A 57,671-nucleotide genomic window follows, 5' to 3' on the forward strand; every position below is an offset into this window, starting at 1 on the left:
TGGATACCGCTGACCAAATTAAAAAGCTGGCTTTGGAGTTGGGTGGTAACGCGCCGTTTATCGTGTTCGACGATGCGGATCTGGACGCAGCTGCAGACAACCTGATTGCCAACAAATTCCGTGGTAGCGGGCAGACCTGTGTGTGCGCAAACCGCATCTTTGTTCATGAAAAGGTGATGGATGCCTTTGGCGCGAAGCTCGCAGAGCGCGTGAACAAGATGACGGTAGGCGATGGCATTGGAGGCGATGTTGATCTTGGCCCACTGATTAACAAAGCCGGCTTCGACAAGGTGAAGCGCCATCTGGAAGACGCCCTGAACAAAGGCGCCTCACTGGTTGCAGGCAAACAGCCCGGCGATCTGGGCGAGGGCCACCTGTTCTTCCCGGCTACGGTGATTTCTGGCGTAACGCCGGAGATGTGCTGCTCCCGGGAAGAGACCTTTGGGCCTTTGGTGCCTATAGCGAGCTTCCGCTCCGAGGAGGAGGTGATCGCGGCAGGTAACGACACGGAATTTGGCCTGGCTTCCTATGTGTTCACAGCGGATGCAGAGCGTGCGCAGCGGGTTGCTGCCGGACTGCGGTTTGGCCATGTGGGTTGGAATACCGGCACAGGGCCGACGCCTGAGGCACCTTTTGGTGGCATGAAAGCGTCAGGAACCGGGCGCGAAGGCGGGCTTGAAGGGTTGTTCGAGTTTGTTGAGGCGCAGACCGTGCCAAGAGGTTTTTGATCTGAAGGCTTTGACTTAAGCAAAGAAGGCGAGCCCGTGGGCTCGCCTTCTTTGTTGCTGGCAGCTGTTTAAGGCGTAAGGATAACCTTCACAGAGCTGTCTACGTCGGCTTCATCAATGTAGCCGATGCTGCCGGGTGTTGATGAGACCTGGGCTTTCATTGCCGCAGCGCTACCAACTTCTGCAGGTGGCTGGCCGCGGCCAGTGAATACCTGTTTTGACCAGAAGGCTTTGAGCTGGGCATCGTTGCGCCCGGTTACCTTGTCGTGGAACTGGGCGCGAACCGGATCGCCTCCGGCCATTTCAAATGGGGTCGCTTTCTGTCCGTCGGGCAGTTGGTTGCTACGGTTGAGGTACAGATCGCGGACCTGGTTTTCGGTGATGCTGTCCGGGCCAGCACTATGACCAATTACGACAACGTCGGCCATTGCAAGGGGGCTGACCAGCAAGCTGGCCGCAAATATCAGGCTAAGCTTTTTCATGGGTGCCTCCGTTAAAATGCCGAGTCAAGTTTAATGGTGTAGACGTTGGTGCTGCTAGTATCGTTCGAGAGCATATATTGGGTATTCAGATTGGCATAACCTTTATCAAGCCCACGAACGTGCGTTATGTCTGCCTTGATCGCAACCCCGGGGGTGATGTCCCAACGTGTGCCGACACTGTAATCCGTACGCTGATAGTTGAGGATTGACTCAGGAACCACAACACCCTGGCTCGGAATATTGATGAAGAGACCTTTGCGCTCGTCTTCATCCTTGCTTTCGGTCCAGCCAGCGGCGATGTAGGGCGTCCAGCTGCCAAAACGATGGCCAATCGACAGATAGGCAGAATCGGTATCAGCGAACTTGCCGTCTAATTCTACTCGAGTGACTTCCGAGATGATCTGCCAGCTGCCGTCATCATAGCTTGCGCCAATGCCATAGAAGTTACCTCGTTCACCGTCGGCCAACACGCTGTTAACGGTGATGGTTGGTGGGACAAGCGCTTTTAAGCGGGTTGCATCAATATCTGCTTCAGCTGTCGCTGCAACAGCACGCAAAGTCCAGACATAATCAGTCCATGTCAGGTTTACACCCCCGATATTGCGAAGCTGAACTTCCCCGGTTGTGCCATCCTCATCAGTAAATCCGGTGAAAGCGTTTACTGTAAGAGATGAGTCATCAAAATTGAAGTTGTATGTCGCATCAGCACCCACATAACTGGTGATTGCGATAGGGCCGTAAACGCTTTGTGGCGGGCGAGCCCAAGGCTGAGAGTAACCGACTTCCAATGAATCGGAGTACATAAAGAACGGAATGCGCATTTTACCTGCTCGCAACTGCAGATTGTTGGTGGGGCGATGGCTCAGATAGGCCCACTCTATTTGCGGCTCCCAGTCATCAGCGCCACGGCCAACGAGCTGTAGCACTGCCTGGCTCTTTTCAGTCACGTCAAAGGTGCCCTGCAGAGCTATCAAGCTGAGATCATTCACGCTGGTCGTTTCCGTTATGCCAGCGTAACCGGCATCGTTGCTTGCGCGTGCTACGCCGGTGCTGAAGAAACCGTTAAAACGAACACTGTCATTTTTAGCCGAGTTAACCTGTTGCTGCATAGCGTCGAGCTGCTGTTGCATGCGGGCCAATGTGTCTTCTGTGCTTTGGGCAGAAGCGGAACCGGCCGCAACAGCGAGCGCCAGTGGTGCGAGTTGTAGCAATTTCTTCATAGGGGCTTTAATCCGTACATTATCGAGGTTAATTTACACGCGGAACTGGCTGGCAACGGTTTGCAGGCCGTTGCTGACGCTCTGAATATCGCGACTCACGTTATCCAGCTCATCGGTGCTTTCCATGACTGCCTCGGCATTCCGGTGCATGTCCGTCATGTAAGTGGTTACTTCATTGAATGTGGTGCTTTGTTCGTAGGTCGCGGCCGCAATCTGTTCGTTCAGTTCGCTTATCTGCTGCACGTTTTGCAGAATGCGGGACAGGATCTCGCCGGATTCAGTGGTCGCTTCCACGCCTTCATGGGCCTTGTTCACACTGGCTTTCATGGAGGTGACCGCGGAAGACGAAAGCTTGGAAAGTTCGGAAATTACGCTCTGAATCTCTTCCGTTGCTTTATGGGTGCGCACGGCAAGCCCGCGCACTTCATCAGCCACAACTGCGAAACCTCGGCCATGTTCGCCCGCGCGGGCGGCTTCAATGGCAGCGTTCAAAGCCAGCAGGTTGGTTTGTTCTGCAACGGTTTGAATAGTGTCCAGAAGGCCGCCAACCCGGGCGGAGAACTCATCAAACTGGTTCACCAGGCCCGCAGTTTTTTCAATGTCGCCGACCAGCTCGCGGATGGTCGCGACGTTATTCTGCACTTTCTCCTGGCCTGATTGGGCGAAGCGCGCAGCGTCCTGGGTTTGATCCGATGCACTTGAAGCAAAACCGGCAACTTCTTCAACGCTTTTTACCAGCTCATCCACAGAATTACGGGTAGAAGAAATCGCCTGGGCCTGGCTGCTGATGCGCTCAAGGTTTGCTCGGCTGGCATTGGTCAGATGGCCTGTGGCGGTGTTCAGTCCGTTCACGTCATCGCTGATAGTGGCAAACGATTTATGCAGCTTGGCAACGAACAGGTTGAATTGATTAACCAGTTCACGGAGCTCATCCCGGCCTTCGTAGTTCAGGCGCCGGGTCAGGTCACCTTCGCCGGAAGCCATGTTCTTCAGGGAGTCGATAATCTGGGTAAGGCTGGCGGATATGGAGCGGCCGATCACCAGGCTGATTGCAATCAGCACAACAACCGTAGAGACCAGGATAATCAGTGCCAGAGTCTGGGCGTTGCTTGAGGCTTCGGCGGTTTCCGAAATAGCGCTCTGGAACCGCGCCCGATTGTTTTCAAGCATGGTGTTCAGGCCGGCCTGTAGCTGCTCCAGGCGCGCTGCGTTGCGGGCCGCGTCGTCACCAATGCGAGTGAAGTCGGCGGTGCCGTCAATTATGGAGGTGGCAAGGCGCGACGCGTTGTCGTAGTAATTGTCGAGGTCTCGGCTCAGCTTTTGGATGTTGCTGGCTTGGGCGGGGCTCAGTTCCGCAATTTGTTCCAGGTTGGTCGCAATGGTGTCTCGATACGCCTGGGTTGCTTCCAGTTGCTGGTCGTCCCCCGTGGTAACTGCACCACTGATTTGTTGCTCCATCAACTTCAACTGGCCTTCGTTGATGGTGGTCAGCTCCAGCGTTGGATAAAGGCGATCTTTTACCTCGCTCAGGCGCTCAGAGTTGGAGCGTTCTGTTATAAATGCGAAGCCCTGACTGATCACGAATGCGAGGATGGCAATGCTGACCAGTAAGCCAAGTTTTTGTGAGATTTTAAGTGATGACAGCATAGTCTTTTCCTGACGGAACAACCCAGCGTGGCGGCACGATCATATAGGTTGCTATGGGTAGACGAAATGGTGATTGTGTTTCGTACTGTTATCTTCTGTTGTCGGCTGATTTTGCAGTAACTTTATAGTGAAGCGAGTCTAAACATTAGGTTAGCGAGCGGGATCGGGGCAGGCTTGGCTTCGACTTGTTATAATCCACAACCTGAATTCCCCATTCTCCGGACTACAGTGATTTCCCCATGGATGTCTCCCACATTATAGATTCTCTGAATGATGCCCAGCGTGAGGCAGTTACGGCACAGAATGACCACCTGCTGGTGCTGGCGGGTGCCGGCAGTGGCAAAACCCGGGTGCTGGTGCACCGGATAGCGTGGTTGATGCAGGTGGATCGTGTTCCACCCACGGGGATTTTGGCGGTCACTTTTACCAATAAAGCCGCCAAAGAAATGCGTTACCGCATCGAAGAGATGATGAATATTCCGTCTCGCGGCCTTTGGTTTGGCACCTTCCACGGTATCGCCCACCGTTTGCTAAGGGCGCATTCGAAGGATGCCGGGCTGCCGGAGAACTTTCAGGTGCTGGACAGCGATGATCAGCTGCGTATGGTCAAGCGGGTGATGCGGGAGGCGCAGATCGATGAGAGCCAGTTCCCGCCCAAGCAGGCTCAATGGTTTATCAGCAGCCAGAAAGACGAAGGGTTGCGGGCCGATCATATTCAGGAAAACCCGGGGGATCACTTCACTTCCACTATGGTGAAGGTGTACCGCCGATACGAAGAACTTTGCCAACAGAGTGGTCTGGTGGACTTTGGCGAGTTGCTGCTGCGTTCCCACGAACTCTGGCTGCACCGGCCGGAATTGCTGGCCCATTACCAACAGCGGTTTCAGCATATTCTGGTGGACGAGTTTCAGGATACCAATACCATTCAGTATGCCTGGCTGCAGGTGCTGGCCGGCCATCGCGTGCCGCTGACCGTGGTGGGTGATGACGACCAGTCCATTTACGGCTGGCGCGGGGCCAAAATCGAGAACATCCAGCAATACCAACGGGATTTTCCGAACTCCCGGCTGGTGCGCCTGGAACAGAACTACCGCTCTACACAGCTGATTCTGAAAGCTGCTAATGCCGTAATTGCCAACAACCAGGGCAGGCTCGGTAAAGAGCTTTGGACAGATGGCGTGGAAGGTGAGCCCATCAGTCTGTACGCAGCATTCAACGAGCAGGACGAAGCCAACTATATCGCCGACAGCATCTCCAGCTGGGCCAATGAAGGCAACCTGCGTAGCGAATCCGCCATCTTGTACCGCTCCAACGCCCAATCCCGGGTGCTGGAAGAGTCCCTGATGCGCCAGGGCATCCCTTACCGGGTGTACGGCGGCCTGCGCTTTTACGACCGCCAGGAAATCCGCAACGCCTTGGCTTACTTGCGTTTGGTGCACTACCGGCGGGACGATGCAGCCTTCGAGCGAGTGGTGAACTTGCCCACTCGTGGCATAGGCGCAAAAAGCCTGGCGGAACTGCGTGAATATGCAAGCAACCTGAGCATATCTCTATGGGAGTCGGCCGAGCGATTGCTGGCGGCCGGGCAGGTGAAAGGTCGCGCCAAAACCGGGCTGCAGGCGTTCCTCGATATTATAGAAGAGCTGTCTGCGATGGCTGAAGGCGCGTCGCTTCATGGGCTTATGAAGCAGACCATCGAAGCCAGCGGCCTGAAGGACTATCACGCCAGTGAAAAAGGCGAGAAGGCTCAGGCGCGGGTGGAGAACCTGGAAGAGCTGGTGAACGCCCTTGCAGATTTTGATGTGGAAGAGGGTGTGGACCCGCTCTCGGAGTTTATTGCCCAGGCTGCACTGGATGCTGGTGAATCCCAAGCGGAAGACCACGAAGACAGCGTGCAGTTGATGACCCTGCACTCCGCTAAAGGCTTGGAATTCCCGTTGGTATTCCTTGCCGGTGTTGAAGAGGGTTTGTTCCCCCACAGCATGTCTCTGGAAGAGCCGGGGCGCATGGAGGAAGAGCGGCGGCTGGCCTATGTAGGCATCACCCGGGCCATGAAAAAGTTGGTGATTACCTACGCCGAATCCCGCCGTTTGTACGGTCAGGAGAAGTTCAACGCGCTTTCCCGCTTCGTTCGGGAGATTCCCGGCGATTGCCTGCAGGAGGTGCGCCTACGTAATACGGTAACCCGCCCGGCCATGATGGATCGCCCTAACGAAGGCCTGTTCAGCCAGGACTCTGCCCAGCAGACCGGTTTCAGCCTGGGGCAGCGTGTTCGGCACCCCAAGTTCGGCGAAGGAGTTGTGATGAATGCTGAAGGCACCGGGCACCACACAAGGGTGCAGGTGAATTTTGACGAAGGGGCTAAGTGGTTGGTGCTGGCTTATGCGCCGTTGGAGGCCTGCTAGGCTTTGGTGTTTGCAGATAGCGGGCTGCGCCTCCCAAAAAACGCTCCTTCGGCACATCCATGTGGCGCTTGGGCTCCGCCATCCATGGCTCCGCACATTTTTGGGAGGCGCAGCCCGCTATCTGCTTCGGACACGGTGCTGGCCTCAGCAAGACCTCACAGTGCCTACATCAACACCGCGTAAATAACCCCAGCCAGAATGACTCTGTAGATAACATAAGGCCACATGCCCACCTTGTTCAGCCATTTCAGGAAGAAGTGGATAGCGGTAATGGCAATAACGAAGGATGTAACGCCCCCTACCAGAAATGCACTCCAGTCCACGGCAATATCCGAAGTCGCTACTTCCAGAAGCTTAACTGCAGATGCCAGAGCGGTAATGGGAATGGCCAGCAGGAACGAGAAGCGGGAGGCGGTTTCCCGGCTCATGCCCAGGAACAAACCAGCAGTTATGGTAATTCCAGAACGAGAAGTGCCCGGTACAAGGGCGATGGCCTGTGCGATACCTACCAGTAAAGCGTCTTTCCAGTTCAGAGAGTCTATCGAACGTTGGCGCTTTGGCATCCAGTCCGCAACGCCCAGCAGCAGACCGAAGAACAGGGTGGTGGCAAAGATGATTTCTACCGCACGCAGTTCGTTATCGATAATGTCCAGTAACGCCAATCCTGCAAGACCAGCCGGGATTGTGCCAATCACCATATATAACGCCAGAGCGCCCTGGCCGACTACGCGGCGCCGGCCTATGGACATGAGGCCGTCCCGCGCGATGCTGAACACGTCCGTGCGGAAGTAAATCACCACCGCCAGCAAGGTGCCCACATGAACCGCAAGGTCGAACGCAACGCCCTGATCCACCCAGTCAAAAAATGCGGGTACAAGGATCAGGTGGGCTGAGCTGGAAATAGGCAGAAATTCGGTCAGTCCCTGCATAAGGCCAAGGAAAAAAGCCTGGAGAAAATCCATTCTGTTGGTTCCGTTCGGGTCAGAGGTTTGCGGTTCAATGGTAAGAAAGATGGGCGGGATATTAGCAGGGTGGTGGTTAGCTGAACAGGTCGTGAGCCCCGGCACTGTGCTTTGTAAGCTAGCCCCGGCCAGTCACCGGGGCTCTGCGCGGGGGTCAAGCCGGGAATTTATCTCGGGTATTGTTGGCGATACGCACCAGAACCAGCATCAAAGGCACTTCCACCAGCACGCCAACCACTGTGGCCAATGCTGCCCCGGATTGCAGGCCAAACAGCGCAATGGCTGCGGCTACTGCCAGTTCAAAGAAATTACTGGCACCGATCATGGCGCCGGGTGCGGCGATGCAGTGGCGAACCTTCCACAGTCTGGCCCAGCCGTAGGCGATGAAGAAAATCAGCACCGTCTGGATGGTCAGTGGTACGGCAATCAGCGCAATGTGCAGCGGGTTTTCCAGAATGACCTCGCCCTGAAAGGCGAACAGCAACACCAGAGTGACAATCAGCGCTGCTGGCGTAATAGGCCCCAGCCGCTTCATGAATACCTCGTCGTACCACTGCTCGCCACGGCGGGCGATCAATGTGCGGCGGGTGAGATAGCCGGCAGCCAGCGGGATCACGATGTACAGCACAACCGACAGAATCACTGTATCCCAGGGCACCTGAATGTCGGAAATGCCCAGCAGGAAAACCACAATAGGTGCGAAGGCAAACAGCATAATGATGTCGTTCAGGGATACCTGCACCAGTGTGTAGGCCGCATCGCCTTTGGTCAGGTAACTCCAGACGAACACCATCGCAGTGCAAGGTGCCGCACCCAGCAAAATGGCGCCCGCCAGGTATTCACTCGCTAATTGCGGAGCAATCCAGGGCTCGAACACCACCATCAGGAAGAACCAGGCAATGGCGAACATGGTGAAGGGTTTGATCAGCCAGTTCACGATGGTGGTAATCGCCAGTCCTTTAGGCTCCTTTCTTACACCAACAATCGCACCGAAATCGATCTGCGCCATGATCGGAAAGATCATTGCCCAGATCAGTATGGCGATAGGGATAGACACCTGGGCGTATTCGAAGCGGGACAGGGCTTCGGGTATTCCAGGCGCAAGCTGGCCTAGCGCCACGCCGGCAATAATGGCTAGCGCTACCCAGACCGACAGGTAGCGGCCGAACAGGTCCATGCCTTCTGAGGCAGTGCTTGCGGCTTCTCTATTTTGGCTCATGACTACCCCTCAGATGGACCGTTGGTTAACACGTTTTGATAACTCTTCAGCGCTTTCCTTGCGCTCGGAATAGCGGTTGGTCAGGTAGTCGCTGCGGTCGCGAGTCAGCAGGGTGAACTTCACCAGTTCTTCCATCACATCCACGATGCGATCGTAGTAGGAGGACGGCTTCATGCGGTCGTTGTCATCGAACTCCATAAAGGCTTTGGCTACGGACGACTGGTTAGGAATAGTCACCATTCGCATCCACCGGCCAAGCACCCGCAACTGATTCACCACATTGAACGACTGGGAGCCACCGCACACCTGCATCACCGCAAGGGTCTTGCCCTGAGTGGGACGAACGGCGCCCATAGACAGCGGAATCCAGTCGATCTGGGTTTTCATGATGCCGGTCATGGCGCCGTGGCGCTCCGGGGAGCACCACACCATGCCTTCAGCCCATTGCGCCAGCTCTCGCAGCTCCTGAACTTTGGGGTGCGAGTCACCTTCGGCATCGGCCAAAGGCAGGCCGCGAGGGTTAAAGATGCGGGGTTCCGCGCCCATGGCTTCCAGTAAACGGGCGGACTCTTCCACCACGAGCCTGCTGAATGAACGGTCTCGCAGAGAACCATAGAGCAGCAAGATGCGAGGTGCATGGTTTGAAGGCGCCGCTCCAAATACTTGCTCTGCAGTCGGTGGCTGGAACAGCTCAGAATCGATGTTGGGAGGTACGGTCGGCTTCATGGTGTAATTTATAATCTCGCTATCCGGGTGTCTTTACTTTGTCATCTTCGATAATTAGTATCGCAAAAAAAGCATATACGGAAAACCGAATATGCCAAAAATTCAGGATTGGAAAGCTTCATGAATAGAGACGTTGTTCCACATCAGGAAACTGCGCTGACGCACCAAGACTTTAGCCCGGTCACCGTATTCAAGGCCTTGAGCGACGAGTTGCGGCTGGCTGCTTTATTGCTTATTCGGGGGCAGAAAGAGCTGTGTGTGTGCGAACTGACGGAAGCCTTTGATGTGTCCCAGCCGAAGGTCAGTCGCCACCTTGCCGCATTACGGGAGGCCGGGCTGGTAGAAACAGAGCGTCGTGGGCAATGGATTTACTATTCAGTGAACCCACAGTTGCCGGACTGGGTAGCTCGGGTTCTGGATGAAACGGCGGAAAATAATAAAGCCTTGATCGAAACGCCTATGGCGAAGTTGCAGGCAATGGCCGAGCGCCCGGCACCGCAGTGCCCCTGAACATTCATTGGATATATCACCTGCGAAATTCGCAAGGAGAACACCATGAGTAAAATCAAAGTAGGCATTAACGGGTTTGGCCGTATTGGTCGCTTGGCGTTAAGGGCCGCCTGGGAGTGGCCTGAACTGGAATTTGTGGCGATTAATGACCCGGGCGCAGACGCTCATACTTTGGCTCATCTGCTGAACTTCGACAGTATCCATGGCCGCTGGAGCCGTGAGGCAGCTGCTGATGGCGATGACATGGTGATTGATGGCCAGCGCATCCGTGTCACTCGTAATAAAGCCATTGCCGATACCGACTGGTCTGGATGCGATCTGGTGATCGAAGCCAGCGGTGCGCACAAGACAGTGTCGGTGCTGCAGGGCTACCTCGATCAAGGCGTAAAACGGGTGGTGGTCACCGCGCCGGTGAAAGAAGCGGGCGCGAAGAATATTGTTGTGGGTGTGAATGAAGACATTTTTGATCCGGCCAGGGATCGAATTGTAACCGCGGCGTCGTGCACCACTAACTGTTTGGCGCCAGTGGTGAAAGTGATTCACGAGAAACTGGGTATCAAACACGGCTCCATTACTACCATCCACAGCCTGACCAATACCCAGACAATCATTGATGCGCCCCACAAAGACCTGCGGCGGGCACGGGCGTGCGGCAGTTCGCTGATTCCCACAAGCACCGGTTCTGCCACGGCAATTATCGAAATATTCCCGGACCTTAAAGGACGTTTGGATGGCCACGCAGTGCGTGTTCCCCTCACCAACGCGTCTCTGACGGATTGTGTGTTTGAGGTGGAAACGCCGACAGATCGCGATGCGGTAAACCGGCTGCTCAAAGAAGCCTCAGAGGGTGAATTGAAGGACATTCTGGGCTACGAAGAACGCCCGCTGGTATCCATCGATTACAAAACAGACCCGCGCTCGTCCATCGTCGATGCCTTGTCCACACTTGTGATCAACGGCACTCAGGTGAAGATCTATGCCTGGTATGACAACGAGTGGGGTTACGCCAACCGCACCGTTGAACTGGCACGCAAGGTGGGCCTGGCTTGATATGAATGCCGCCATTCGTCAGTACCTAGTGATCACGGGTAATTACTGGGCCTTCACCCTGACGGATGGGGCGTTGCGCATGCTGGTGGTGCTGCATTTCCACCAGCTTGGTTACTCGCCGCTGCAAATCGCCCTGCTATTCGTTTTCTACGAGTTCTTCGGGGTGGTGACCAATCTGTTGGGCGGGTATCTGGGCGCTCGCATGGGTTTGAATCGCACCATGAATATCGGGCTGTTCCTGCAGATCGCGGCCTTGGCCATGCTGGCTGTTCCGGCGACCATGCTCTCAGTGCCCTGGGTGATGGCGGCGCAAGCTATGTCCGGTATTGCCAAAGACCTGAACAAAATGTCTGCCAAAAGTGGAATCAAATTGCTGGTGCCAGATGAGCAGCAGGGCACTTTGTATAAATGGGTCGCCATCCTGACGGGGTCCAAGAACACCCTGAAGGGCGTGGGTTTTTTTCTGGGTGGCGTGTTGCTGATGTCAGTGGGCTTCACCGGCGCGGTGCTTGCCATGGCCGTGGCGCTCGGGTTGGTTTGGCTCGCCAGTCTGTTTTTGCTTAAACAGGAGTTGGGCAAGAGCACCGCAAAACCAAAATTCCGGGAGATTCTTTCAAAAAGCCGTGCCATTAACGTGCTGTCTGCAGCCCGTATGTTTCTGTTTGGTGCCCGGGATGTGTGGTTTGTTGTGGCTCTGCCCGTTTATCTGCATACGGTCTTTGGCTGGGACTTCTGGAAGGTTGGCGGTTTTATGGCCACCTGGGTCATCGGCTATGGCTTTATCCAGGCCATGGCACCCCGGATTACCGGAACAGGCGAAGGCAAGCAGCCTGTCGCATTCTGGGCCGCAGCACTGGCATTAGTTCCCGCAGCGATTGCCTTTGGTCTGATGGTCGGCTGGTCACCACAGTTTGTGGTCGTCGGTGGTTTGTTGCTGTTCGGAATCTTGTTTGCCATCAACTCCTCCCTGCATAGCTACCTGATTGTCAGCTATGCCAGAGGTGATGGTGTATCCCTGGATGTGGGTTTCTATTACATGTCCAATGCCGCAGGCCGGTTGCTGGGTACGATATTGTCTGGCTGGGTGTATCAGGTTTACGGGCTGGAGGCGTGCTTGTGGATATCATCGGGTCTGCTGGCAGCCGCCGCGTTGTTGTCATTGATGCTGCCCGAAAGGCGCGTGGCTAGAGCATGACAGCAGGTGGATTCAGAAGCGCAGGACCAAGCCTGCACCTGCCTCAAGTTGCAGGTAGCCACTGCTGCGGTAGGTGAGCTCGCAACCGCCGGAGCAGAGCACAGAACCACCGGAATCGAGGGCTGTATAGACACCACGAAGGTCAAGCCGCAGGCGCAAACTCTCGTTGAGTAGGAACTGGTAACCACCGCCAAGGGATAGGGCCAGGCGGTGTTCGGTATCGTAGGTTGAATTGTCTGGTTCCAGGCGGGTCAACCCCAGTACGCCAGAGGCAAAACCGCCGTAGCTTTTGCCTCCCGGAAAGTAAAGGCCGCCGAATTGCAGTTGGTAGATGGTGACGTCGATTTCCTGTGTGCCGGGTGCAAAGACACCGTTATCCAGCTTTGCTGAGGTATCCTGCCGGCCAAAATAGAGTTCGCCCTGCGTACCGGCTTCTGGCAGGTCGAAGTTCAAAATCAACCCTTGGCTTGCAGAATCCTTGAACTTGATTTGATCTTGTGTGCTGGCCACGGAGGATTCAATATCGACAGAACTGCCCACGCGGTAGCCCACGAAAGGCGTGATGCCGATATCAGCGGCTACGGATGTCGACATCAGGGAAAGGGCTGTTGTAAATAGGAATAGCTGCCTGAAGCTCATGAGCTGAGGGTCTCTGATTTCTTGAAAAGGCCGTGCCGGCCGTTATGGGATAATCATTACAGACTCTGGCTGTCTTGCCAATCGCGATGGCCCAGGGCACCTGAGTTTCCGGGTTAGCTGCGCTGTTCCGGAACTTCCCGTATCCGACCTTGTTCATCAATCGCAACGTACACAAACCGACCTTCTGTCACCTTGCGAGGGTGTTTGGCCGCACGGTCAAGGGTCCACACTTCCACGTGAATTTTCATGGAGCTGCGGCCGATGTCTACCAACTCGCAATAACAGCCCACCTGCGAACCCACTCGCAGTGGTGAAAGAAACTCCATTCCATCCATTGCCACAGTGGCATTGCGGCCCAGAGATATACGGCCAGCCATAGTTGCTGCAGCTATATCCATCTGCTTGACTAGCCAGCCTGCAAATACGTCGCCATTGGCGTTGGTATCTTGTGGTAGGGGAACAATCTGAAGGATCAAGTCGCCGCGGGGCTTGGGTTTATCGTCATCGTACGCCGTCATGAAGCCTGCCTTTTATTAGATTTCTGGAATTATTTTCTTAGCATGGTAACGACCTGCCGCACGGCTGCAAGCTTATTTGCAGCTTGGGTACAATATTTCAAAAGGTGTAACAAAGTTGTCACACACAAGCTCTAGTCTTTAGCCATCAGTAAACCGGTGCTGTACACAATATAAGTGACTGATGGAGATTTAACGTGATTAAACCGAATACAGCTATTGCTATCGTTGCACTGACTGGCGGGTTATCCATGCTTTCCGCTCCGGCATTGGCCCGTGACACCGTAAACGTTGTGGGTTCTTCAACGGTTTATCCTTTTGCCACGGTTGTAGCCGAGCGCTTTGGCCGCAACACCAGTTTTCCTACACCCAAGCTGGAGTCAACCGGTTCTGGCGGCGGTTTCAAACTGTTCTGTGCGGGCATTGGCACTCAGCACCCGGACATTACCAACGCCTCTCGCCGGATGAAAGCCAGCGAATTCGAAATGTGCCAGCGCAATGGCGTGGAAGCCATTACCGAAGTGAAAATCGGCGCTGATGGCATTGTAATCGCAAACTCCAAGCAAGCTGACCAGATGGATCTAAGCCTGCAGCAGGTGTTCCTGGCGTTGGCCAAAGAAGTTCCCGATCCAAAAGGCGGTGACAAGCTGGTTGCCAACCCATATGAGAAATGGAGCGATATCGATTCCAGCCTGCCAGGTAAGGCCATCCGTGTGATGGGACCGCCTCCTACTTCCGGCACCCGCGACGCCTTTGTAGAAATTGCGATGGAAGGTGGCTGCAAAACCTACGGCTTCATCAAGGCCATGGAAAAGAAAGAAATGCGCGGTGTTTGCCACAATATGCGTGAAGATGGCGCATTCGTAGAGGCTGGCGAAAACGATAACCTGATCGTGCAGCGCCTAGTGCAGGACAAAGACACCCTTGGTATCTTCGGCTACAGCTTCCTGATGGAAAACAGCGGTGAAATTCAGGCAACAACCATCAACGGAGTGGCGCCAACACCAGACACCATTGCAGATGAGGAGTACCCGGTTGCCCGCTCTCTGTTCTTCTATATCAAAAATGCCCACGCAGGTGTGGTTCCAGGCATTGCGGAGTATGCGCAGGAATTCACCACTGAAGGCGCCTGGGGCGATAACGGTTACCTGGTGGATGTGGGGCTGATCCCTAACCCCCGCAACGTTCGCATGGAAACCGCGAAAGCCGTTCGGGAACTCAAACCAATGACAGGTGATGAGCTTTAATGCAGACGGCTGATTTATTGCCCCTGGTTCTGGTGCTTGCCGCAGTAGCTTACGGGTCCGCTTATATGCGTTCCCGGGCTGTGGCAGCGCCCCTGGGGGGCATACGTAACCTCAAGGCCCTGCCGGCATACTATGCCGCCAGGGCTGCGCTTTGGTGTGCGATACCAGCCCTGATCATCCTGGGTGCCTGGGCCGCTTTTGAAGGCAAGGTTATTCAGAACATCGTGATGGCTTCCCTGCCGGCAGAGTTGACGCCGCAATCTGCAGGGCACGCCAGCCTGACACTTTCCCAGATCAGTAACCTGGCGGCAGGTAAGCTGAATCCTGCTATGGTGCCCGATGGCATTTCCAGTGCGGCCGTGTTGCTGCAAGAGTTGCGAGAGCAAAGCAGTCGCTTCAAAAGTCTTTTGGTTGTTTTGATTGCGGTTCTTGGCGGCACCTTCGCCTGGACACGCGTAGCTCCGACTATTAATGCACGCAAGAGCGTGGAGCGCACGCTTCAGCGCCTGTTCTTTGTGTGTGCCGCTGTGGCGATTCTGACCACCATCGGCATTGTTTTTTCCGTTATTTTTGAAACTGTCCGCTTCTTTGGCAAGGTGCCGATGAGCGAGTTTCTGTTTGGCACCAACTGGAGCCCACAAACTGCGTTGCGGGCGGATCAGGTAGGTTCAGAGGGTGCCTTCGGCGTTATTCCGCTCTTCACCGGCACCCTGATGATTTCCGCCATTGCCATGCTGATCGCCGTGCCGGTGGGCCTGCTGTCTGCGGTTTATCTTTCAGAATACGCCAGCCCAAGGATGCGCTCGGTGGTAAAGCCATTGCTGGAAATGTTGGCGGGGGTGCCCACCGTCGTTTATGGCTTTTTTGCGGCGCTCACTGTAGCGCCTTTCATCCGTGATCTGGCCCTGATGCTTGGCCTTGAAGCCTCTTCCCAGAGCGCTTTGGCCGCGGGCTTGGTGATGGGCATTATGATCATCCCCTTCGTGTCTTCGCTATCTGATGACGTGATCAACGCAGTGCCGCGCAGCCTTCGCGATGGATCCCTGGCGCTGGGTGCCACTCAGTCCGAAACAATGAAAAACGTGATTTTCCCGGCGGCGCTGCCCGGCATTATGGGCGGCATATTGTTGGCCGCTTCCCGTGCCATTGGTGAAACCATGATTGTGGTGATGGCCGCTGGCCTGGCTGCGAATCTGACGGCCAACCCTCTGGATTCAGTGACTACGGTGACAGTTCAGATTGTCACCCTGCTGACCGGTGACCAGGAGTTCGATAGCGCCAAGACGCTGGCTGCCTTCGCACTGGGCATGATGCTCTTCATCGTAACGCTTCTGCTGAACGTGATCGCACTGAAAGTCGTGCGTAAATACAGGGAACAATATGACTAAGCCAGGTTCACACGCGGAGCGTGAAGGCTCGCAGGCGGAGCTGATCCGCCGTTCGCTCAAGCGCCGCTATCGCAAGGAGCGCCGGTTCCGCCTTTATGGCATCACGGCCATCTCCATTGCGCTTTTCTCGCTGGTGATTCTGTTTACCGACATTATCAGCAAGGGATACACCGGTTTTATCAAAACCACCGTGACCCTTGAGGTGAATCTGGACGGCGAACTGATGTACCTGAACGATGCCGCAGATCCGGAACAGATCGCCATGGCGGACTTTCAGGCGCCCATCATCAAGGCCATGCAGGAATATTTCCCGGAGGCTACCAGCCGGGCGGATATGCGGGAGCTCAGCCGCATGACCGGCAGCTATGCCAGTAACCAGGTTCGCGACTTGCTGAAGGAGAATCCGGATTGGCTGGGCACTACCCGAACCATTGAGTTCCCGGCCCACGATACGGTGTCCGTTTATGTGAAGCATGCCGGCGACGCCGGGTACTCCATTCGATTGAGCGAACAGCAACAACGCTGGACAGATGAACTACTCAGAAAAGGCGTGATCGATACCGGGTTTAACGATGTGTTTTTCACCAATGGCGATTCACGGGAACCCTCTAACGCCGGCATTCTCGGTGCTTTGATCGGCTCCTTGCTGACTATGGGTATCACCCTGGTCATTGCCTTCCCGGTGGGTGTGGCAGCGGCGATTTATCTGGAAGAGTTTGCACCCAGCAACCGCCTGACGGACTTTATTGAGGTCAACATCAATAACCTGGCAGCCGTGCCCTCCATCATCTTCGGGTTGCTGGGGCTGGCGGTATTCATCGGCCTGTTCGGTATGCCCCGCTCGGTGCCCGTGGTGGGTGGCTTGGTGCTGGCGCTGATGACCCTGCCCACCATCATTATTTCGAGCCGTGCAGCCATAAAGAGTGTGCCCCCGTCGATTCGGGAGGCAGCCGAAGGCATAGGCGCGTCAAAAATGCAGGTGGTGTTGCACCACGTTCTGCCCCTTGCCATGCCCGGCATGCTGACCGGCTCCATCATTGGTATGGCGCAAGCCTTGGGTGAGACGGCACCTCTACTGTTGATTGGCATGGTGGCGTTTATTGTGGAGATACCGGATGGCTTCTTCAGTTCCGCCACCGTGTTGCCCGTACAAATCTTCATCTGGGCCGGCAGTGCAGAACAGGGATTCGTGGAGCTGGCCTCCGCCGGCATTATGGTACTGCTCGCCTTCCTGATCACCATGAACGCGTTCGCCATCTGGCTGCGTAAACGCCTTGAGCGCCGTTGGTAAAGAGACAACACTTATGAGTATTAGTATGAGCCCAGCAGAAACCACGATTGAAGAAGGCAAAACCGTTGGCATTCCCTTCTCCGACGACCCCAAATTTCATCTGCGGAATGTGGAAGTGTTCTATGGCGAATCGCCGGCCATTAAAAACATCAGCCTGGATATCGCCCGCAACGAAGTTATTGCGTTTATCGGGCCTTCCGGCTGCGGTAAGTCCACCTTCTTGCGCTGCCTGAACCGGATGAACGACAGTATCGAGAGCTGCCAGATCAAGGGCTCTTTGCTCTTGGACGGCCAGGACATCTACGACCCCAAACGGGATGTGGTGGAGTTGCGTGCCCGGGTGGGTATGGTATTCCAGAAGCCCAACCCCTTCCCCAAGTCTATTTACGATAACGTCGCCTACGGGCCCCGCATTCATGGCCTGGCCAATCGCAAGTCTGACTTGGACGACGTAGTGGAAAACAGCCTGCGTAAGGCTGGCTTGTGGAATGAGGTTAAAGACCGCCTTGATGCCATGGCAACCGGCATGTCCGGCGGACAGCAGCAGCGCCTGTGTATTGCCAGAGCCATAGCGGTCAGCCCGGAAGTGGTGTTGATGGATGAACCTTGTTCGGCGCTGGACCCGATTGCAACCGCGCGCATTGAAGAACTGATTGCCGAGTTGTCCGAAAGCTACACCATAGTGATCGTGACCCACTCCATGCAGCAGGCTGCGCGCGTTTCCAACCGTACCGCCTACTTCCATTTAGGCCACCTTGTGGAAGTAAACGACACCAGCAAGGTCTTTACCATGCCGGAACATGAGTTGACGGAATCCTACATCACTGGCCGGTTTGGCTGATCCAGAGTTTAAAGAACAAGGGAGAGTCACAATGCCTACGAAAAAAGATGACGTATACGGAGATCATATCTCCAATCGATTCAATGATGAGTTGCTGGCCCTGCAAACCCGATTCCTGAAAATGGGTGGTTTGGTGGAAACCCAGATCGACAGTGCTGTTAAGGCACTCATTGATGGCGATGGCCACACTGCGGAAGAGATACGGGCTAAAGACAAGTTGGTCGATCGCATGGAGATGGATATCGACGAAGAGGCGATGCTGATCATTGCCCGCCGCCAGCCGACAGCTCGCGATCTGAGGCTGGTGATTTCGGTGATCAGAATGGTTGCAGATCTGGAGCGGGTAGGAGATGAAGCCAAGAAAATCGCCAAATTTGCCATCAAACTCCTGGATGAAGGCCAGTCGCCACAGGGCTATGTGGAGGTGCGCCATATTAGTGCCCATGTAATTACCATGCTTCACGATTCACTGGATGCGTTTGCACGCCTGGATTCTGAGCAGGCACTGCGCGTCATGAAAGAAGACAAACGGGTGGACGAGGAATACCAGGCTGCGGCCCGCACCTTGCTGACCTTCATGATGGAAGACCCCCGTAACATCTCACGGTGCATGTCAGTGATGTGGGTACTTCGGTCGCTGGAGCGGGTGGGGGATCACGCCTGCAACATTGCCGAGAACGTGATTTTCATGGTCAAAGGCGAAGACGTGCGCCATTCACCCATGGAAGAGGCGGAGCGGGTAGTGGGGCGTTAAGCCCCACTTTAGCCAGGCCTGGACTGCTCAGGCCTGCTTCATTTTGTCGGTATAAGGCGGCCAGCCCAGAGGTTTTCCTGCCAGTAAGTGCAGGTGAATATGAAACACCGTCTGGCCGGAGTTTTCGCCGCAGTTCATCACGGTGCGATAGCCGTCTTCGGCAAAGCCCATCTCTTTTGCGAGCTTGGCGGCTACCCAGTACAGGTGGCCAACCAGTTCGCGATCCATCTCTTCGATGTCGTTAATGGTCGCGATCAGTTTTTTCGGGATAATCAGCAGGTGCACTGGCGCCTGCGGGTTGATATCCCGAAATGCCAGGCTGATGTCGTCTTCATAGACGATATCCGCCGGGATTTCGCGATTGATGATTTTGGTAAAAAGGGTTTCAGACATTTTGGCTTCCTTTTATTGTCGTCACTCTATGTAGGTCACGTTGTGATTTGAGCATTTAAAGCTGGTTCAGCCCAGGTAAGCGGGCTGTGAGTTGCCGAATAACCGCCGGCAACTCATCGTCTATGCCCATGGCATAGCGCGCCACCTGATTACGGGCAAAGGGCAGGGCGCGAGCGGCGCCCAACCCCAGATTGCGGAGCAGATGAACGGGCGGAATCTGGTTGCTGAACAGATGATAGAAGGCATCCATGGCATACATCATGCGCCGGTTCGCCGGGCGCCGTTGTGCCTCGTAGTTGGCCAATACCGAGGCGTCGGCCAGATCCCTGCCAGCTCTCCGTGCTTCTTTCAGAATAGATTGCAGGCACTGGGCATCCTGAAATCCAAGATTCACGCCCTGTCCCGCCAAGGGGTTGATGGTATGGGCAGCATCCCCCACAAGCACAATGCGCCCCGCCGAGTAGTGCTTCGCGTGCTGGCGGGCGATGGGAAAGCTGGCGCGATCTTCAATATGAGTCAGCTGTGGCAGCTCTGCCGGGAAAGCCTGCTGTATTTCCGCCATCAGTGCCTCACTGCTGAGGCTTTTCAGCCGGACGATTTCCTCAGGGGAGTCGTACCATACCAGCGACGCACGGCTTTCACCCGGGTGATCAGAGCCGGCGGCGTAAAGTGGCAAGAAGGCTCTGGGCCCTGAGGGATAAAACCCCTGCCAGGTAATGTCTTGCACCGGCCCCTGATAGCGAACGGAAATGATCATGGCCTGCTGGCCATACTGATTCCGTGTAACGCCAATGCCTGCCATATCCCGCACCCGGGATTGTGCGCCATCTGCACCAATAACCAGTGTGGCGCTCAGCTGCGCTCCGTTCTCAAGCGCAACGATGGCCTGCTCGCCTGTTTTGGTAATGCCAGTAACGCCATTGCCGGCGAGCATGGTGACTGAGGATTCAGCTTCCGCAGCCTGCCAAAGGCCCTGCTGGGTAACTGAGTTTTCCACAATATGACCAAGGTGAGAGGTGTTCAACCCGTTCGCATCAAACTCCACCTGGTTGGATGTTCGCGGGAGAAGGTTGCTCAACGGGTGCCGGGTTTCATCCCACACTGCGAGTCGACGATAGGGTGTGGCGCGCATGTTGAGGATATGGTCCCAGGCGCCCAGGCTTTGCAGATAGCGTTCACTGCCTGCGCTGAGAGCTGACACGCGGATATCGGGGGCCGAATCAGGGTCGAAACCGGGGGCAGGGGCGCGATCAACCATCGCGACGCTAAAGCCCTCTCGCCCGAGGCCAGTGGCAAGTGCGGCGCCGACCATGCCGGCACCGACAATCACAATATCAAAAGCTTGAGTCATATCGGGTTCCTGTCTGATGCCCCACAGTTTACGCGATGGCAAAGAACAGACAAGCGACCGGGATCAAGCCGGTTACGAAAGCTCCATCAACCTATCATGCCCGAGACCAAGTGCTCGGAGGGTTCTCCTGGCTGGCGCCGGCTCTTTTTAAGCCAGGCAGGCTTCTGGGCACCGGGCTTGATAAAACCCCGGTTTAGCACGATAGGCTGTACCAGGTTCAGGAAATCCCGGGTTTTCATGTGCAGGGTTTCGGTATGGCTGCCTGCGGCAAAGGCGAGTTCCGGCTGTTCTGTCAGCGGCTCAGCACAATACACCGTCATCCCGAACAAACTGCCGAAGGGTGGCATGGCGCCAACTTCACAATCCGGGAAGCGATCCTGAAATTCCTGCTCGTCGGCAAGGTCTACAAAGTCCGTATCCAGAATGCGGGAAAGGCTTTCCCAGCGCACGCGCCAGGTTGCCGGCATGACCAGCATGGCCATTTTTCCATCGAGTTCGATAATGACGGTTTTGACAACCTTGTCACCCGCAATTTTTACGTGGTGAGCCAGTTGCTGAGCGGTAAACGCGGGGGGGTGGGTGAGGCACATGTATTCAACATTTGCCCCATCCAGAAATTCTTTTAACTGCTGAATCGGCATAGTGACAGCTTCCTACCAGCATGGACAGCAACCCGGAGTGGTTTGATATGGGCTCCACTCCGACGACGTTCTGACGGGGCCATCAGGCCCCGTCATTAATCGTCAGCTTAGCTGAGGTTGTGCCGAATGCGAGTAACGGGTTGTATCTATGCGATACGAATTGCTACGTCACTCGCTTTTGTACAGATGTACGTCGCGCTGTGGGAAGGGGATGGAGATACCTTCGGCATCAAACGCTTTCTTCACAGCCTCCTGCATGGCCCAGTTGAATGGCCACAGGTCGCCGGCCTTGGTCCAGGCGCGCACGGTCAGATTGACTGAGCTATCGCCCAGGCTGCCAACAACGATGAGCGGCTCCGGGTCTTTCAAGGCACGCTCGTCTTCAGAGATCAGTCGCAGAATAATGTCTCTTGCCTTGTCGATGTCATCGCTGTAGCCAATGCCAAAGGACATATCGCAGCGACGTGTTTCATAGACGCTCATGTTGGTCAGGCTGGAGTTCGATAGCTGGCCGTTGGGGATCACTACACGGCGGTTATCGAAGGTGTCGATAATCGTGTAGAGAATGGTGATTTCGCGCACTGAGCCGAGAAACCCTTGTGCTTCGATCGCGTCACCTACTTTGAAAGGCTTGAACAGCAGGATCAGCACGCCGCCCGCAAAGTTGCCCAGACTACCTTGCAGCGCGAAGCCAACAGCCAGGCCGGCAGCACCAATAATCGCAACAAAAGAAGTGGTCGCAATGCCGACCATGGAGGCGACAGAGACGAGCAGGAGGATCTTCAGAATTGCGCTGATAAGACCGCACAGGAACTTGTTCAGGGTGGGGTCTTTTTTGCCAAGCTTCGCATCCAGTACGTTTACAAAGCGATTGATCAGCCACATACCGACAATCAGTGTGATAATGGCCAGCAGGACCTTCGGGGCATAGGTCATAACCAATGCGATGGCCTGATCCATGTATTCTGCGGCGCGTCCGTCCGCGCTGAATAGCTCTTCCATAGTGGTTCCTTATTGTTTCCTGATGATGAATGCTTACAGCTTTTTATAGTAAAAATCCGGCATGTCCGGATAGGCTAAAACCCTTATATAGCAGACAAAGCCGCAGAGGTATATGTGGGTTGCAGGGCGCGCCCACAAGATCTAGGCCGGGTTCGCTTTTCCAGCCCACTTGAGCAAGGCGCCGGAGTTTCCACGAGCCAGGATTTTCCCCTGTTTCTGCCGGAGCTGGTAATCGTACATAGGATCATAGTAATCCTGCAGCAGCGGCTGAATCCAGGCATCATGGCCTCCCAGGTCACCATTGCTTTCCTGCTGGGTTAGCGCGCGCTCCATAAGGTTTTTTAGCTGGCGGTGACGTTCGCCTCCCAACCGTTTACTGATACGTTCAAGAGCGCCCAGAAGGTAGTCACGAAAATTCAGCCAGCCGGCTTCCTCGCCATCACGGCTCATGTAGTCAGCAGCCATATTTTCTACATAGTCTTCCCGAATAATGCGAGTGCGGTCTTCCAGCGATTCCTCGAGAACCAGAAGGGGTGTGCGGGCCATGCGCTCTTTCAGCGCATCGGGCAGTGCGCAGCGACCAACCAGGCGACTTTCGTCTTCGAGATAGATCGGGCCACCCTTCAAGTGGCGCGCTCTCAGCATGGCAACGGCCAGGCGATTTTCAAAGTCTATTTGGGATGGCTGCGGCGTTACTTGTCGCCCGAAGCTGGAGCCCCTGTGGTTTGCCAGGCCTTCCAGATCTACCGGGTTGGGAAGTTGATGCAGCACGCGGGTTTTGCCGGTCCCTGTGCGCCCACTGATGATGCGGAAATCCGCGGAATTGATGAGTTCGTCGAGGCTGTCGATGAGGAACCGACGTAGGGCTTTATAGCCGCCTTTCACGAGGGGGTAATCAATGCCGGCATCCCTGATCCACTGCTGGGTTAGCCTTGATCTCAAGCCGCCACGGAAGCAGAACAGATAACCTTCCGGATGGTTCGCTATAAATCGCTTCCAGGTTTCGATGCGCTGAGCTTGAACATCCCCCGAAACCAGTTGGTGGCCGAGCCGAATGGCTTCATCCTGTCCTTTTTCCTTGTAGCAGATGCCTACCCGGTGCCGCTCTTCATCATTCATCAGCGGTGCGTTTACAGCGCCAGGGAAGCTGCCCCTGGCAAACTCTACCGGTGCCCGGACATCCATCAGAGGCGTGTTGTTCAGGAACAGTGAGAGGTAGTTTTCGGTATCGGGTCTGCTTGGCATTTCAGGGCTCAATCGCTTGCCAGAATGAGGCGGCAGTATAGCGGATGTGTAGAAAATCCGTGAAAAAAAAGGGCAGCCCTGAGGCTGCCCTTTACCGGAACAGGTCGGCGCATCCTTGCGCTGAGTGCAACAACCGTGTTGCGAATCCTTTTGCCACTCCGTGGTGCCGGCGTCCGAGCCAGCGATCCGAATAGTTATCCCTTAAGCCAGGTATCCCTGTATCCCTGCTTCTCCCTGCATTCCTTGCCGGGGTGCATCCAGTGCGTCGTCCTTATCCTTGTCATCCTTGACGAAGCCACTATACCAATGGATGAGTGTGGAAATGTGTGAGCTGTGCACGCTTGTGTCTGGAGTTTTCCCAAAGAGATTACTGAAGCGTAATCATATCAGTGTGTTAACTAATTCCCGGTGATGGCTGTAGTGGGTGCGCACGAGCAATTGCTGCAAGATCGCACACGTTTGTGCGATATATCTCACACTGACTTGGGCGAATTTCTCAAATCTCTTTTGTTGCTTGAGGGGAGTCCGGGCCAGGGTAGGAGGCCAATCAGTATTCCTGCGCCGTCAGCGGCCACGTCTGCCAGCGAGAAGTCCCGGTAGGGAAGAAGGGCTTGAACAGCTTCTATGCCCAGCCCAAAAGCCAGCAACGCCGGTGCGAACCAGATGGCGCGGAGCTCCGGCCAGGCTAACCGCGTAACCAGCGTGAGTTCAACAAATGCGATCAAGTGGTTCACTTTGTCGCTGGGGGCTGAGGGGATCGGGTAACTGTTGCTTGTGGTTGCCAGAAAGCCAATAGCAATGACCGACAGCAGCAAGGCAAAGCGCCACAGCGGCCGGAAGTTCAGCAGGCTTGTCAGTTGATGTTTCAGTGTTCCCATTGGTGAAATCCGTCAGAGTTCTCTGGCTGTGTGAAGGTTTTCAACATGATATGCTTTGCGCCCCGTCACTGTCATTGAAGCGGAGGGCCATTCGGCGATGCTCAGAGGTAATTTTTTTCGTGGACTGGGCTATCTGGGTGAGGGCTTTCACCTGATTCGCCAGCCTGGTTTGCGGCTATTTGTCGTCATTCCGCTTGTTATCAACATTTTTCTCTTCGGATTGTTGTTCTATTTTCTGGGCGAACTTTTCGGCGCTTTGATTGCGACTGCCATGAGCTGGCTGCCTGACTGGGCCTGGCTGCAGGCGCTCGACTGGCTGTTCTGGATTTTGTACGGCGCTGTGATCCTGCTCATGCTGGCATACGGCTTTGTGATAATCGCCAACCTGATTGGCTCGCCTTTCTACGGTTATCTGGCAGAACTCACGGAGAAGCACCTCACCGGCCAGGAAGTCAGCACTGATGATGGCTGGGCGGCCATCATAAAAGACATCCCCCGAGCGCTCTGGCGGGAAGTACAAAAAATTGTCTATTACCTGCCACGGGCTATTGGGCTGTTCATCATTGGCTTGATCCCGGTGGTCAATCTGGTTGCGGCGGTGCTCTGGTTTCTGTTCAACAGCTGGATGATGGCGTTGCAGTATGTGGATTACCCCGCAGACAACCACAAAGTGAGTTTCAAGGCCTTGCGCCAGCTGCTTGCCAATACCCGTTTGTCTGCCTTGGGTTTCGGGCTGCCCGTGGCTTTGGCCGCCATGGTGCCTGTTTTGAATCTTATTGTGGTTCCTGCCGCTGTTTGCGGGGCGACTGCTTATTGGGTGCGCGAAAACGGCGCAACACGACATTAAAGAGTTTGGAGGTTTTTTGGACGCATCGGAACTTGCTATTGGCCAGCGTTGGGTCAGCCACAGCGATACAGCGCTCGGGCTGGGAATAGTAACAGACATTTCTGGCCGTCGGATTACCCTGGGTTTTCCTGCGGCCGACGAAGAACGCACCTATGCAATTGATAACGCGCCGCTTTCCCGCATCGTGTATCAGCTTGGTGAGGAAATCGAGACCTTCGATGGCTCCAGGTATCTGGTGCGGGCGGTCGAGGATCTCGGTGGTGTGCTTTTGTACCACGGGGAGCCGTTGGCGGAGGGTGACGAGCAGCCTGAGGCAGATCTGGAACAGATCTCTGAGGTGAAACTTGCCGGCTCTGTCAATTTCTCTGCGCCCCATCAACGCCTGTTTGCGGGCCAATTTGACCGCAATGGCGCTTTCCGCCTGCGCTTCGCCACACTGCAGCACATGGATCGATTGCGGGCGTCTCCCGCCCGGGGGCTGATTGGCGCTCGCACACAGCATTTGCAGCACCAGATTTATATCGCCCACGAAGTCGCCAAACGCCACGCGCCGCGAGTGCTTCTGGCAGACGAGGTTGGCCTGGGTAAAACCATTGAGGCGGGCCTTATTCTGCATTATCAGTTGCAGACGGGCCGGGCTCGGCGGGCCCTGATCGTGGTACCGGATTCGTTGATTCATCAGTGGCTGGTGGAAATGCTCCGGCGCTTCAATCTGCGCTTCTCCATTGTTGACCAGAGCCGCTACGACGCCCTGAAAGACTCGGAAGATGATGTGGACGCCTTGATGGATCATATCTTTGGCGGCGACTCATCTGTTAACCCCTTTGAAAGTGACCAGTTGGTTCTGTGTAGCCTCGATTTTCTTGTGAACAGCGAGAAGGCTCGGGCAGATGTGCTGAAAGCAGACTGGGATCTAATGGTTGTGGACGAGGCCCACCATCTGGCGTGGAGCCCAGACGATGTTAGCCCGGAATACCAGTTGGTGGAGGAGCTTTCAGCAATCAGCGAAGGCCTTCTGTTGCTGACTGCGACGCCGGAACAGGTGGGAGTGGCCAGTCACTTTGCCCGGTTGAGGCTGCTCGACCCGGCACGTTTTCATGATTTGCAGGCGTTTCAGGACGAAGAGCTGCAGTACGAGGCGATTAACGGCGTAGTGCGGCGCTTGCAGGATGAGAGTTCAGACATTCATGAGGATGACCGCAAAGCATTGCAGGCCTGGCTAGGTGATGAGCTGACGCAGCTGTTGGCGGGGGATTCACCACGGCAGGCTGTTATAGATGCGCTGCTGGATCGCCATGGCACCGGGCGGGTGCTTTTCCGTAATACTCGCGCAGCCATTCAGGGGTTTCCTGAGCGGCGGGCCAATGCAGTTCCTCTTGAGTGCCCCGAAATGTATCTGGGGCAAGAGTTCGGTTACCCCGGCCTGGCCCCGGAGCAATCCGTGCCAGAAGAGTTGTGGCTGGCGGATGATCCCAGGGTTGCCTGGCTGGAGAAAAAACTGGCGAGCTTACGGCCAGCCAAGGTTGTGGTTATCTGCGCTCTGGCCGAAACCGCTATGGCGCTGGAGCATTATCTTCAGCTTCGCGCCGGTATTCGCAGTGCGGCATTTCATGAGCATTTGAGCCTGGTGGAGCGTGATCGTGCGGCTGCCTACTTTGCTGATAACGAACAAGGTGCCCAGGCGCTGATCTGTTCGGAGATTGGCAGCGAAGGCCGCAACTTCCAGTTTGCTCACCACCTTGTACTGTTTGATTTGCCAGCAAACCCGGACTTGCTCGAGCAACGCATCGGGCGCTTGGATCGTATTGGGCAAACCGAAACCATCGACATTCATATCCCTTACCTTCAGGGCACCTCGCAAGAGGTTCAGTACCGCTGGTTCCAGGAAGGCCTGAACGCGTTCTCTGAAAGTTGCGCCGTCGGTGTTGCGGTGCAAGAGAAGGTTGGCGGGCAATGGACGAGTGCCATTGAAGGCGATCTGTCGGTGCTGGATGGCCTGGTTGAAGCCTCGGCTGCCGAGACTGGCCGTTTAAAAACACTGCTGCAAAATGGTCGCGATGCGCTGATCGAGCTTAACTCCTGCCGCCGCGATATCGCTGATGCTCTGATTGCGGGAATTGAGGAGGAAGAAGGTTCAGCTGAGGTGCGTGATTACATGATCGAAGCCTTCGATATTCTCGGGGTGGATATCGAAGATCATTCTGATCATGCGGATATTCTGCGCCCCGGGGAGCAGTATCAGGCCGGCCATGTTGCGGAGTTGCCCGAAGATGGTGTAACCGTTACCTGGAGTCGACAGCACGCTCTTGAGCGCGAAGACATCGCCTTCATGAGCTGGGAACACCCCATGGTGACTGGCGTGATGGACTCAGTGACCAGTTCCGGCTTGGGCAAGGCGGCTTTGGCCAGTCTGTCGGTGAAGGCGTTGCCACCGGGTACCTTGCTGATGGAAGCGCTGTTTACCGTGCACTGCCCGGCGCCGGAAGCCCTGCAGTTGACCCGCTACCTCCCGGTTTCGCCATTGCGGCTGCTGGTGGACGTGAACGGAAAGGAGCTTTCCGCCGCGCTGCCCCATGATCGCCTGAACGATCTGTGCTCCAACATTCGCCGGCGCACCGCCCAGGCGATTGTGCCGCAGATCCGGCCCCAGGTAGAGACTATGGTGGATCACGTGGAGCGCCTGTCTGCTCCGCATCTGGAGCCAATGAAGCAAAAGGCGCTGGAACAGCTGGCTGCAAACTTTGAGCCGGAGATTCGCAGGCTGGAAGCATTGAAAAAAGTGAACCCGGCTATCCGGGACGAGGAAATTGATTATTTCCGCAACCAGCTGGGTGCTGCGCGAGAAGCCATTGGGCATGCCAGTCTGGCTCTGGAAGGGATCCGGGTTATCGTCACAGCGTGAGGCTGTTTTTTGCGATATCCTTGACGTAACATTTTGTAAATTGACCCATGGATGACAGAGAGACCCTATGATGACTTTGATTCTGTTGATAGCAGCGCTGACAGGCCTGCTGATTGTCATGCGGCGTGAATCCGGTGCCAAGCCTGCCATTGGCGTAATGGTAGTGGTTGGTGTTCTGTCGATGATCTTTGCATCTGGATGGCTGGCGCTGATTCTATTTATCGGTGCTGCAGTTACCGCAGCGGCGGGTCTGCCCGGTCTTCGTCAGGGCTGGCTCACACCACGCATTTTTGCCATTTTCAAGAAAGTTGCCCCCAAAGTATCTGATACCGAAAAAGTGGCGCTTGAAGCAGGTACGGTTGGTTGGGATGGTGAGCTGTTTACCGGGCGGCCGGATTGGCACAACCTGTTGATCAATCGCCACACTGGCCTGAGTGAAGAAGAGCAGGCGTTTGTGGATAACCAGTGCGTTCAGGCAGTGTCCATGTGTAATGCGTGGGACATTGCAGTAGAGCGAGCGGACCTTCCAAAAGAGTTGTGGGACTTTCTCAAGAAAGAGAAGTTCTTCGGAATGATCATCCCCAAAGAATATGGTGGACTCGGCTTTTCCGCGAAAGCCCAGACTGCCGTGCTGCAAAAAATTGCGGCCAATGAAATGCTCATGGTTACCGTCGGCGTGCCCAACTCTCTTGGGCCGGGCGAGTTGCTGCTCAAATACGGTACGGAAGAGCAGAAAGAACACTATTTGCCGCGTCTGGCGGATGGCCGGGAAATTCCCTGTTTTGGCCTTACCGGCACTCGTGCAGGCTCTGATGCCACCTCATTGCCGGATGTCGGCACCGTGTGTAAGCAGGAGATAGACGGCAAGGAAGTTATTGGCATAAGACTGAATTTTGAAAAGCGTTGGATCACACTTGCACCCATCGCAACGGTTGTGGGCTTGGCGTTCCGTATGTTTGACCCGGATGGGCTGGTGGGTGAGACCAAGGATTATGGCATTACCTGCGCGCTGATCCCCCGCGATACCAAAGGTATGGAGATTGGTCGTCGCCATTGCCCGATAGGAAGTCCTTTCCTGAACGGTCCAATCATTGGCAAGGATGTGTTCATACCCCTGGACTACATTATTGGTGGTCTGGATATGGCCGGCCAAGGTTGGCGCATGCTGGTTGAATGCCTCTCGGTTGGTCGTTGCATCACCTTGCCTTCCGGTGCTGCAGGCACGGCGGCCTATGCTGTTGGTACTGCCGGTGGTTTCACCCGCATTCGCCGCCAGTTCAATACGCCAGTGGCCGATATGGAAGGCGTGCAGGAGCCTCTGGCTCGTATTGCTGCCAAAACCTATATTTCCCAGGCGGCGGTTAATCACACGGCCAACATGATCGACAAGGGCGAGAAGCCGGCCGTGCCCTCGGCGATTCTCAAGTATCACCTGACTGAATTCCAGCGCGGCATTCTGGCTGATGCCATGGATGTTCACGGTGGGAAAACGGTGACTCTGGGGCCCCGTAACTATCTGGGCATAGGCTATAGCGGTTCACCGGTTTCCATTACGGTGGAAGGCGCGAATATCATGACACGCAGCCTGATGATCTTTGGCCAGGGCGCTATCCGCTGCCATCCCTATGTACTTAAAGAATTGGCGGCCAAGGATAATGACGACATCAACGCATTTGACGACGCCTTCTTTGGCCACGCGGGCCTGATTTTTGGTAACGCCGCAAGAGCCTTTACCCAGGCACTGAGTATCGGCCGTGCAGACGTGCCTTTTGACAGCGCAAGCCGCAAATATGCGCAGGCAGTTGCCCGCTTCAGCGCAGCCTTTGGCCTGTGCTCGGACGCAGCCATGACCACCCTTGGCAGCGAGCTGAAAATGCGCGAGCTGATCTCAGCGCGCCTCGGTGACATGCTGTCGAATCTGTATCTCGCCTCCATGGTGCTCAAGAACTGGCATGAAACCCAGCCTGTAGAAGGTGAGAAAGAGGTCATGCAGTACAGCCTTGGCTTATTGCTACATCGCACAGAAGAAGCGTTGGACGGCTTCCTGCAAAACCTGCCAAATCGTGCAGTCGCTTTGGTTCTGCGAGGGGTCACTCTGCCCCTGGGCCGGCGCTGGGGTAACCCCCATGATGACCTTGCCCGCAAAATCGCGCGGTTTATATCCACCGATACGCCTATCCGCCACAAGCTGCTTGCGGGCACCTGGACCACAGATGGCGAAGGCTCAGTGGAGAATCCGGTGGCGCGCTACAACGGTTTGCTGAAAGATTATGACAAAGCTGAGCAGCTCTATCGCAAAGCCACCAAGGCATACGCTAAAGGCGAACTGCCAATGACGGCTTTGCATCCGGAGCAGCGTTTTGACGCTGCGTTAGAGGCAGGCATTTTCACCAAAGAAGAAGCCAGGTTCATGGATGAGTACGAAGCCGTGGTGTACGACATGCTCACCGTGGACGACTTCCCGTTTGATGAGTTTGCCCGCAACAAGGATACGGTGATTGATCACAACCCAGCGTAACGGGGCAGGCCGCTAATATGTGGCTGTCTTTTTTGGCCGTGAGTGTTGGCGCCGTTGTTGGCGCCAACCTGCGTTGGTTGCTGGGGCTGTGGTTGAACACCAGTTACCACGCGATTCCCTATGGCACCCTCGCAGCCAACCTCGGCGGCGGCTGGCTGGTTGGCTTGCTCATTGGCTATTTCAGTCATGCCAGCACACTGGCGCCTGAGTGGCGCCTGTTTGCTATCACCGGCTTGTGTGGCGCACTGACAACATTTTCTACCTTTTCACTGGAAATGGTTTCCGCTATCCAGGATGGCAAATGGGCAATGGCCATAACCGGGATTCTCGCCCATGTAATTGGCTCTATACTCATGACTGCATTGGGTATTTACACCTTTAGTCTAATGAAAGGCTAAATGGGTATGACTACCTAGTGGATTTATTTTAAATCTACTTGGCAAGTTGGTGATTCAGTAGTAGAGTGTTTTGGAAGGAAAGATTCAGCAAAGCATTTCATGAATAAGACGTACTCCGCAGTTAGTAGTGACCGTCCTGTTTTTGATTCCGCGAGTTCTGTATTTCCGTACAACGCTGACCAGCCACATTCAGTGAATGGCAGCAGTTAATATGATTGATTTCAGGAAGTTTAAGTATGTCTACTACTACCGGTACTGTTAAGTTCTTCAACGAAGCTAAAGGCTTTGGCTTTATCACTCGTGAAGGCGGCCCGGACGTTTTTGTTCACTACAGCGCAATTCAGGGCGGCGGTTTCAAGACTCTGGCTGAAGGCCAGCAAGTTGAGTTCACCGTTACCCAGGGCCAGAAAGGTCCTCAGGCGGAAAACGTTACTCCTCTCTAATCCCACTCGGATAGAGTAGTAACCGCCAAAAAGGCAGCTTCGGCTGCCTTTTTTTCGTTATAAGGGCTCGGTTCTTTTCCTGCACTGAAGCACTAATGTGGTACATTTTCAGCCAAGCACAGTAAGTTGTTTAAAGAGAATTACTGGCGATCGTTACCCATGAGTGTCAACAAAGAGTATCACTGGGTTACACAACCGGAGAGCTTATGAAGCTGATTGGATCAACTACCTCGCCCTATGTTCGGCGCATCCGCATTCTGCTGGACGAGGAGCGCTACGACTTTGTAAATCTCGATATTTACGGCGCAGACCGTGACGAAATCAGAAGAGCCAATCCCGCACTGAAAATACCTGTGCTGGAAAGCGATGGTCAGGAAATTTATGACTCGCGGATTATTGCCCGCTATCTCAGCTCCAAACAGGGAAGAGACCCACTCACATGGGATCAGCAAAACCAGCTAACCCTGATTGATGGCGCTAATGACTCAGCAGTTACCCTGTTGTTAGCAAGACGTTCCGGCGTGGATGTAGATGCACCCGGCGTGCTGTTTTTTGATTTGCAGCGTGAGCGTATTATGACAACTCTGCGCACGCTTGCAGCGCAAGTGGAAGATGGCCAGTTTGAAGAATGGAACTACCCGGCCATCTGCCTCTATTGCCTGGTAGACTGGCTTGATTTTCGTGATCTTGTGGACTTCACCGGTATCGAAAGCTTGATTGCCTTCCGGGATAGCCATAACACCCTCCCATGGGTAGCCGAGACCGATCCACGGCAGTCTTAGGCACCGCACCATAGGTGCTCGCCCAGCCGGGCACCTGTTACCTCGCATATTCCCATTATTCCTGCCTGTTAACCTTTTTCATTGCGAATGCATTTTGGATGGCTGATTGCGTGTCGCAATTTGGCATCGCGTTGTCGCAATTTAGCAGTGCGTTTTGCATGCAAGCAGACTAGATTTCATTGTGACTCCTTCAGCGGCATAAGCTGTTGTGTATTGGGCGTCGGGCGCCCAGCCTCCAAGAATTCAAAGGAAATATAACAATGACAAAACTGACGAGACGGGATTTCCTGAAAGCCTCTGCTATGGGTATGGGCGCTGTAGTAGTGTCAACTGGCTTGGCCGGGTGCGTATTTGATAGCGACGATAAACGCACCACGGATTTCACTCACGGTGTGGCAAGTGGTGACCCGCTGGCAAACGGTGTGGTTCTATGGACCCGTGTTGTTCCGAACAAAGATTTTGAGAAAGCGGTGAACGTGGCTTGGGAAGTAGCTACGGACACCGATTTTGAAAACCTGGTGCACTCTGGCACGGCGGCGGCTAAAAATGCCCACGACTTTACAGTGAAAGTTGATGTTCGTGGTCTTGCTCCGGCTCAAAAATACTACTACCGGTTCCGTACGGCTGATAGGCAGTCCACTACGGGCACAACACTGACTTTGCCCGAAGGCGCTGTGGACTCCGTTCGGCTGGCTGTGGTGTCTTGTGCAAACTACCCTGCAGGCTACTTCAACGTTTATCGCGAACTCAGCAAGCGTGATGATCTGGATGCAGTTTTGCACCTGGGTGACTATATCTACGAGTACAGCAGTGAGTCTGGCAGTTACGCTGCGTCTGATGCCGCTGCGCTGAGTCGCACCTTTCCGGCAGATAACAACCTGGAGTTAATAAAGCTGAAGGATTACCGTCGCCGGTATGGAATTTACCGTGGCGACGCAGATCTGCAGGCACTGCACCAGAAAGTGCCGTTTATCGTTGTTTGGGATGACCATGAAATCGCCAACGATGCCTGGGAAAACGGAGCCGCAAACCACAATGCCGGGGAAGGCGACTATGGCACCCGCAAGCTTGAAGCCTTGCAGGCGTACTTTGAGTGGATGCCCATCCGCCCAGTGATCGAAGGTAATGATGAGGCAATTTTCCGCACCTTCCGGTTCGGTAACCTGGTGGATCTGCACATGCTGGATACCCGTCACATGGGGCGGGATAAGCAGTTGGACTACCAGGATTATTTCACTCAGACGGGGCTTGATGAGGCCCGCTTCAGAGCGGATGTGGGAAGCACCAACCGCACATTGTTGGGCGCCGAACAACTGCTCTGGCTGCAAGCTTCCATGGGCTACTCCACAGCCACCTGGCAGGTTCTGGGACAGCAGATACTGATGGGGCGGATGAATCTGCCCGCAGAGCTGTTGATGGCTATAGCAACAGAGAACTTTGGCGGCCTGCCGCAGGCACTTGCAGAGCTGGCGGAACTCAAGGGTCGCTACCTTGCTGACGAGAATTCACTTTCGGCCGCTGAGCTGGCGCGACTCATGACCGCAGCACCTTATAATCTGGATGCGTGGGACGGTTACCAATACGAACGTGAAGTCGTTCTGGGCACCGCAAAGAAGCTTGACAGAAACCTTGTGGTTCTAGCCGGTGATACTCACAACGCCTGGGCTAATAATTTGAAAGATATCTATGGCGATCAGATTGGTGTGGAGTTTGCCGCGCCGTCGGTTTCCTCACCAGGGCTGGAGGAATACCTTGAGTTGCCAGATAGTCCGGAGGCTATCATTGGTGCGGAGCAAGGCATTAGCCTGCTGGCGGATGATCTGGACTACCTGAACATCAACCAGCGCGGATTTATGATCGTGACCTTCACTGCCGAGGAAGCCCGGTCTGATTGGTACTTTGTCGATACCATCAAATCCCGTGACTACGCCATCGATACCGCCCGCAGCACAAGCCGGAAAGTTCGGCCCGGTGCGGGCAATCGTTACGTGGAATCTGTTCCCTCCTGAACATCAGCACAAGCCGCGGGTGATCAATGCAGGGTCACCGCGGCCTTCCACTGCCGCAAGTTCAGCACTGGATAGCCACTCCCCGGGTGGCTTGTCCAGAACACTGGCGCAGGCTGCTAAAGCGTGGCCCCAGGAGCAGCCGTTGGCAAACAACATTCCAGCCTCATTCAGTGTACCGCCCCGGTTAATGTAGCCCAGCACTCTGCTGTGGGCAGGATCGGGGAACAGCGGGTGCATGTGTCCGCGAAATACTTCGGGGCGCATGTGGGTGAGGGCAACTCTACGATGTAACCGGCCCGGAAACAGGCGTTCCCGTTCAAACTCTGAAGCACCGTTCTCCGCCTCCAGGGTGTCTCTTGGCTCCCTGAACCGCCCGGGCTCCTGAATATAGACCAAACGAAACGAGGTGCTGGTATCGCGCAACCGCTCGCAAGCGCGGATTGCTTCCGAAAGCTGGTAGGCTCCGTTCGCAATCAGCAATATCGGCTCTCCCCCGGAGGTGTCTTCGTCTACCACCAGCGCCCCGTTCCTTGCGAGTGCTTCTGCTTCCTGCGCATCGAATACGCACGGCCGATTGCGTTTAGGAATAACCATGCAGCTGATACTGCCTCGCTTGGCAAATACTGAAGGAAGAACCGCCAGCGCACTGTTGTAATCGGCAGGAAAGAGCACCCGGGATACATCGTTCATTTCACCCAGCAGGCTCTCACAAAAAGTGGTGTCTTGGTGGGACTGTTCATTTTTGCCATTTTCCCAGGTGTGGGATGTGGCAATAACCGGCAGGCCAAGCCAGCGGGCCGGGCGGCCCAGGGCCTTTTGGTGGCGAGTAAAGATAAGTTCCTGGCGGATAGCGCCAAGCATTTTTACACAGAATGCTTCGTAGCTGGCCACCAGGTTTATCCCGGCTTTATTCGCCAGACAGGCAGATACAACCGCTTCCTCGTTCAGCGCGGTGATGATGTTGCCATGAACCGACTCAGAATCGTTCTCCGGCTCGTTCACCCGGTGTTTCAGGTTTTCCAGAACGCCGGTCAGGCGGTTACTGGCAAGTTCATCCGGGTTGCCTACACGGGCTCGAAGATTCGGGTTTTGCGCAACCAGAGCGCAGAAAAAATCATCCACGGCCTGCATGGGAGAAACCGAGTCAGCCCGGTCAGGGATGGCAGGAATAACAAGATCGGGCGGATCGCGCCTTGCCAGCGGGTGATCGCGCTCCAAGGGGCGGGATTGCTCGGTGTGTTCTTTTAGCCGCTGCACGCTTTGCGCAAGTTCTTCTGGCGCAACCCAAAGGCGGTGCGCGTGCGTCTGAAACAGCTCCCGGGCGCGAATATCCATGCGTGGATTGCCTGGTAGCGGCAGGTTGTGGGCAGGGTTCAGGCCGGCGCCATAAAAGCCAAAGCCTTTTACGGTTTCGGCAATACCGTAGGGCATTCGAACCGGATAGCCCAGCGCGCCTGCCAGTGCTTCCTCACTTCTTTGTTGCAGTGTATTTTCCATCTCTGCAAGGGCGCACACGAAGGCTGCCGGGTCGCGGCCGTCAAACCTGAATGGCTCGAAGCCAAGGGCCTCCAGTCTGGCCTCGAATCGCTCCAGCCCTTCGCGGGTGCCCAACTCAGTACGTTGCTCAATGCGGCGACCGTTGGCAATCATAACGGGGGTTACCAGACCACAATCGGCTGCCCGCCACCAACGGGGAATCCAGTCACTGCCGCGCTGTTCTTCGGCGGCACCATCGGATAGAAAGGCGACCAGAGACTCTCCGGGCAATGGCATGTGTGCGTACTGAAGCTCGGCAAAGCCCAGATAGCCACCCTCAATAATGCCTCCCGCTGTGTAGGGATTAACATGGCTACCCAGCGGCGCTGCCACGCTGCCGTCCGGTTTTTGTTGGTAACTGTAAAAATCCGCTACCATCCGTGACAGCCCCTCTGTTCCGGTGTAGCGTTTATGCTGCTCCGGAAGGAGATTGCCCGTTAGCACATTCAACGCATCAATGGCGGCTACGCAATGGCCCTGGCCCATAAGCCAGCTGCGGGTTTGGCCCGTCAGGTTGTTGAGTGCCATATAAGCTGCGTAAGCCGGCACCATATTCAACGCTCCGCCGGTGTGACCTTCCGGAGTGCTTTTGAAGTCCGTTGGGGCCAGTGGCGCACCGGAGGTGTCTACGCGATTTGCGTAGGTCATGTGTACTACCAGCCACATGCCAGCGCTGGTTAACCGGTCAAGATCCGCCAACTTGCGGTAGACTGTTGCTGAATCAGGTTGAAGACCTTTGGCAACAAGGTGTGCCGCCAGAAGCTGAACACGCTCGCAAGTGGTCTCGGTATGTTGGATAACGCCATAGCCCTTGCGCCAGAGTTCATACTCGGAACAGGCCGTGGATGGCGAGATGTGTGATGGCATAATGTGCCTCCAATGCACAAAAATTGTGCAATTATTGTAGAGGGCGCCTGCAATCTGCTGTTTGATGCAGGTCAGGTGGGCTCGCTTCTGGCATTAATTTTGTTTGAGAACCATATTTTTGGGAGAGATCGATGACTGATGACAAACGCCGCCGTTATTCCGCCCCCGTGGTGGATGGAGTGGGCAAGTCTGCCAGCCGGGCAATGCTCCGAGCTGTCGGTTTTACCGATGAGGATTTCCGTAAGCCGCAGATTGGTATCGCTTCCACCTGGAGCAATCTGACGCCGTGCAACATGCACATTCACGAATTGGCAGAAGCTTCTTCGACGGGTGCGGATGCAGCTGGCGGCAAGTCATTGATCTTCAATACCATTACAGTGTCTGACGGTATCGCCAATGGTACCTTGGGAATGAAGTATTCACTGGTGTCCCGGGAAGTCATTGCGGATTCCATTGAAACCGTCGCGGGCTGTGAAGGATTCGACGGACTGGTTGCAATCGGCGGTTGCGACAAAAATATGCCCGGTTGCATTATGGGGCTGGCGCGGCTCAACCGGCCATCGGTGTTTGTGTATGGCGGTACGATTCTACCCGGTGAAAATCACACCGATATTGTGTCGGTGTTCGAAGCAGTAGGCGCCCACGCCCGAGGCGATCTTGATTTAATCGAAGTAAAACAGATTGAAGAAACGGCCATTCCCGGCCCGGGTTCCTGTGGTGGCATGTACACCGCCAACACCATGGCATCGGCGATTGAAGCGATGGGCATGAGCCTTCCGGGCAGTTCTGCCCAGAATGCGGTATCCAATAACAAGCTGGATGACTGTCGCGCTGCTGGAGCGGCAGTTTTGAATCTTCTGGATAAAGACATCAAGCCTTCGGACATCATGACCCGCGAAGCATTTGAGAACGCGATTACCGTCGTGATCGCTTTGGGCGGCTCAACCAACGCGGTTCTTCACCTGTTGGCTATGGCCAGCACGGTCGATGTGGAGCTGAGCCTGGAAGACTTCGTAGAGATTGGTAAGCGCGTTCCTGTTCTTGCAGACCTGCGCCCCAGCGGCCACTACATGATGTCGGAATTGGTGGCGATTGGTGGTATACAGCCGCTGATGAAGATGCTGTTGGAGCGGGGGCTTTTGCATGGTGACTGCCTGACGGTTACAGGACAATCGCTGGCGCAAAACCTGGCTGAAGTAGACCCTTACCCGGAAGGTCAGGACATTATCCGGGCATTCGACAACCCGGTGAAAGCAGATAGCCACTTGCGCATTCTTCACGGTAACCTGGCACCGGAAGGCGCTGTTGCCAAGATCACCGGTAAAGAGGGCACTCATTTTTCCGGACGAGCCCGGGTGTTTCATTCGGAAGAGGAAGCGCAAGAGCGGATTATCGATGGAACCGTGGTTGCTGGCGACGTACTGGTGATCCGTTACGAGGGTCCGAAGGGTGGGCCAGGAATGCGTGAAATGCTCACACCTACGTCGGCCATCATGGGCAAGGGTCTTGGTAACGACGTGGCCTTGATTACGGATGGACGTTTCTCCGGGGGCAGTCACGGTTTTGTGGTGGGGCATATCAGCCCGGAAGCGGCAGAAGGTGGCCCCATTGCGTTGGTTGAGGATGGCGATACAATCATCATCGATGCCGTCGCAAACACCATGGTATTGGATGTTCCTGACGAAGAGCTTGAGCGCCGGCGCAAAGCCTGGGTTGCTCCCGAACCACGATTTACCCGTGGTGTGCTTGCGAAATATGCTCGCACAGTAAGCTCTGCATCCACCGGCGCGGTTACCGACCTGCCATGATGCATCGATAACGCAAAAACAGAGTGCAACATGCATATAATGAACATCGTGCGGATGCTGCTGTGGCTGGTGTTATGCCTGCCACTTGCAGTAAATGCACAGCAGAAGAGCGCCAGCTTGGCTGGTGCTCAGAACCTGAATTTGGCATCGGTCAATGCGGCCGTGGCGATGGCTGGTAGCAATAAGCTGGTATTTGGCCGGAATGCAAACAGGCCTGTGCCCATCGCTTCCATAACCAAGGTGATGACAGCTCTAGTGGTGCTTGAATCTGGCGCTCCGCTGAATGAGTGGCTGGTGTTCGAGAAGCGCCACACAGCTGCTGCTGCCAATGCCTACACCCGCATCCGGATCGGCTCAACGATGCGTCGCGCCGATGTGCTACGCATTGCGCTTATGTCGTCTGAGAACTTTGCGGCCTACACCTTGGCCAGAAGCCACCCGGGTGGCTTCGATGCATTTATTGTTGCCATGAACGCCAAAGCGAAAGCCCTTGGCATGATGGGCACCCACTTTGTGGATCCAACTGGCCTCTCGGCGGAAAACCTTTCAACCGCAGGGGACCTGGTGAAGCTGGTCAATGCTGCTGCAAAGCACCCGGAAATTCGAGAATATTCCACAACAGGTTATTTTCGCGGCAACTTCCGTAACCCCCGTTACAGCTTGTCGTTTGGCAACACCAATACGCTGGTGCACCGTGAAAGCTGGGGCGTAGGGTTGAGCAAAACCGGCTATCTTTCGGAAGCAGGACGCTGTCTTGTTATGATCTCTGAAATGAACGGTAAGCAGGTGGTCACGGTACTGCTCGACTCCCTGGGCACTCGATCCCCCATGGGCGATGCCGGCCGCATAAAGCGCTGGCTGGATACCGGTGCCAGTGGGCAGGTAGCTAAAGCCGCGCGGCAATACGCACAGGAAAAGAACGCGGCCTACAACGCTTTGGCACAGAGCACTGCAACCGCTCTGAAATAGAACCCGAGCGACATTGCACAATGCGCTGAATAAGGCAGGAACCTCATGATCCGGATTTTCACTACTGGCGGCACCATCGATAAGGTGTACTTTGACGCAAACAGCGAGTTTGAAATCGGTGAGTCTCTGGTGCCGGAGCTGCTGGCGGAATCGAATATCCACAAAGGTTACAGCCTGCAGGGGTTATTGCGCAAAGACAGCCTGGAAATGACCGATGCAGATCGTGACAAGGTGTTTGCTGCAGTTAATGCCTGCGATAACAGCCGCATTCTGATTACCCACGGCACTGATACTATGGCGGAAACCGCTCAGGTGCTGTCATCTCTGAAAGACAAAACCATTGTGCTGACGGGAGCCATGCAGCCCGCACGGATGCGTCGTAGCGATGCGGTGTTCAACATAGGTTTTGCCTGGGCGGCGGTGCAGCTTTTGCCCCCCGGCGTCTATATTGCCATGAATGGAGAAGTGTTCGAGGCCGGCGCTGTGCGTAAAAACCTGAAAGCCCAACGCTTCGAGCGTTCCTGAACTCAGCCAATCGAAGCGATTTCCTGCTCCGTCAGGTCCCGATACGCACCCGGCTCCAATGCCGGGTCGAGGGATATATCACCAATGCGCTGCCTGTGCAGGGCCTCCACATGATTCCCTACCGCCGCCAACATGCGCTTGACCTGGTGATAGCGCCCTTCTGAAATAGTCAGTTCAATCAACTGAGGCTCCACAACCTTCACCTGGGCAGGCTTTGTGGGCTTTGTGTCATTTTTAAGCAGGATGCCGGTTTCCAGTTCCTTGATGGCTGAATCTGTTATAGGTGTGTTCAGGTTTACCCGGTAAGTTTTCGGACAGTCTACTTTTGGGGAGGTGGCCCGGTGAGACCATTTTCCATCGGTTGTCAGTAGCAGCAAGCCCGTGGTGTCGGCGTCCAGTCGTCCCGCAATGTGCAGATCCTGGGTCAGCTCCGCGGAGATAAGGTCCAAAGCAGTGGGATGATCACTGTCGCGAGTAGCACTAACAACGCCAGCAGGCTTATTCAGCATGAGATAGCGTTCACCCTGAATCGTCAGATGCGCGCCATCCATAGATATCTCAGCATCCGCAGGGACGTGCTTTCCCGTGTCTTTCCAAACCTTGCCGTTAACCTCAATTCTCCCGGCATGTATGGCGCGCCTGGCCTCTTTGCGTGAAAGCGGTGAGCTTGTCGAAATGAACTGATCAAGACGCATGGTTGTTAACACTCCTGGCCAGGGGCTGGCGTTGCAAGATTGGCAAGACACAGCACAGGAATAGCGCCGGTGGTGCGGGCCCAGAGCAGAGGCAGTGCGCCGGTATTCATGATAGGCCGCGGGGCACGTTCACCATTGCCTGGCGTGAGCGCGCCATCTTGATCATCCGCCAGAATGAAGGTGAATGGGTGTGCCCCGGGGATGCCCAGGCGAACATCGGTTGCGGTGATTTCGCCATTGCGTGCCTGGTAGTCGAGAAAGCCATTCGTAAACCATTCCAGGCGACGGGCTTCGGGTAATTGCGCGACAGATTTGGCCAATTCTGGCTCACGGGGGAAATGCTCAAGGGTTAAAGGAGCGCCGCCATCCAGAAACCCGGTTACGATCTCGACTCGTTGATCATTCTTGATGGCCGTGGCACGCCATAACACCGTATTGAACGGCATGGGCTGTACCAGCAGTTCGGCCTTCTCAAAGCCCGCCTCTGCGAGAGCCGGTTGGACTCGTTCGGTAATGATCTGTTGGGCCGCGAAAGACCACCCGAGATACGCAGTGGACAGAACCAGTCCCGCCGCTATGGCACGCGCCGCTGGAGGGCGTATTAAAAAAGCAATGCAGCCTGCCAACAGCGGGAGTGTGTACAAAGGATCGATGATGAATATGCTGCTTATGGCAAGGGGTCGGCCAATCGGCCAGAAAAGTTGTGTGCCGTAAGTAGTAAAGGTGTCCAGAAGCGGGTGCGTCATCAACGCCAAAGCCGTTAGTAATAACCAGCGGGGAAACCCCGGTTCAGGTTTCCAGCGCCAGAGCAAAGCGGCAAGCAACAGTGATAAAGGCGCAAGCACAAACAGAGAGTGGCTAAAACCCCGGTGCTGGGTAAAGTTAGCCACCGCCGTTCCGTAATCAATCAGCACATCAAGATCGGGAAGCGTAGCCAGCAGCGCGCCGGTGAGGAGAACCGGTCGCCCGAGGGTTTTGCCTGCCACAAGGCCAGCAATTGAGGCGCCAAGAGCCGCCTGAGTGATTGAGTCCATGAATTCCGCAAAAGTAGAGGGTGATGGTGGGTATTATGCTTGGAATGCGGGTTCAGATCACGGGAAGAAGGATGTGTTGAAAAAACGTGTGTTAAAAAAACCGACACCCCGGACTTGATGCAAGCGCGGGGTGTCGGTTTTGTACTATGTGCACAACAGGGCTATAGAGTTCCTGTTAGTGTACTAACCAATCAAGCGGCTTTGCGGCGACGTGCCATGCCTAGACCGGCCAGGCCAAGGCCGAGCAGTGCCAGAGTGCCTGGCTCGGGGACTGCTACAGAGCGTACATTTAGCTTCGCTAGAAGGTCGACGGAGGTTGCGTCGCCTTCAGGGGTGAATATCTCAGTGGCTCCACCGTCGAATCCCAGGAGGGATAGCGAGTAGATGTTGGAGCCAAACTGGAACTCTGAACTTTCGATCATGTTGTCCAAACGAACAACGTCATCCACGTCGCGACTTGAGCAGCCAAAAATAAACGCAAGTGGGCCGCAGTGAACGTTTGGCGTTTCAGTATGACTGAAATCAAACGTGTACGGACCGGTGATGTTGCCATTGCTTGGGTTTGTGGAGAACGAAGCGTACACGTCAAGCGCGGCGCCGGAGATGCTTTCTCCAGTGATGCGGTTGTTAAAATGGGTGAAGGTTCCCAACACGAACGGGTCGTTCGAAGTCAGTGTTTGCGGCAAATTGTTAGGACCTTCAAAGCTGAAACCACTTTGGGGCCCATTTGAGCACTCTCTCCACCATAGGATCCCTGAGCACGACTCCTCGCCGGTACCCCAGCGAATGCTCTCTGATCCAACTCCTTGAATATTTGATCCGCCGACAGGCGATTGCCATTCGCCATTCACAGAGTCAAGATTTACTGGATAGGCAGCTACACTCATAGCCGCCGTCAAAAACAACGCACCAATGGATCCCTTCGCCAACATCTTCATGGCATAACTCCTAGCTTTAACAGTGAAATGACACAATTCGTTTTATGTCGTCAGTTGCTACCATTAAGCTAATTCCGTGCCAACTAGGTATAGCTATATATATCAGTGTGTTATGCATCGATTTCTTTTTGGTTGTAAAAAAAGCTGACAGCCTGTGCTAAATGCTAAGCCCAAGCCGGTCAAGCAATTCCTGCCCCGGGAAGCCGTCGGCGATCAGCCCTTCAGCGTGTTGATATTTACGAATCGCAGAGCGGGTTGCTGGCCCGGTAATACCATCAGGCTTGCCCGCATCGTACCCACGCTCGTTGAGCGCTGCCTGAAGTGCAAGAACCGTATCTCGAGAAAGGGCCGGCGTATCCTCCGGTGGCGGATTCTGCAACATTCCCGCGCCCGCAATGCGGTCAGCCAGGTGGCCTACGGCTATGGCGTAGAACTCCGACCGGTTCCAGCCCATGATCACTTTGAAGTTGTGATAGGCAAGAAATGCCGGCCCGCTGTGGCCGGCTGGAACAATCAGTGCGGCGGTAATCTCTTCCCGGGCAAGAGGTTTGCCGAACGCATCGGTAATACCCAGTTCGCCCCATTTGCTCAACTCAAGGCGACGCCCATCAGCCAATGAGTAGTCGAAGTTCTTGGGCAGCAGCACTTCACGGCCCCAACGGTAGTCGCCGTCCCAGTTCATGGACTGAAGGAACTTGCCTGCAGACATCATGGCGTCTGGCAGGCTGTTCCACAGGTCGCGGCGGCCGTCGCCATCGGCGTCTACCGCATGCTTCAGGAATACGGTGGGCATGAATTGTACGTGCCCCATTGCACCGGCCCAGGAACCTTCCATTTGCTCCACCGGGATTGCGCCTTCATCAATAATGCGCAACGCGGCAATCAGCTGTTCGGTAAAGAATTTGCTGCGTCGGGCATCACAGGCCAGAGTTGTCAGCGAGTCCGGCACGGACATTTTACCAAAGTAGCTGCCGAAGTTGGTTTCCAGTCCCCAGAAGGCGACGAGATAGGGCGCGGGCACGCCGGTCTCTTCAGTTACCCGAGCCAGAAGTTCGCTGTGTTCTTTGATCAGCACCCGGCCTTTGCTCACCCTGTCGTCGTTAACCCGACGGTTCAGGTAGTCGGCAAAGGTGGTGGTGAACTCGGGCTGCCTGCGGTCCAGCTCGATTACCCGGTCTATATGCTTGACCCCGGTCATAACGTCTTGAGCGGTTTTTGCGCTCACCCCGGCTGCAATGGCTTTTTCCTGAAGTTGCAGTTTGCACTCCTCAAAGCCAACCGGCGCCGCCAGTACGGCCTCGTTGTCTGCCACTTTGGCCATTGCAGGCAGAGCGGAGATAGCCAGAAACGCGGATACAGAGACATGGCATGCTATACGCCGGTTGGGCAGAATCCTTGCAAGCTTGGTCAGCACGGAAAACCTCGGTAATAGAAGAAGGTGTGGACTGTAAAAGGTCATGGTAGCGTGTTTTTCAGTTGGTGAAACACTTTACAAGGCCCATGGGGGTGACAGTTCTTTAACATGCTGCTGCAAGGGGGGCGCAAATACCGCAGTTGGTGGCTTTCAGGTTGGAAGTTTGTGGTTTTTTGTAGCATGCGGGTTTCCCCTGCGGGCCTTTGTTCTATAGTTGGAGGCATACATTCATAAGAGTTCAAAACATGGCAATGCTGAAAGCGCTGGTGGTTGATGACGCCAGTTTTGTAAGGGATCTGGTCAAGCGTACAATACGCCAGCGTTTTCCCGTTATAGAAACCACCGACGCCCAGAATGGTCGCAGGGCGCAGTCCCTGATGTCTCGCGGCATGTTTGATCTGATTCTTTGTGACTGGGAAATGCCCGAGATGTCTGGCCTTGAGCTGCTGCAGTGGATGCGCCAACAGCCTCAGTACGAAAAAGTGCCTTTTATCATGATTACCAGCCGTGGCGACAAAGACCATGTCATTGAGGCTGTAAAGGAAGGTGTATCTGAATATCTTGGCAAGCCGTTCAGCCCGGAGGGCCTGAGCAAGAAGATCATCAAGGTAATGGGCAGCACGCTGACAACGGCTATGGGCCGCACGGGCAAATCCATGGAGGGGCCAGCAGATGCGTTCAAGGAGTCAGCGGCACTGCTGACACAAAAGAGGGAGCCAGTACCCGCACCAGTAGCTCAGCCCACCCCGGCAGCCGGTGCCTTCGCGCCGCCGGTTCAGCAGTCTTCCAAGCCCGCGGCCACCCGAAGCACTATGAGCCTTGCGTCAATCCGCTTTGCAGAGAGCACTCTGAAATCGGTCGTTAAAGACATTAACCTGACGGAAGTACGAGTCATTGCCCGGCGGGATCAAGAGTTTCCGGGCATTCTGGATCAGGCGGTGGTCGATATAGAAACCGGAGAGGGGCAGATGGCGCGGCTGAATGGGTACGTGCATCAGCTGCAAGCGGTTGATAAGCGGCAGGATACCGATTTTGTGAGTGTGTCCATTCGGTTTGTGGACGAGGATCCAAAGAAAATGGAGGATCTTTCCCGGTTCATCGCCCGTTTCAGGGCAGGTAAGCGATAGTTTATTCAGTAATCGTCGACACTAGCCGTTCTGGGGGAAAGTGACACACAAACTCGCTGCCTTCACCAAGCCGGCTTTTTATCTCCAGATTCCCATCGTGGTTAATCAGTACATGTTTGACGATGGCCAGGCCTAGCCCGGTTCCGCCGGTGTCTTTGTGTCGGCTGGGATCTGCACGATAAAAGCGTTCCGTGAGCCGGGGAATGTGAACCTCATCAATGCCGGAGCCTGTGTCTTTAACTGACAGATGCCCCCCTTCATTGTCTGTGAACCAGAGCACCTTGATTTTGCCCCGAGCAGGCGTGTATTTAACCGCATTGAAGATAAGGTTGGAGAAGGCGCTTCGTAGCTGGTTTTCATCGCCGCTTATCAGTTGCTCGCTGGCCGCTTCAAAGCGGATGTCATGCTGGCTTTCACCGCTGAGAGTTCTTGCATCCTGGCAGATTTGCCGCACTAACCGGTCAACGTTGGTTGGTGCATCCTGCTCGGATTGCTTACCGGTTTCGATACGGGATAAAAGAATAAGATCGGCAATCAGTGTCTCCATTCGGAACGATTGGGTAGCCATTGTGTTGACCGCTCTCCGCCACTTGGCGGGCAGATCATCGGCGTTGTCCACAAGGGTTTCCAGATAACCGCTGATTACCGTTAGTGGTGTGCGCATTTCATGGGAAACATTGCTTACGAAATCCTGGCGCATCTGCTCTAACTGATGCAGGCGCGAGACATCCTTGGCCACAATTAGGCGGTCGTCTTCTCCGAACAGGCTGATCTGGATTTGCAGATGAATATGAGGTTTCGCGGGCGAGCTCAGCTCCAGGGGTTCCCGGTAGTTTTTTGCGTCAAAGTAGGCTTTGAAAGCCGGTGTTCGGATGAGATTGTAAATATACTGCCCTTGATCCGTAGAGCGTTGAAATCCCAATAGGTGCTCTGCAGAGCCATTCCACCATTCCATGGCGCCAAGAGCGTCGGTCATGATGACGCCGTCGCGCATGGCGTTTGTGGATTCCTGTATGCGATCTATGCGCGATCGCAGACTGCTCTGGGCTTGTAGAGAACTCTGGGTGAGCTTGTGCAGTTTTTCAAAAAAGCTGCCCCAGATGCCTATGCTTTGAGGCGCTTCACTGGCGCTATTCGGGTCTGACAGCCAATGCGCCAGGCTCCGGGTTTGGTAGAGCGTCCACAACAGATAGAGCGCAAGGCCGGCGGACAAACCGTAAACCGGGTAACCCAAATACAGGCCAGCAAGCGTGCTGCCTGCAAGCCCGGCAAGTGTGAGGCGCAGATGTCGCGACCAGATTTTCTGCATTTAAAGGCAGCCTTGTGGTGCTTTTGGTGAGCGGCAAGCGTAGATCAAGCGGGCTGGGTAGAGAACCGGTAGCCTGCGCCTCTCACAGTTTGAATCAGATAGTCGTGATGCTCTCCCAACGCTTTGCGTAGCCGCCGAATGTGCACATCAACCGTTCGCTCTTCAACGTATACATTGCCGCCCCATACCTGGTCCAGAAGCTGGGAGCGTGTGTAAACCCGCTCCTGGTGAGTCATGAAGAACTGCAGCAGGCGGTACTCCGTAGGCCCGATATTCAGGGGGCGCTCGTTTGAAGTGACGCGGTGGCTGGCGGGGTCCAGTGCCAGGCCGTCTACCTCAATGGGGTCGTCGATGCCAGGAGGCGTTGCCCGGCGCAGCACGGCTTTCAGGCGGGCGACCAGTTCTCTTGGGCTGAAAGGTTTGGTGATGTAGTCATCAGCCCCGATTTCCAGGCCGCGGATCTTGTTGTCTTCCTCAACCTTGGCGGTGAGCATGATGATGGGTATATCTGAGGTGGTTTCTTCTTTTTTCAGCCGTCTTGCCAGTTCTATGCCGCTGGTGCCGGGCAGCATCCAGTCCAGCAGAATAATGTCGGGTTGCCTGTCGACGATCAGGGCGTGGGCCTCGGGGGCATCGCTGGCCTCGAGGCATTCGTAATCAGCCATCTCCAGCGCCACAACGATCATTTCGCGGATAGCGGGCTCGTCATCGACAATCAGGACGGTTTTTCCAGACATATTCTCTAACCTGTTTCAGACCATGATGTGTTGCTGAACTATTACAACGCTAGAGTGTTACAGCTGTGTGACAGCCTTGCCGATTCCGCCGTTACCAGCTTTCTGCGGTGACTCTTTTCTACGACACGATCAGATCGATAACCAACCCGGTAAATACCGCGAACCCCGCCCAGTTGTTGTTCAGGAAGGCCTTGAAGCAGCCATCTCTGTCACGGTCTTTGGCAAGGTATTGCTGGTAGATGAACAGGCAAGCCATGGCGACCAGCCCCAGGTAATAGAAACTGCCCAGCTCGCAGCGATTGCCGACAATCATCAGAATAAGCACCACCATGGCCTGGAGTGCGCCGATGATTGCACGGTCGCCATCGCCGAACAGGATGGCTGTGGATTTGATGCCGACTTTCAGGTCGTCGTCGCGATCCACCATGGCGTAGAAGGTGTCGTAAGCCACTGTCCAGAGCACGTTGGCCGTGAACAGCAACCAGGTAACCTGGCTGAGCTCGCCGGCTTCTGCCGCCCATGCCATGGGGATGGCCCAGGAAAATGCAGCACCGAGGAACAACTGGGGTAAATGGGTGAAGCGCTTGGAGAAGGGGTAAATAAACGCCAGCAGGGCGCCGCCAAAGGAAAGGTAGAGCGTGAAGGTGTTGGTGAAAAACACCACCATCAGGAAGGAGATAATGCAAAGTCCGCCAAACAGGGCGATCGCCTCCCAGGCCTTTACCCGGCCGGTAGTAAGTGGGCGGTCTTTGGTGCGCTCTACGTGTTTGTCCCAGTCCCGGTCGGCAAAATCATTAATGGCGCAGCCGGCGGCACGCATAAAGAAAACGCCCAGTGTGAACACGATGATATTGCCTAGGCCGGGGTTGCCCTTACCGGCAAGCCAGAGTGCCCAGTATGTGGGCCACAGCAGGAGGAGAGTGCCAATTGGGCGGTCGATGCGCAGCAGTTTTGCGTAATCGGTTAATCGGCTCCGTATGTGTTCGGGCACGGCGTCTGGCAGCATGGGTCTATCCGTTTGGGGCATGGAACTGAATGTCTGGAACGTGAACGTGCAGGGATTATAGCCAGTGGGCGGGCAGGGGCGAAAGCCGGAGTTTTCTCCGCAGCCCATCAGCTCCTGCGGTAAAGCACGGGAAGCAGATATTCGCCTACCAGCAACGCGTTCTCTTTGTTGCTGAATAGAGAGCGACGCGCAAGTGCAGGCCGCTCAGCTACTGAGAAACTGCGGTTTGATGGGGGGCACAGCCCGGTTTCAAGAGGCCCTCGCTGCCAGTCCCGGCTGCTGAACAGGAAAGCGCCCAGAGGTTTGCTGCCAAGATTAAGCAGTCGCCGACCTTCACCTTTGAGGCAGGCAAGGGGAATAACGGTACGAGCTAGAACCAAGGGCTTGCCATCGCCGCACAGGCGTACTTCGCGAATCCAGGCAAGTTGGCGAAAAGGGATCCCCAGGCGTCGGGCTTCTTCTAGGGTGGGTGTGGCAAAGCCTTCGCGCTGCACGTCTACGTGAAACGAACTCACACATTGCTTTTGCAGCGCCCGTGTGAAGGAGCCTTCAACTTTCAGCCAGTAACTCGCCGGGCCATGCACCTCCGGGTTGCGCAGTCCGGCAGCGGCAAAAGAGCTATACCAATTGGTTGGTGGTATAGCCGTGCCCGGCTTGTCTATAGGGGGCTCGATTTCAAAGGCCCTTAACGGCATAGATTCCAGGAGCGTTGCGCCAGTACCCTTTGTAATCCATGCCGTAGCCAAACAGGAAGCGGTCTTCAACATACAGGCCTGTGAAATCAGCCTTCAGATCCGGGCGGGCTTTGCGGTCGTGCTGTTTGTCCACCAGAACGGCCGTCAGAACCTCTTTTGCCCCTTGGCTCAAACAATAGTCAGCTATCGCACAGAGGGTGGTGCCTTCGTCAAGGATGTCGTCAATAACCAGGACAGTGCGACCTTTCATGTCGGCCTTGGGCTGAAGTGTCCACTCCAGAATGCCGCCGGTGGTTTCCTGCCTGTAGCGTGTTGCATGCAGGTACTCCGCCTGAACCGGGAAGTTGAGGCGAGGCAACAGCTGACCGGTAAAGATCAGACCGCCGTTCATCACACAAAACAGCAGGGGATTACTGTCTTTGAGGCGGCCGGTAATGTCGTCGGCAAGATTGCGAATGGCAGTCTGTACTCGCTGCTCATCAACCAGGCAATCAGCTTCGGCCATAACCTGATTCATTTCGGCGACGGTATCGCTCATAACGGTCGGTCCTGTCGTAAAACGGGCGATTATACCGGAGAGGGACAGCGGAGGGGAGGGGGTATAATACGGACAATTGGCAGAAAAACTCGGTGTGAGCGTCTTTGTTGGCATTGGTCAATCATTACGCGCCGCGTATCATTGCGACGCATCCTTTAAAAATGTGTGGTGGAGAGATTGTTTATGAAGAAGTGGCAGTGCGTAGTGTGTGGCCTGGTTTACGATGAAGCAGAAGGTTGGCCGGAAGATGGTATTGAGCCCGGGACTGCCTGGGATGATGTGCCCGAAGATTGGGTTTGCCCCGACTGCGGTGTGGGCAAGGAAGATTTTGAAATGATCGAGATCGGTTGAACCCGAACGGAGCATGGCTATGACAGAGCAGACACCCATCGTAATTGTCGGAACCGGTTTGGCAGGTTACTCCCTGGCCCGTGAAATCCGTAAGCAGGACAAAGACGTGCGGATAGTAATGGTGACCGCCGATGATGGCGTCAGCTACTCCAAGCCCATGCTCTCTACCGGGTTTTCAAAAGGTAAGGATGCAGACGGCCTGGCTCAGGCAGCCACTGCTGCAATGGCAGAACAGTTGGACCTGGAGCTACGTACCTTCACCACTGTGACCGGCATAGACACCAACGGCCACCGATTATTGCTGGGTGATGGTAGCCTGACATACAGCAAGCTGGTGTTGGCCTGGGGCGCAGATGTGATTCGGCTGACGATACCCGGTGAGGGTCAGGAGCGGGTATTTCCGATCAACGATCTGGAAGATTACCGGGTTTTCCGCAAGGCACTGATGCCGGGTGGTCGAGTGGCCATTATGGGTGCCGGGCTGATTGGCTGTGAGTTTGCCAACGACCTGCGTAATGGCGGCTACGAGGTGGATGTAATTGCGCCTTCCGATGCTGTTATGCCGAGCTTGCTGCCTCCAGTTGCCGCGAACGCGGTGCAGCAGGAACTGGAAGCCTTGGGGGTGCGGTTTCATCTGGAAACCGTGGTGGAGCGTGTAGAGCCAGATGGAGCGAGTGTAAAACTGTTCCTCGCTAATGATGAAACACTGCCCGCGGACATTGTCATTTCTGCAGTTGGCTTGCGGCCCCGCACGCAACTGGCAAGAGCGGCCGGGATCGACGTTGGCCGTGGTATTAAAGTAAACAGGCTGCTGGAAACCTCGGCCAAGGATGTTTATGCCCTGGGTGACTGTGCTGAAGTAGATGGCCATGTGCTGCTCTACGTTCTGCCGTTGATGGCCTGTGCCCGTGCCCTGGCAAAGACCCTGACGGGAGCGCCGACAGAGGTAATCTACGGCACCATGCCTGTGATGATCAAAACCCCGTGTTGCCCGACAGCAGTGTGCCCGCCGCCATCAGATGCCGAAGGTAGCTGGGAAACCGAGCAGGATGGGACCCATGTAAAATCCCTGTTCAGAAGCAAAGAGGGAGAGGTTCTGGGCTTTGCGGTTACCGGCCGGTTTGCATTGGAAAAGCAGGCGCTGTCCAAGGTGGTGCCGCCCATTCATTCTTGAATGCGCTGCCTCCTGTTGGCGCTTTTCGTTGCGAAAGTTCCGCGCTTGCGGTAGAAAACCCTTCGTGAGCTAACGAATCAACAGGAGCAGGCATGCTTGACGTTACAAAAAAACTGGTAGAACTGCTGTATCTCGCCCCCACTGGCGATGATCACTATCGGGGCGAGAGCCAGGATCTGGGATTCCCCCGCGTGTTTGGAGGGCAGGTTCTCGGGCAGGCGCTGATGGCGGCTAGCCATACGGTCGAAGACCGCCTCTGCCATTCTCTGCATGCCTATTTCCTGCGGCCAGGCAACAAGGAAATGCCGATAGAATACGAGGTTCAGCGGGTGCGTGATGGCGGCAGTTTTTCTGTTCGCCGGGTTATTGCCCGCCAGGATGGCAAGGAAATACTGACAGGTTCCATGTCGTTTCATGCCGCTGAGGAAGGTTTTGAGCACCAGGCAGAGATGCCTGAAGCACCAGATCCCGACACCCTGCGCTCCGAGCAGGACTGGGGCAAGTTGATGGCACCGCAGGCGCCTGAAGCCATGCGGGAAGTTATGACCCGCGACCGGCCCATCGAAATCCGCCCGGTGGATCCCACAAATCCGTTTAAGCCTGAGAAGCGCCCACCCCATAAACAAAGCTGGATTCGTGCTCAGGGCCCTCTGCCTGACGATCCGGTTTTGCATCGTTGCCTGCTTGCCTACGCATCGGATTTTTCGTTTTTAGGTACGTCGCTGAACCCCCACGGCAAATCGTTTATAGATAAGAGTCTACAGGTCGCGAGTCTTGATCATGCCATGTGGTTCCATCGGGATTTTCGCATGGAGGATTGGTTGCTTTATGACAAAGACAGCCCGAGTGCTTCAGCAGGGCGAGGTTTCAATCGGGGCAACTTCTTTAATCAGAAGGGTGATCTGGTGGCATCGGCCACTCAGGAAGCACTGATTCGCAGGCGCTAATGTCGACTGAGTGTTATCCGGGGGTGTGCTGTCTGGTGACGGCTTCACGCCTTTGGGATAGCCAGCCCAGCATGCGTTCAAGTGGCAGCGGCCGGCTCAGGAAGTAGCCCTGAATCATGTCACAGCCCATCCCTTTCAGCAGATCTGCAGTGGCTTCTTCTTCCACGCCCTCGGCCACAACCAGGTAGCCGAGGCTGTGACACATATTGATGGTCGTTTGAACAATCACTCTGTCTTCTTCGCGGGTAGCCAGATCCGTTATAAGCGATCGGTCGATTTTGATTTCGCTGGCGGGCAGCTGCTTGATGTAGGAAAGCGAGGAGTAGCCAGAACCAAAGTCATCAATGGAAACCGGAATTCCGGCGCTGGCCAGTGAGTTAAGGGCTTTAAGAGCGTTAGCGGGGTCCTGCATCATCGATGTTTCTGTAACCTCAAAGATGATCGAGCCCCTGTGTTCCAAGTGTGCGCCCATCAAGCGTTTTACAAACATCGGGAAATCCGGCTCCCGGAGATTATTCGGTGAGATATTGACCGAGAGGTCCAGAAGGTGGCCGTTTTCGAGCAGGCGGCTCCGGAGTTCAAGTGATTGCTCCAGCACCCAGCGGGTGAGTGGTTTTATCAGCCCTGTCTGCTCAGCCAGCGTGATGATTTCATCCGCAGGCACGGGCTGTTCTCTTGCTGGCCAGCGAATGAGGGCCTCCATTCCACAGATCCGGCCGGTTCTTAAATTCAGCTTTGGCTGCAAATGGAGCGCCAGTTCATTATTCACAAGTGCTTTCTGTAATTCTGAAACCATCGTAAGCCGGCTGGCACTGTATGAGTCCAGGGATGGCCTGTAGTACGCAATTCCGCGCTCACGGGCGCGGTCTGAGCCCTCCGCTATAGAAGCTCTGCGAATCAAAGTGGATGCGTCAGTGCCATCAACCGGGGAAACCGCGATACCAATCTGGGCGTTCAGTGGAATCTTCATGCCAAGAAAATCGACCGGGGCACGGATAGCTTCCAGTGCACGGACAACCGCTCTGCGTGCCTGCTCGGTCGTGTCGGCATCCACTATGCAGACCAATGTCTCCAGGTCGAGAGAGGCTGTGTAAAAGCTGCGTCCGTTATGCTGACCAAGAGAAATAACGCCTGGAATCTGACGGGCGATAGCATTCGCGTTTTTCGCGGTTACCTCTGATATGAGGTCGCTGTTTCGGTGCCCAAGAGTCTTGGTCACAGACTGCAAGTTATTCAGGTGGATGATGACAATGCCGTGCCGGGTATTTGGACCCCGGCGAATCAGGTCATTCACTTGCATCTCAAAATTGGTTCGGTTGGGAAGGCCTGTAAGCGAGTTGTGTAGCGCGTTTTCTATTAGTTTCAGCTCGGCTGAACGCCGGGCTGCCATGGCTTTCAGCTCCGCATCGCGGGCTTCTACCTTCCCTTGGCGTTCTTGGTAAAGCCTCGCGGCCAGCGCCAGTGCCAGCAAAACTGCCTGAAGTGCCGACCCGATCTCCATGCCGTAGGCTGTAATAAAGTTGTTGGGCATAAACCCGGCTTTGTTGGCACCGGTGATGGCGCTGCCAACGGATAAAGCGCACCAGGCTATTGTGTAATAGCCAGCTTGTGGGTTGCCGCGTATCCATTGTAATGGCCCCATGATGGTAAGAAGCAGCGTGCTTGGGATCGCGACAGCCACCGATAACCGTATGGAAGTGCCGAAATCAAGCAGGCCGGAGGCTGCGATCAGGAGTGCGTTTGCCGCAACAAAGCCAATGACGACCCGGTTCAGAGCCGGCCCGGAATGTTCAAGCTGGAGAAATGAACGCGAAAATAACAGGGTAAACATGACGGCAAAGGGGATGGAGAGCAACGTGACCCAGCTATGAAGCTCGGGGCTCCTTGGCCACAGTAGTTGGAAGGCCGTGCCATTCAAGCTGCTGATTAACAGGAGGTAGCTTAGCGTCGAGAGCACATAGAAAAGATAGACATTCTCGCGCAGAGCAAAAAATACAAACAGGTTGAAAAAGATAACGCTGATCAGTACGCCGTAATAGATGGCATGGAGCTGCTCCTCAACGGATGCGTGCTCGAAAAACGATTGAGCATTCCATAGAGCCAAGGGTACTTGCAAAGTACCTGTTGTTCTCACTTCGAGCAAAACTTGCCGATCAGTGCTTGTGTCCGCGCTGAATGGGAACAGGAAGTGTCGGTTGAGAATGGGGCGCTCTTTGAAGGGGTGATGGTCGCCAGTAACGGTCGCTTCGATAACCTGGCCGTTTTCCATCAGATAGAAGGCAACGTGATCCAAATGGGCGTACCCGATCTCAAGCAAATTAATCTGGCGGTTAACAGGAACGTCAAAACGGAACCAAATGGTATCCCGAGTGTAGCCAAAATTTGCGCTGCTGTTTGCGAGAGGTTGCCAGTCAGCAGAGGCTGATGCTTTGGCGGGCGACAGTTCAGCGTCGGGTGACAGGCGGAGAAACTCGACACTGGGAAAACGGAACGCCTCAGCGCCCTGGCAGCTAAACGCCAGGGGTAAAAACAGCACAATTGCTGCCAGAGTGCGAAACCATTGGAATCTTGTCACGATTCACCGAAAGTTATAGTTGTTTTCAAAATCAGCATGGACTGTAGCTAATAGCGGCCCAAAGTACGCCTAGTGTAGTACAGCGGATACCCATTCACGTACCCAAGGCAAGGCTTCTTCTTCCGGCTCCTGGGTTTCCAGCGCATCAATGCGTAGAGTGTCGCCAACCTTTCGGGCAGCGGTTTCATAAAGTGCTTCTTCCATCAGCTCGCCGGCGCCACAAAACGTATCACCGTAAGAGCTGTCCCCCAAAACAATGATGCCAAAGGGGCGTCCTGGCTGTTGTGGTAACTGATCACGTAAATCCACATAAAAGGGTAGAAGGTTGCTCGGAACTTCTCCTTCGCCAGTGGTCGATGTGCAAACCAGCAAAGGGGCTGTATCAGAGGTCATATCTTCCAGTGTCGGGTTCTCCAGAACCTTAACGGAATAGCCTTCGGCATCGAGCGCCTGTTTGATGGCTTTGGCGGTCATCAGTGCGCCGCCATAGACGCTACCCACCAGAATTCGAATAACTTTCATGTGGTTTCCTGTTCAGTGCAAAACGATTTTCCAAGTGTTATTTAGCGCCGGATAGTAGCGGCCAGATTATGCAGTCTCAAGCGCTTGGTGCATTCTGGGCATTTGCAGCCTGACTGCGTACCCGAGGTGCAATCCGGTTGCGTCCGGATTCCTTGGCGCTGTATAGATGCAAGTCCGCCTGGCGAAGCATGTTGTCAATGGAGTCGGCCTGAGAAATAGAGCAGACGCCCGCACTCATGGTTATGGGTAAATCCTCACCGTGGAAACTAAAACGTTCCCGCGCTACCTCGCTGCGTAAGCGTTCGGCCAACGTGAGAGCTGGAAGCAGGGATGTGTCCGGTAGCAGCAGGAGAAACTCCTCGCCGCCCCAGCGGGCCGCCACGTCGGTTTGACGGATGACGGATTGCACGGTCAAGGCAAATTGCTTTAAAGCCGCGTCGCCAGCGCTATGACCATAGTGGTCGTTGATATTCTTGAAAAGATCGAGGTCGATCAGAACAATGGAAAAGTGGTGTCCGGAACGCTGGTACCGTGAAAACTCTTCCGATAACCGATTCAGGATGTCCCGCCTGTTAGACAGCCCGGTAAGCTCGTCGGTTTTGGCCGCATGTTCGTGAGTCAGGGCGAGATCCAGCAATTCGTTCCGAGCCTTCAGTCTGCTGGCTTCGAGGACAAAACAGAAGATCGATTCAAAGGTCAACGTTGCGAAAAAGCGGATCTTGAAGTCGCCGCTGTACTCCGCCTGCACAAAGGGCAGGCCGGGAAACTGGAACACAATAAGGGCAACCAGATAGACCAGCAGAAGAATCATGGTGCCGGTTTTCAGATTGGTCAGGAAAAACAGCAGAGGCGGAAACACGTAGAACCACAGAGGGCCGGTATTGCTCTCACCCCCGGAGGCTATGAGGTAAGTAAAAAGAAAGCTTACAATAACCAGAAGCCCGGTTTTTTGTATCTCGCGATTCCGGGAGAAGGCAAACCAGACCATGTTTGCGACCACGGGCAGGATAAATCCCCACAGGGCAAGAGCGTGGCTGTAGTGTGCTGAACTCCAGGCTTTTGCGCCAATGCCGAGCAGGGTCAAAATCGCCGCGAGTGACAGCCAGGTCAGCACCAGCGAAATCTGCGCGCTTTCGCGTTCCTGTGCAGCTTGATAGCCCAAGGATGAGTGTTTTGTCATAGCGGCCTTGTTGTTATGTACAACGCTGTTGTTTATTACTCTGGCTCTCTGCCCATTATGAATCAGGCAACGGTAGGTATGCATCTATTTCAAGTGTATTGTGTGACCGGTTCGCGCAGACGCACATTAGTTTCAATTTCAGGGTAAAAAATTTATAGTTGCGCGCTACACGGTGGATCCTTCCCCATTCAGACCAAATGAGACTTATTCTGTTATGGCCCGTTCAAGCGGATTTCTGGACACTCTCCTTACCAGCAACTCTACAGAGCGATACCGGGTCGGGCTCAGCCTGTTGTTCTTGCTCGGCGTCTGGCTGGCGGTAGGTTCCTTCAGTGAAGGGCTGCCCAATAGCACCTTGCTTATGGCTGCAGCGGTCATCGGCGGCTATATGGCTATCAATATAGGTGCTAACGACGTTGCAAACAACGTTGGTCCTGCGGTTGGTTCTGGTGCTCTGTCTCTGGGTGCTGCCGTTATTCTGGCAGGCATTTTTGAATCTGCTGGTGCGTTAATTGCGGGTGGCGATGTTGTCTCTACCATCAAGGGCGGCATTATTGATCCCACAAGTCTTGAAGATGGCCGCGCCTTTGTCTGGCTGATGACAGCAGCTCTGCTTGCAGGCGCCCTCTGGCTCAATCTGGCGACCTGGATGGGTGCGCCTGTATCCACCACCCACTCCATTGTCGGCGGCGTGCTCGGCGCCGGCATTGCTGCGGGCGGCTGGGGTATTGCAGATTGGGGTGTTATGGCCAAGATTGCCGCCAGCTGGGTTATTTCGCCAGTTCTTGGTGGGGCTTTGGCGGCCCTATTGCTATTTATTATCAACAAGACAGTGCTTTATCGGAAGAATGTAATACCTGCAGCGCGAACCTTTGTACCCTGGCTTGTCGCCATCATGGCATGGGCCTTCGGCACCTACCTGATGATCAAAGGCGTAAAGAAAATTGTTGAGGTCGACTTCCTTCAAGCTTCCCTGGTCGGTTTGGGTGCTGCGGTAGTCTCCTTTTTTATCGTGCGATCTCTGGCTTCCCGTCGTGCAGCCACTATGGAAAACAGTGCAGGGGGGGTGAATACCCTGTTCACCTGGCCACTGATATTTGCGGCTGCTCTGCTAAGCTTTGCCCATGGTGCAAACGACGTAGCGAATGCCATCGGCCCACTTGCAGCCATCAACGACGCGCTATCCAACGGTGCGATCGTGACAGCTTCAAGCATTCCTCTGTGGGTCATGATGATTGGTGCCCTGGGCTTAACCGTCGGTCTCATGCTCTTTGGTCCGCGTCTGATCAAAACTGTGGGCAGCGAAATTACCGAGCTGGATAAGACCCGTGCCTTCTGTATCGCACTGTCGGCTGCGCTTACGGTTATTCTGGCATCGCAACTGGGCTTGCCAGTGAGCTCTACGCATATTGCCATTGGTGGTGTTTTTGGTGTGGGCTTCCTGCGCGAATACCTGAAATCCAATTACGCGACTCAGCTGCACAAGATCATGGAAG

General features: G+C 55.0%; 52 protein-coding genes (2 of these 52 cut by a window edge). 25 read left to right on the plus strand and 27 right to left on the minus strand.

Annotated elements, in window-relative coordinates:
* A protein-coding gene (locus RG807_RS09050; RefSeq protein WP_309044625.1) for an NAD-dependent succinate-semialdehyde dehydrogenase crosses the window boundary here: on the plus strand, positions 1-728 show its 3' portion. 727 nt of this gene lie to the left of the window's left edge; the window shows 728 of its 1,455 coding nt (coding positions 728-1,455); its start codon lies beyond the left edge, outside the window; the stop codon is at positions 726-728.
* A gap of 68 nt (positions 729-796) precedes the next feature.
* Here RG807_RS09050 and RG807_RS09055 read toward each other — a convergent pair whose 3' ends face one another.
* From RG807_RS09055 to RG807_RS09065, 3 genes are read right to left on the minus strand one after another with little or no spacing between them, the layout of a single operon-like run.
* Entirely contained in the window at positions 797-1,210 is a 414-nt protein-coding gene (locus RG807_RS09055; protein ID WP_309044626.1) for a phosphate ABC transporter substrate-binding protein, read from the minus strand.
* 11 nt (positions 1,211-1,221) lie between these two features.
* Positions 1,222-2,430, minus strand: a complete 1,209-nt coding sequence (locus RG807_RS09060) for a putative porin (protein ID WP_309044627.1) — start codon at positions 2,428-2,430, stop codon at positions 1,222-1,224.
* Between the two features lie 33 nt (positions 2,431-2,463).
* Positions 2,464-4,077, minus strand: a complete 1,614-nt coding sequence (locus tag RG807_RS09065; protein WP_309044628.1) for a methyl-accepting chemotaxis protein — start codon at positions 4,075-4,077, stop codon at positions 2,464-2,466.
* Positions 4,078-4,316: 239 nt separating this feature from the next.
* On the opposite strand from RG807_RS09065, the gene uvrD reads away from it, so the two are divergent.
* On the plus strand, positions 4,317-6,482 hold the full coding sequence (uvrD, locus tag RG807_RS09070) for a DNA helicase II (protein WP_309044629.1): 2,166 nt from the start codon (positions 4,317-4,319) through the stop codon (positions 6,480-6,482).
* 164 nt (positions 6,483-6,646) lie between these two features.
* Here the strand turns inward: uvrD and RG807_RS09075 are convergent, their stop codons facing one another.
* The 3 genes from RG807_RS09075 to arsH form a co-directional block, all read right to left on the minus strand.
* Positions 6,647-7,444 carry an undecaprenyl-diphosphate phosphatase gene (locus tag RG807_RS09075; RefSeq protein WP_298452194.1) on the minus strand — a complete coding sequence of 266 codons (798 nt, stop codon included), beginning with the start codon at positions 7,442-7,444 and terminating at the stop codon, positions 6,647-6,649.
* 154 nt (positions 7,445-7,598) lie between these two features.
* Positions 7,599-8,663, minus strand: a complete 1,065-nt coding sequence (gene arsB / locus RG807_RS09080; RefSeq protein WP_309044630.1) for an ACR3 family arsenite efflux transporter — start codon at positions 8,661-8,663, stop codon at positions 7,599-7,601.
* A gap of 9 nt (positions 8,664-8,672) precedes the next feature.
* On the minus strand, positions 8,673-9,389 hold the full coding sequence (arsH, locus tag RG807_RS09085; protein ID WP_309044631.1) for an arsenical resistance protein ArsH: 717 nt from the start codon (positions 9,387-9,389) through the stop codon (positions 8,673-8,675).
* Positions 9,390-9,509: 120 nt separating this feature from the next.
* Between arsH and RG807_RS09090 the strand changes: the two genes are divergently transcribed.
* Genes RG807_RS09090 through arsJ form a run of 3 tightly spaced genes read left to right on the plus strand, consistent with a single transcriptional unit; the run spans position 9,510 to position 12,144 of the window.
* On the plus strand, positions 9,510-9,899 hold the full coding sequence (locus tag RG807_RS09090) for an ArsR/SmtB family transcription factor (RefSeq protein ID WP_309044632.1): 390 nt from the start codon (positions 9,510-9,512) through the stop codon (positions 9,897-9,899).
* Positions 9,900-9,944: 45 nt separating this feature from the next.
* The gene (locus RG807_RS09095; protein WP_309044633.1) at positions 9,945-10,949 is read left to right on the plus strand and encodes an ArsJ-associated glyceraldehyde-3-phosphate dehydrogenase; all 1,005 of its coding nucleotides are present in this window, start codon (positions 9,945-9,947) and stop codon (positions 10,947-10,949) included.
* A gap of 1 nt (position 10,950) precedes the next feature.
* A complete protein-coding gene (gene arsJ / locus RG807_RS09100; protein WP_309044767.1) occupies positions 10,951-12,144 on the plus strand; it encodes an organoarsenical effux MFS transporter ArsJ in 1,194 nt (397 codons plus the stop codon).
* 12 nt (positions 12,145-12,156) lie between these two features.
* Here arsJ and RG807_RS09105 read toward each other — a convergent pair whose 3' ends face one another.
* Complete coding sequence (locus RG807_RS09105) at positions 12,157-12,738, minus strand: porin family protein (RefSeq protein WP_309044634.1); 582 nt, start codon at positions 12,736-12,738, stop codon at positions 12,157-12,159.
* Between the two features lie 158 nt (positions 12,739-12,896).
* Positions 12,897-13,301, minus strand: a complete 405-nt coding sequence (locus RG807_RS09110) for an acyl-CoA thioesterase (protein ID WP_298452218.1) — start codon at positions 13,299-13,301, stop codon at positions 12,897-12,899.
* A 194-nt stretch (positions 13,302-13,495) separates the two neighbouring features.
* Between RG807_RS09110 and RG807_RS09115 the strand changes: the two genes are divergently transcribed.
* From RG807_RS09115 to phoU, 5 genes are read left to right on the plus strand one after another with little or no spacing between them, the layout of a single operon-like run.
* Positions 13,496-14,545: a substrate-binding domain-containing protein gene (locus tag RG807_RS09115; protein WP_435404663.1), complete on the plus strand. Its 1,050-nt coding sequence runs from the start codon at positions 13,496-13,498 to the stop codon at positions 14,543-14,545.
* A complete protein-coding gene (pstC, locus tag RG807_RS09120) occupies positions 14,545-15,933 on the plus strand; it encodes a phosphate ABC transporter permease subunit PstC (protein ID WP_309044635.1) in 1,389 nt (462 codons plus the stop codon). Before RG807_RS09115 ends, pstC begins: the two co-directional genes overlap by 1 nt.
* Positions 15,926-17,224: a phosphate ABC transporter permease PstA gene (gene pstA, locus RG807_RS09125; RefSeq protein ID WP_309044636.1), complete on the plus strand. Its 1,299-nt coding sequence runs from the start codon at positions 15,926-15,928 to the stop codon at positions 17,222-17,224. The genes pstC and pstA overlap by 8 nt, the downstream gene beginning before the upstream one ends.
* Positions 17,225-17,249: 25 nt before the next feature.
* On the plus strand, positions 17,250-18,065 hold the full coding sequence (gene pstB / locus RG807_RS09130; protein WP_435404665.1) for a phosphate ABC transporter ATP-binding protein PstB: 816 nt from the start codon (positions 17,250-17,252) through the stop codon (positions 18,063-18,065).
* A 31-nt stretch (positions 18,066-18,096) separates the two neighbouring features.
* Positions 18,097-18,819 (plus strand): phosphate signaling complex protein PhoU, encoded by a 723-nt coding sequence (gene phoU / locus RG807_RS09135; RefSeq protein ID WP_309044638.1) that lies wholly within the window; start codon positions 18,097-18,099, stop codon positions 18,817-18,819.
* Positions 18,820-18,846: 27 nt separating this feature from the next.
* Here phoU and RG807_RS09140 read toward each other — a convergent pair whose 3' ends face one another.
* The 6 genes from RG807_RS09140 to RG807_RS09165 form a co-directional block, all read right to left on the minus strand.
* Positions 18,847-19,212 carry a histidine triad nucleotide-binding protein gene (locus RG807_RS09140; RefSeq protein ID WP_200202300.1) on the minus strand — a complete coding sequence of 122 codons (366 nt, stop codon included), beginning with the start codon at positions 19,210-19,212 and terminating at the stop codon, positions 18,847-18,849.
* Positions 19,213-19,267: 55 nt separating this feature from the next.
* Positions 19,268-20,563: an FAD-dependent monooxygenase gene (locus RG807_RS09145; RefSeq protein WP_309044639.1), complete on the minus strand. Its 1,296-nt coding sequence runs from the start codon at positions 20,561-20,563 to the stop codon at positions 19,268-19,270.
* An 86-nt stretch (positions 20,564-20,649) separates the two neighbouring features.
* On the minus strand, positions 20,650-21,204 hold the full coding sequence (locus RG807_RS09150; protein WP_309044640.1) for an aminoacyl-tRNA deacylase: 555 nt from the start codon (positions 21,202-21,204) through the stop codon (positions 20,650-20,652).
* 168 nt (positions 21,205-21,372) lie between these two features.
* Complete coding sequence (locus tag RG807_RS09155; RefSeq protein ID WP_309044641.1) at positions 21,373-22,206, minus strand: mechanosensitive ion channel family protein; 834 nt, start codon at positions 22,204-22,206, stop codon at positions 21,373-21,375.
* Between the two features lie 141 nt (positions 22,207-22,347).
* Positions 22,348-23,451, minus strand: coding sequence for a tRNA 2-selenouridine(34) synthase MnmH (mnmH, locus tag RG807_RS09160; protein WP_309044642.1), 1,104 nt, complete (start codon positions 23,449-23,451; stop codon positions 22,348-22,350).
* Between the two features lie 473 nt (positions 23,452-23,924).
* Entirely contained in the window at positions 23,925-24,329 is a 405-nt protein-coding gene (locus RG807_RS09165) for a VanZ family protein (RefSeq protein ID WP_298452247.1), read from the minus strand.
* Between the two features lie 97 nt (positions 24,330-24,426).
* Here RG807_RS09165 and cysZ point away from each other — a divergent pair, with 97 nt between their 5' ends.
* The 7 genes from cysZ to RG807_RS09200 all read left to right on the plus strand — a co-directional run bounded on the left by cysZ (position 24,427) and on the right by RG807_RS09200 (position 34,228).
* Entirely contained in the window at positions 24,427-25,176 is a 750-nt protein-coding gene (gene cysZ, locus RG807_RS09170) for a sulfate transporter CysZ (RefSeq protein WP_309044643.1), read from the plus strand.
* Positions 25,177-25,192: 16 nt separating this feature from the next.
* The gene (gene rapA, locus RG807_RS09175) at positions 25,193-28,078 is read left to right on the plus strand and encodes an RNA polymerase-associated protein RapA (protein WP_309044644.1); all 2,886 of its coding nucleotides are present in this window, start codon (positions 25,193-25,195) and stop codon (positions 28,076-28,078) included.
* A 67-nt stretch (positions 28,079-28,145) separates the two neighbouring features.
* The gene (locus RG807_RS09180) at positions 28,146-30,596 is read left to right on the plus strand and encodes an acyl-CoA dehydrogenase (protein WP_309044645.1); all 2,451 of its coding nucleotides are present in this window, start codon (positions 28,146-28,148) and stop codon (positions 30,594-30,596) included.
* A 17-nt stretch (positions 30,597-30,613) separates the two neighbouring features.
* Positions 30,614-30,994 (plus strand): fluoride efflux transporter CrcB, encoded by a 381-nt coding sequence (gene crcB, locus RG807_RS09185; protein ID WP_309044646.1) that lies wholly within the window; start codon positions 30,614-30,616, stop codon positions 30,992-30,994.
* A gap of 236 nt (positions 30,995-31,230) precedes the next feature.
* Positions 31,231-31,437, plus strand: a complete 207-nt coding sequence (locus RG807_RS09190; protein WP_200202291.1) for a cold-shock protein — start codon at positions 31,231-31,233, stop codon at positions 31,435-31,437.
* Between the two features lie 206 nt (positions 31,438-31,643).
* The gene (locus RG807_RS09195) at positions 31,644-32,219 is read left to right on the plus strand and encodes a glutathione S-transferase family protein (RefSeq protein ID WP_309044647.1); all 576 of its coding nucleotides are present in this window, start codon (positions 31,644-31,646) and stop codon (positions 32,217-32,219) included.
* 260 nt (positions 32,220-32,479) lie between these two features.
* Positions 32,480-34,228 (plus strand): alkaline phosphatase D family protein, encoded by a 1,749-nt coding sequence (locus RG807_RS09200; RefSeq protein ID WP_309044648.1) that lies wholly within the window; start codon positions 32,480-32,482, stop codon positions 34,226-34,228.
* A gap of 3 nt (positions 34,229-34,231) precedes the next feature.
* Here the strand turns inward: RG807_RS09200 and RG807_RS09205 are convergent, their stop codons facing one another.
* Positions 34,232-36,631 (minus strand): phosphoketolase family protein, encoded by a 2,400-nt coding sequence (locus tag RG807_RS09205; protein ID WP_309044649.1) that lies wholly within the window; start codon positions 36,629-36,631, stop codon positions 34,232-34,234.
* Positions 36,632-36,762: 131 nt separating this feature from the next.
* On the opposite strand from RG807_RS09205, the gene ilvD reads away from it, so the two are divergent.
* The 3 genes from ilvD to RG807_RS09220 are packed head-to-tail and all read left to right on the plus strand — an operon-like array spanning position 36,763 to position 39,933.
* Positions 36,763-38,439 (plus strand): dihydroxy-acid dehydratase, encoded by a 1,677-nt coding sequence (ilvD, locus tag RG807_RS09210; protein ID WP_309044650.1) that lies wholly within the window; start codon positions 36,763-36,765, stop codon positions 38,437-38,439.
* A gap of 30 nt (positions 38,440-38,469) precedes the next feature.
* Positions 38,470-39,408 (plus strand): D-alanyl-D-alanine endopeptidase, encoded by a 939-nt coding sequence (gene pbpG, locus RG807_RS09215; protein WP_309044651.1) that lies wholly within the window; start codon positions 38,470-38,472, stop codon positions 39,406-39,408.
* Positions 39,409-39,453: 45 nt separating this feature from the next.
* A complete protein-coding gene (locus RG807_RS09220) occupies positions 39,454-39,933 on the plus strand; it encodes an asparaginase domain-containing protein (protein WP_309044652.1) in 480 nt (159 codons plus the stop codon).
* A gap of 2 nt (positions 39,934-39,935) precedes the next feature.
* Here the strand turns inward: RG807_RS09220 and rsuA are convergent, their stop codons facing one another.
* The 4 genes from rsuA to RG807_RS09240 all read right to left on the minus strand — a co-directional run bounded on the left by rsuA (position 39,936) and on the right by RG807_RS09240 (position 44,014).
* Complete coding sequence (rsuA, locus tag RG807_RS09225; RefSeq protein ID WP_309044653.1) at positions 39,936-40,628, minus strand: 16S rRNA pseudouridine(516) synthase RsuA; 693 nt, start codon at positions 40,626-40,628, stop codon at positions 39,936-39,938.
* Positions 40,629-40,633: 5 nt separating this feature from the next.
* Positions 40,634-41,662, minus strand: coding sequence for a metal-dependent hydrolase (locus RG807_RS09230; protein ID WP_309044654.1), 1,029 nt, complete (start codon positions 41,660-41,662; stop codon positions 40,634-40,636).
* Between the two features lie 191 nt (positions 41,663-41,853).
* The gene (locus tag RG807_RS09235; protein WP_309044655.1) at positions 41,854-42,600 is read right to left on the minus strand and encodes a THxN family PEP-CTERM protein; all 747 of its coding nucleotides are present in this window, start codon (positions 42,598-42,600) and stop codon (positions 41,854-41,856) included.
* A gap of 157 nt (positions 42,601-42,757) precedes the next feature.
* A complete protein-coding gene (locus RG807_RS09240; protein ID WP_309044656.1) occupies positions 42,758-44,014 on the minus strand; it encodes a lytic murein transglycosylase in 1,257 nt (418 codons plus the stop codon).
* Positions 44,015-44,259: 245 nt separating this feature from the next.
* Between RG807_RS09240 and RG807_RS09245 the strand changes: the two genes are divergently transcribed.
* The gene (locus RG807_RS09245; RefSeq protein WP_309044657.1) at positions 44,260-45,141 is read left to right on the plus strand and encodes a response regulator; all 882 of its coding nucleotides are present in this window, start codon (positions 44,260-44,262) and stop codon (positions 45,139-45,141) included.
* A 1-nt stretch (position 45,142) separates the two neighbouring features.
* Here the strand turns inward: RG807_RS09245 and phoR are convergent, their stop codons facing one another.
* From phoR to RG807_RS09270, 5 genes are all read right to left on the minus strand, one after another.
* A complete protein-coding gene (gene phoR / locus RG807_RS09250; protein WP_309044658.1) occupies positions 45,143-46,450 on the minus strand; it encodes a phosphate regulon sensor histidine kinase PhoR in 1,308 nt (435 codons plus the stop codon).
* Between the two features lie 44 nt (positions 46,451-46,494).
* On the minus strand, positions 46,495-47,187 hold the full coding sequence (gene phoB, locus RG807_RS09255) for a phosphate regulon transcriptional regulator PhoB (RefSeq protein ID WP_298452292.1): 693 nt from the start codon (positions 47,185-47,187) through the stop codon (positions 46,495-46,497).
* A 118-nt stretch (positions 47,188-47,305) separates the two neighbouring features.
* The gene (gene ubiA, locus RG807_RS09260) at positions 47,306-48,193 is read right to left on the minus strand and encodes a 4-hydroxybenzoate octaprenyltransferase (RefSeq protein ID WP_309044659.1); all 888 of its coding nucleotides are present in this window, start codon (positions 48,191-48,193) and stop codon (positions 47,306-47,308) included.
* Between the two features lie 107 nt (positions 48,194-48,300).
* Complete coding sequence (locus tag RG807_RS09265; protein WP_309044660.1) at positions 48,301-48,888, minus strand: chorismate--pyruvate lyase family protein; 588 nt, start codon at positions 48,886-48,888, stop codon at positions 48,301-48,303.
* Positions 48,869-49,426: a hypoxanthine-guanine phosphoribosyltransferase gene (locus RG807_RS09270; protein WP_309044661.1), complete on the minus strand. Its 558-nt coding sequence runs from the start codon at positions 49,424-49,426 to the stop codon at positions 48,869-48,871. Before RG807_RS09270 ends, RG807_RS09265 begins: the two co-directional genes overlap by 20 nt.
* A gap of 183 nt (positions 49,427-49,609) precedes the next feature.
* Here RG807_RS09270 and rd point away from each other — a divergent pair, with 183 nt between their 5' ends.
* The 3 genes from rd (at position 49,610) to tesB (ending at position 51,898) form a co-directional block, all read left to right on the plus strand.
* The gene (rd, locus tag RG807_RS09275; RefSeq protein WP_072795848.1) at positions 49,610-49,777 is read left to right on the plus strand and encodes a rubredoxin; all 168 of its coding nucleotides are present in this window, start codon (positions 49,610-49,612) and stop codon (positions 49,775-49,777) included.
* 19 nt (positions 49,778-49,796) lie between these two features.
* Positions 49,797-50,951, plus strand: coding sequence for an NAD(P)/FAD-dependent oxidoreductase (locus tag RG807_RS09280; RefSeq protein WP_309044662.1), 1,155 nt, complete (start codon positions 49,797-49,799; stop codon positions 50,949-50,951).
* A 92-nt stretch (positions 50,952-51,043) separates the two neighbouring features.
* Positions 51,044-51,898 (plus strand): acyl-CoA thioesterase II, encoded by an 855-nt coding sequence (gene tesB, locus RG807_RS09285; RefSeq protein WP_309044663.1) that lies wholly within the window; start codon positions 51,044-51,046, stop codon positions 51,896-51,898.
* Positions 51,899-51,911: 13 nt separating this feature from the next.
* Here the strand turns inward: tesB and RG807_RS09290 are convergent, their stop codons facing one another.
* From RG807_RS09290 to RG807_RS09300, 3 genes are all read right to left on the minus strand, one after another.
* Positions 51,912-54,473 (minus strand): EAL domain-containing protein, encoded by a 2,562-nt coding sequence (locus RG807_RS09290; RefSeq protein ID WP_309044664.1) that lies wholly within the window; start codon positions 54,471-54,473, stop codon positions 51,912-51,914.
* A gap of 69 nt (positions 54,474-54,542) precedes the next feature.
* On the minus strand, positions 54,543-54,995 hold the full coding sequence (locus RG807_RS09295; protein WP_309044665.1) for a flavodoxin: 453 nt from the start codon (positions 54,993-54,995) through the stop codon (positions 54,543-54,545).
* Positions 54,996-55,071: 76 nt separating this feature from the next.
* Complete coding sequence (locus tag RG807_RS09300) at positions 55,072-56,175, minus strand: GGDEF domain-containing protein (RefSeq protein ID WP_309044666.1); 1,104 nt, start codon at positions 56,173-56,175, stop codon at positions 55,072-55,074.
* A 214-nt stretch (positions 56,176-56,389) separates the two neighbouring features.
* Here RG807_RS09300 and RG807_RS09305 point away from each other — a divergent pair, with 214 nt between their 5' ends.
* On the plus strand, positions 56,390-57,671 hold the 5' portion of the coding sequence (locus RG807_RS09305; protein WP_309044667.1) for an inorganic phosphate transporter. Its footprint extends 278 nt past the window's final position; only the first 1,282 of its 1,560 coding nucleotides appear in the window; the start codon lies at positions 56,390-56,392; the stop codon falls past the right edge of the window.

Source organism: Marinobacter sediminicola (assembly GCF_031157525.1).
GTDB lineage: Bacteria > Pseudomonadota > Gammaproteobacteria > Pseudomonadales > Oleiphilaceae > Marinobacter > Marinobacter sediminicola.

Coding starts and splice junctions, on each gene's coding strand:
- RG807_RS09055 (WP_309044626.1), bottom strand. CDS start 1,210: ATGAAAAAGCTTAGCCTGATATTTGCGGCCAGCTTGCTGGTCAGCCCC.
- RG807_RS09060 (WP_309044627.1), bottom strand. CDS start 2,430: ATGAAGAAATTGCTACAACTCGCACCACTGGCGCTCGCTGTTGCGGCC.
- RG807_RS09065 (WP_309044628.1), bottom strand. CDS start 4,077: ATGCTGTCATCACTTAAAATCTCACAAAAACTTGGCTTACTGGTCAGC.
- uvrD (WP_309044629.1), top strand. CDS start 4,317: ATGGATGTCTCCCACATTATAGATTCTCTGAATGATGCCCAGCGTGAG.
- RG807_RS09075 (WP_298452194.1), bottom strand. CDS start 7,444: ATGGATTTTCTCCAGGCTTTTTTCCTTGGCCTTATGCAGGGACTGACC.
- arsB (WP_309044630.1), bottom strand. CDS start 8,663: ATGAGCCAAAATAGAGAAGCCGCAAGCACTGCCTCAGAAGGCATGGAC.
- arsH (WP_309044631.1), bottom strand. CDS start 9,389: ATGAAGCCGACCGTACCTCCCAACATCGATTCTGAGCTGTTCCAGCCA.
- RG807_RS09090 (WP_309044632.1), top strand. CDS start 9,510: ATGAATAGAGACGTTGTTCCACATCAGGAAACTGCGCTGACGCACCAA.
- RG807_RS09095 (WP_309044633.1), top strand. CDS start 9,945: ATGAGTAAAATCAAAGTAGGCATTAACGGGTTTGGCCGTATTGGTCGC.
- arsJ (WP_309044767.1), top strand. CDS start 10,951: ATGAATGCCGCCATTCGTCAGTACCTAGTGATCACGGGTAATTACTGG.
- RG807_RS09105 (WP_309044634.1), bottom strand. CDS start 12,738: ATGTCGACATCCGTAGCCGCTGATATCGGCATCACGCCTTTCGTGGGC.
- RG807_RS09110 (WP_298452218.1), bottom strand. CDS start 13,301: ATGACGGCGTACGATGACGATAAACCCAAGCCCCGCGGCGACTTGATC.
- pstC (WP_309044635.1), top strand. CDS start 14,545: ATGCAGACGGCTGATTTATTGCCCCTGGTTCTGGTGCTTGCCGCAGTA.
- pstA (WP_309044636.1), top strand. CDS start 15,926: ATGACTAAGCCAGGTTCACACGCGGAGCGTGAAGGCTCGCAGGCGGAG.
- pstB (WP_435404665.1), top strand. CDS start 17,250: ATGAGCCCAGCAGAAACCACGATTGAAGAAGGCAAAACCGTTGGCATT.
- phoU (WP_309044638.1), top strand. CDS start 18,097: ATGCCTACGAAAAAAGATGACGTATACGGAGATCATATCTCCAATCGA.
- RG807_RS09140 (WP_200202300.1), bottom strand. CDS start 19,212: ATGTCTGAAACCCTTTTTACCAAAATCATCAATCGCGAAATCCCGGCG.
- RG807_RS09145 (WP_309044639.1), bottom strand. CDS start 20,563: ATGACTCAAGCTTTTGATATTGTGATTGTCGGTGCCGGCATGGTCGGC.
- RG807_RS09150 (WP_309044640.1), bottom strand. CDS start 21,204: ATGCCGATTCAGCAGTTAAAAGAATTTCTGGATGGGGCAAATGTTGAA.
- RG807_RS09155 (WP_309044641.1), bottom strand. CDS start 22,206: ATGGAAGAGCTATTCAGCGCGGACGGACGCGCCGCAGAATACATGGAT.
- mnmH (WP_309044642.1), bottom strand. CDS start 23,451: ATGCCAAGCAGACCCGATACCGAAAACTACCTCTCACTGTTCCTGAAC.
- RG807_RS09165 (WP_298452247.1), bottom strand. CDS start 24,329: ATGGGAACACTGAAACATCAACTGACAAGCCTGCTGAACTTCCGGCCG.
- cysZ (WP_309044643.1), top strand. CDS start 24,427: ATGCTCAGAGGTAATTTTTTTCGTGGACTGGGCTATCTGGGTGAGGGC.
- RG807_RS09180 (WP_309044645.1), top strand. CDS start 28,146: ATGATGACTTTGATTCTGTTGATAGCAGCGCTGACAGGCCTGCTGATT.
- crcB (WP_309044646.1), top strand. CDS start 30,614: ATGTGGCTGTCTTTTTTGGCCGTGAGTGTTGGCGCCGTTGTTGGCGCC.
- RG807_RS09190 (WP_200202291.1), top strand. CDS start 31,231: ATGTCTACTACTACCGGTACTGTTAAGTTCTTCAACGAAGCTAAAGGC.
- RG807_RS09195 (WP_309044647.1), top strand. CDS start 31,644: ATGAAGCTGATTGGATCAACTACCTCGCCCTATGTTCGGCGCATCCGC.
- RG807_RS09200 (WP_309044648.1), top strand. CDS start 32,480: ATGACAAAACTGACGAGACGGGATTTCCTGAAAGCCTCTGCTATGGGT.
- RG807_RS09205 (WP_309044649.1), bottom strand. CDS start 36,631: ATGCCATCACACATCTCGCCATCCACGGCCTGTTCCGAGTATGAACTC.
- ilvD (WP_309044650.1), top strand. CDS start 36,763: ATGACTGATGACAAACGCCGCCGTTATTCCGCCCCCGTGGTGGATGGA.
- pbpG (WP_309044651.1), top strand. CDS start 38,470: ATGCATATAATGAACATCGTGCGGATGCTGCTGTGGCTGGTGTTATGC.
- RG807_RS09220 (WP_309044652.1), top strand. CDS start 39,454: ATGATCCGGATTTTCACTACTGGCGGCACCATCGATAAGGTGTACTTT.
- rsuA (WP_309044653.1), bottom strand. CDS start 40,628: ATGCGTCTTGATCAGTTCATTTCGACAAGCTCACCGCTTTCACGCAAA.
- RG807_RS09230 (WP_309044654.1), bottom strand. CDS start 41,662: ATGGACTCAATCACTCAGGCGGCTCTTGGCGCCTCAATTGCTGGCCTT.
- RG807_RS09235 (WP_309044655.1), bottom strand. CDS start 42,600: ATGAAGATGTTGGCGAAGGGATCCATTGGTGCGTTGTTTTTGACGGCG.
- RG807_RS09245 (WP_309044657.1), top strand. CDS start 44,260: ATGGCAATGCTGAAAGCGCTGGTGGTTGATGACGCCAGTTTTGTAAGG.
- phoR (WP_309044658.1), bottom strand. CDS start 46,450: ATGCAGAAAATCTGGTCGCGACATCTGCGCCTCACACTTGCCGGGCTT.
- phoB (WP_298452292.1), bottom strand. CDS start 47,187: ATGTCTGGAAAAACCGTCCTGATTGTCGATGACGAGCCCGCTATCCGC.
- ubiA (WP_309044659.1), bottom strand. CDS start 48,193: ATGCTGCCAGACGCCGTGCCCGAACACATACGGAGCCGATTAACCGAT.
- RG807_RS09265 (WP_309044660.1), bottom strand. CDS start 48,888: ATGCCGTTAAGGGCCTTTGAAATCGAGCCCCCTATAGACAAGCCGGGC.
- RG807_RS09270 (WP_309044661.1), bottom strand. CDS start 49,426: ATGAGCGATACCGTCGCCGAAATGAATCAGGTTATGGCCGAAGCTGAT.
- rd (WP_072795848.1), top strand. CDS start 49,610: ATGAAGAAGTGGCAGTGCGTAGTGTGTGGCCTGGTTTACGATGAAGCA.
- RG807_RS09280 (WP_309044662.1), top strand. CDS start 49,797: ATGACAGAGCAGACACCCATCGTAATTGTCGGAACCGGTTTGGCAGGT.
- tesB (WP_309044663.1), top strand. CDS start 51,044: ATGCTTGACGTTACAAAAAAACTGGTAGAACTGCTGTATCTCGCCCCC.
- RG807_RS09295 (WP_309044665.1), bottom strand. CDS start 54,995: ATGAAAGTTATTCGAATTCTGGTGGGTAGCGTCTATGGCGGCGCACTG.
- RG807_RS09300 (WP_309044666.1), bottom strand. CDS start 56,175: ATGACAAAACACTCATCCTTGGGCTATCAAGCTGCACAGGAACGCGAA.